The organism is Treponema sp. TIM-1 (genome assembly GCF_046533115.1).
Taxonomy (GTDB): Bacteria; Spirochaetota; Spirochaetia; order Treponematales; family Breznakiellaceae; genus JAIRMO01.
On the sequence record NZ_JAJQRC010000011.1, the window covers coordinates 1 to 57,671 of the forward strand.

At 53.6% G+C, this 57,671-nt stretch carries 46 protein-coding genes and 1 CRISPR repeat array (1 of these 47 running past the window's edge); of the genes, 27 read left to right on the forward strand and 19 right to left on the reverse strand.

Features of this window, described 5'->3' with window-relative positions; all coding sequences use genetic code 11:
• Positions 1 to 104 precede the first annotated feature (104 nt).
• From LQZ21_RS06425 to LQZ21_RS06445, 5 genes are all read right to left on the reverse strand, one after another.
• The gene (locus LQZ21_RS06425) at positions 105 to 1,181 is read right to left on the reverse strand and encodes an autoinducer 2 ABC transporter substrate-binding protein (RefSeq protein WP_411043419.1); all 1,077 of its coding nucleotides are present in this window, start codon (positions 1,179 to 1,181) and stop codon (positions 105 to 107) included.
• A gap of 63 nt (positions 1,182 to 1,244) precedes the next feature.
• Positions 1,245 to 2,231, reverse strand: coding sequence for an ABC transporter permease (locus LQZ21_RS06430; protein WP_411043420.1), 987 nt, complete (start codon positions 2,229 to 2,231; stop codon positions 1,245 to 1,247).
• A gap of 8 nt (positions 2,232 to 2,239) precedes the next feature.
• Positions 2,240 to 3,214 carry an ABC transporter permease gene (locus LQZ21_RS06435; protein WP_411043421.1) on the reverse strand — a complete coding sequence of 325 codons (975 nt, stop codon included), beginning with the start codon at positions 3,212 to 3,214 and terminating at the stop codon, positions 2,240 to 2,242.
• Positions 3,211 to 4,770 carry a sugar ABC transporter ATP-binding protein gene (locus LQZ21_RS06440; protein ID WP_411043422.1) on the reverse strand — a complete coding sequence of 520 codons (1,560 nt, stop codon included), beginning with the start codon at positions 4,768 to 4,770 and terminating at the stop codon, positions 3,211 to 3,213. Before LQZ21_RS06440 ends, LQZ21_RS06435 begins: the two co-directional genes overlap by 4 nt.
• 23 nt (positions 4,771 to 4,793) lie before the next feature.
• Entirely contained in the window at positions 4,794 to 5,111 is a 318-nt protein-coding gene (locus LQZ21_RS06445; protein WP_411043423.1) for an L-rhamnose mutarotase, read from the reverse strand.
• 117 nt (positions 5,112 to 5,228) lie between these two features.
• On the opposite strand from LQZ21_RS06445, the gene LQZ21_RS06450 reads away from it, so the two are divergent.
• From LQZ21_RS06450 to LQZ21_RS06460, 3 genes are all read left to right on the forward strand, one after another.
• Positions 5,229 to 6,125 (forward strand): helix-turn-helix domain-containing protein, encoded by an 897-nt coding sequence (locus LQZ21_RS06450; protein ID WP_411043424.1) that lies wholly within the window; start codon positions 5,229 to 5,231, stop codon positions 6,123 to 6,125.
• Positions 6,126 to 6,232: 107 nt separating this feature from the next.
• Entirely contained in the window at positions 6,233 to 7,081 is an 849-nt protein-coding gene (locus LQZ21_RS06455) for a sugar phosphate isomerase/epimerase family protein (protein WP_411043425.1), read from the forward strand.
• Between the two features lie 45 nt (positions 7,082 to 7,126).
• Positions 7,127 to 8,245, forward strand: coding sequence for a hypothetical protein (locus tag LQZ21_RS06460; protein WP_411043426.1), 1,119 nt, complete (start codon positions 7,127 to 7,129; stop codon positions 8,243 to 8,245).
• Positions 8,246 to 8,278: 33 nt separating this feature from the next.
• Here LQZ21_RS06460 and LQZ21_RS06465 read toward each other — a convergent pair whose 3' ends face one another.
• Positions 8,279 to 8,851 carry a Uma2 family endonuclease gene (locus tag LQZ21_RS06465; RefSeq protein WP_411043427.1) on the reverse strand — a complete coding sequence of 191 codons (573 nt, stop codon included), beginning with the start codon at positions 8,849 to 8,851 and terminating at the stop codon, positions 8,279 to 8,281.
• A gap of 202 nt (positions 8,852 to 9,053) precedes the next feature.
• Here LQZ21_RS06465 and purA point away from each other — a divergent pair, with 202 nt between their 5' ends.
• From purA to cas2, 10 genes are all read left to right on the forward strand, one after another.
• The gene (gene purA, locus LQZ21_RS06470; protein WP_411043429.1) at positions 9,054 to 10,286 is read left to right on the forward strand and encodes an adenylosuccinate synthase; all 1,233 of its coding nucleotides are present in this window, start codon (positions 9,054 to 9,056) and stop codon (positions 10,284 to 10,286) included.
• A gap of 255 nt (positions 10,287 to 10,541) precedes the next feature.
• Positions 10,542 to 12,581, forward strand: coding sequence for a glutamine-hydrolyzing GMP synthase (guaA, locus tag LQZ21_RS06475; RefSeq protein WP_411043430.1), 2,040 nt, complete (start codon positions 10,542 to 10,544; stop codon positions 12,579 to 12,581).
• A 475-nt stretch (positions 12,582 to 13,056) separates the two neighbouring features.
• Positions 13,057 to 13,614 (forward strand): flavodoxin family protein, encoded by a 558-nt coding sequence (locus tag LQZ21_RS06480; RefSeq protein ID WP_411043431.1) that lies wholly within the window; start codon positions 13,057 to 13,059, stop codon positions 13,612 to 13,614.
• 1,058 nt (positions 13,615 to 14,672) lie between these two features.
• The gene (cas3, locus tag LQZ21_RS06485; protein ID WP_411043432.1) at positions 14,673 to 17,120 is read left to right on the forward strand and encodes a CRISPR-associated helicase Cas3'; all 2,448 of its coding nucleotides are present in this window, start codon (positions 14,673 to 14,675) and stop codon (positions 17,118 to 17,120) included.
• A 17-nt stretch (positions 17,121 to 17,137) separates the two neighbouring features.
• Positions 17,138 to 17,836 (forward strand): type I-C CRISPR-associated protein Cas5c, encoded by a 699-nt coding sequence (cas5c, locus tag LQZ21_RS06490; protein WP_411043434.1) that lies wholly within the window; start codon positions 17,138 to 17,140, stop codon positions 17,834 to 17,836.
• Positions 17,836 to 19,689 (forward strand): type I-C CRISPR-associated protein Cas8c/Csd1, encoded by a 1,854-nt coding sequence (gene cas8c / locus LQZ21_RS06495; RefSeq protein WP_411043435.1) that lies wholly within the window; start codon positions 17,836 to 17,838, stop codon positions 19,687 to 19,689. Before cas5c ends, cas8c begins: the two co-directional genes overlap by 1 nt.
• Positions 19,690 to 19,757: 68 nt before the next feature.
• A complete protein-coding gene (gene cas7c, locus LQZ21_RS06500) occupies positions 19,758 to 20,609 on the forward strand; it encodes a type I-C CRISPR-associated protein Cas7/Csd2 (RefSeq protein ID WP_411043436.1) in 852 nt (283 codons plus the stop codon).
• 1 nt (position 20,610) lies between these two features.
• Positions 20,611 to 21,303: a CRISPR-associated protein Cas4 gene (cas4, locus tag LQZ21_RS06505; protein ID WP_411043437.1), complete on the forward strand. Its 693-nt coding sequence runs from the start codon at positions 20,611 to 20,613 to the stop codon at positions 21,301 to 21,303.
• Positions 21,304 to 21,333: 30 nt separating this feature from the next.
• A complete protein-coding gene (gene cas1c, locus LQZ21_RS06510; RefSeq protein WP_411043439.1) occupies positions 21,334 to 22,365 on the forward strand; it encodes a type I-C CRISPR-associated endonuclease Cas1c in 1,032 nt (343 codons plus the stop codon).
• Positions 22,366 to 22,371: 6 nt separating this feature from the next.
• Complete coding sequence (cas2, locus tag LQZ21_RS06515; RefSeq protein ID WP_411043440.1) at positions 22,372 to 22,662, forward strand: CRISPR-associated endonuclease Cas2; 291 nt, start codon at positions 22,372 to 22,374, stop codon at positions 22,660 to 22,662.
• 218 nt (positions 22,663 to 22,880) lie between these two features.
• Positions 22,881 to 28,702: a CRISPR direct-repeat array (repeat unit 32 nt; unit sequence GTCGCACCCCGTGCGGGTGCGTGGATTGAAAC).
• Positions 28,703 to 28,857: 155 nt separating this feature from the next.
• Here the strand turns inward: cas2 and LQZ21_RS06520 are convergent.
• The 5 genes from LQZ21_RS06520 to LQZ21_RS06540 form a co-directional block, all read right to left on the reverse strand.
• Positions 28,858 to 29,391, reverse strand: coding sequence for a 2-oxoacid:ferredoxin oxidoreductase subunit gamma family protein (locus tag LQZ21_RS06520; protein WP_411043441.1), 534 nt, complete (start codon positions 29,389 to 29,391; stop codon positions 28,858 to 28,860).
• Entirely contained in the window at positions 29,388 to 30,167 is a 780-nt protein-coding gene (locus tag LQZ21_RS06525; protein WP_411043442.1) for a thiamine pyrophosphate-dependent enzyme, read from the reverse strand. Before LQZ21_RS06525 ends, LQZ21_RS06520 begins: the two co-directional genes overlap by 4 nt.
• Complete coding sequence (vorB, locus tag LQZ21_RS06530; protein ID WP_411043443.1) at positions 30,164 to 31,243, reverse strand: 3-methyl-2-oxobutanoate dehydrogenase subunit VorB; 1,080 nt, start codon at positions 31,241 to 31,243, stop codon at positions 30,164 to 30,166. Before vorB ends, LQZ21_RS06525 begins: the two co-directional genes overlap by 4 nt.
• Positions 31,240 to 31,470 carry a 4Fe-4S dicluster domain-containing protein gene (locus tag LQZ21_RS06535; protein WP_411043444.1) on the reverse strand — a complete coding sequence of 77 codons (231 nt, stop codon included), beginning with the start codon at positions 31,468 to 31,470 and terminating at the stop codon, positions 31,240 to 31,242. Before LQZ21_RS06535 ends, vorB begins: the two co-directional genes overlap by 4 nt.
• 307 nt (positions 31,471 to 31,777) lie before the next feature.
• Positions 31,778 to 33,619 carry a capsule assembly Wzi family protein gene (locus tag LQZ21_RS06540; protein WP_411043445.1) on the reverse strand — a complete coding sequence of 614 codons (1,842 nt, stop codon included), beginning with the start codon at positions 33,617 to 33,619 and terminating at the stop codon, positions 31,778 to 31,780.
• A gap of 165 nt (positions 33,620 to 33,784) precedes the next feature.
• On the opposite strand from LQZ21_RS06540, the gene LQZ21_RS06545 reads away from it, so the two are divergent.
• The 9 genes from LQZ21_RS06545 (at position 33,785) to LQZ21_RS06585 (ending at position 41,236) form a co-directional block, all read left to right on the forward strand.
• Positions 33,785 to 34,303 carry a hypothetical protein gene (locus LQZ21_RS06545; protein ID WP_411043446.1) on the forward strand — a complete coding sequence of 173 codons (519 nt, stop codon included), beginning with the start codon at positions 33,785 to 33,787 and terminating at the stop codon, positions 34,301 to 34,303.
• Positions 34,304 to 34,342: 39 nt separating this feature from the next.
• Entirely contained in the window at positions 34,343 to 34,483 is a 141-nt protein-coding gene (locus LQZ21_RS06550; protein ID WP_411043447.1) for a hypothetical protein, read from the forward strand.
• Positions 34,484 to 34,561: 78 nt separating this feature from the next.
• Positions 34,562 to 35,416: an ATP phosphoribosyltransferase gene (gene hisG / locus LQZ21_RS06555; protein WP_411043448.1), complete on the forward strand. Its 855-nt coding sequence runs from the start codon at positions 34,562 to 34,564 to the stop codon at positions 35,414 to 35,416.
• Positions 35,417 to 35,462: 46 nt separating this feature from the next.
• Complete coding sequence (gene hisB, locus LQZ21_RS06560) at positions 35,463 to 36,113, forward strand: imidazoleglycerol-phosphate dehydratase HisB (RefSeq protein ID WP_411043449.1); 651 nt, start codon at positions 35,463 to 35,465, stop codon at positions 36,111 to 36,113.
• Positions 36,110 to 36,751 carry an imidazole glycerol phosphate synthase subunit HisH gene (gene hisH, locus LQZ21_RS06565; RefSeq protein WP_411043450.1) on the forward strand — a complete coding sequence of 214 codons (642 nt, stop codon included), beginning with the start codon at positions 36,110 to 36,112 and terminating at the stop codon, positions 36,749 to 36,751. The genes hisB and hisH overlap by 4 nt, the downstream gene beginning before the upstream one ends.
• Before the next feature lie 80 nt (positions 36,752 to 36,831).
• Positions 36,832 to 37,644, forward strand: a complete 813-nt coding sequence (hisF, locus tag LQZ21_RS06570) for an imidazole glycerol phosphate synthase subunit HisF (RefSeq protein WP_411043451.1) — start codon at positions 36,832 to 36,834, stop codon at positions 37,642 to 37,644.
• Positions 37,638 to 38,990 carry a phosphoribosyl-ATP diphosphatase gene (gene hisE / locus LQZ21_RS06575; protein WP_411043452.1) on the forward strand — a complete coding sequence of 451 codons (1,353 nt, stop codon included), beginning with the start codon at positions 37,638 to 37,640 and terminating at the stop codon, positions 38,988 to 38,990. Before hisF ends, hisE begins: the two co-directional genes overlap by 7 nt.
• A gap of 113 nt (positions 38,991 to 39,103) precedes the next feature.
• Complete coding sequence (locus LQZ21_RS06580) at positions 39,104 to 40,078, forward strand: Rpn family recombination-promoting nuclease/putative transposase (protein ID WP_411043453.1); 975 nt, start codon at positions 39,104 to 39,106, stop codon at positions 40,076 to 40,078.
• Between the two features lie 39 nt (positions 40,079 to 40,117).
• Positions 40,118 to 41,236: a pyridoxal phosphate-dependent aminotransferase gene (locus LQZ21_RS06585; RefSeq protein ID WP_411043454.1), complete on the forward strand. Its 1,119-nt coding sequence runs from the start codon at positions 40,118 to 40,120 to the stop codon at positions 41,234 to 41,236.
• Between the two features lie 10 nt (positions 41,237 to 41,246).
• Here the strand turns inward: LQZ21_RS06585 and LQZ21_RS06590 are convergent, their stop codons facing one another.
• From LQZ21_RS06590 to LQZ21_RS06625, 8 genes are all read right to left on the reverse strand, one after another.
• Positions 41,247 to 43,142, reverse strand: a complete 1,896-nt coding sequence (locus tag LQZ21_RS06590) for an adenylate/guanylate cyclase domain-containing protein (protein ID WP_411043455.1) — start codon at positions 43,140 to 43,142, stop codon at positions 41,247 to 41,249.
• Positions 43,135 to 45,549, reverse strand: coding sequence for a hybrid sensor histidine kinase/response regulator (locus tag LQZ21_RS06595; protein WP_411043456.1), 2,415 nt, complete (start codon positions 45,547 to 45,549; stop codon positions 43,135 to 43,137). Before LQZ21_RS06595 ends, LQZ21_RS06590 begins: the two co-directional genes overlap by 8 nt.
• Positions 45,550 to 45,563: 14 nt before the next feature.
• On the reverse strand, positions 45,564 to 47,156 hold the full coding sequence (locus LQZ21_RS06600) for a methyl-accepting chemotaxis protein (RefSeq protein WP_411043457.1): 1,593 nt from the start codon (positions 47,154 to 47,156) through the stop codon (positions 45,564 to 45,566).
• A gap of 28 nt (positions 47,157 to 47,184) precedes the next feature.
• A complete protein-coding gene (locus tag LQZ21_RS06605; protein ID WP_411043458.1) occupies positions 47,185 to 48,360 on the reverse strand; it encodes a methyl-accepting chemotaxis protein in 1,176 nt (391 codons plus the stop codon).
• Between the two features lie 181 nt (positions 48,361 to 48,541).
• On the reverse strand, positions 48,542 to 50,086 hold the full coding sequence (locus tag LQZ21_RS06610; protein ID WP_411043459.1) for a CheR family methyltransferase: 1,545 nt from the start codon (positions 50,084 to 50,086) through the stop codon (positions 48,542 to 48,544).
• Entirely contained in the window at positions 50,083 to 51,081 is a 999-nt protein-coding gene (gene cheB / locus LQZ21_RS06615; protein WP_411043460.1) for a chemotaxis-specific protein-glutamate methyltransferase CheB, read from the reverse strand. The genes LQZ21_RS06610 and cheB overlap by 4 nt, the downstream gene beginning before the upstream one ends.
• Positions 51,078 to 51,533: a hypothetical protein gene (locus LQZ21_RS06620; protein WP_411043461.1), complete on the reverse strand. Its 456-nt coding sequence runs from the start codon at positions 51,531 to 51,533 to the stop codon at positions 51,078 to 51,080. The genes cheB and LQZ21_RS06620 overlap by 4 nt, the downstream gene beginning before the upstream one ends.
• Positions 51,534 to 51,544: 11 nt before the next feature.
• On the reverse strand, positions 51,545 to 52,012 hold the full coding sequence (locus LQZ21_RS06625; RefSeq protein WP_411043462.1) for a chemotaxis protein CheW: 468 nt from the start codon (positions 52,010 to 52,012) through the stop codon (positions 51,545 to 51,547).
• Between the two features lie 546 nt (positions 52,013 to 52,558).
• On the opposite strand from LQZ21_RS06625, the gene LQZ21_RS06630 reads away from it, so the two are divergent.
• The 5 genes from LQZ21_RS06630 to dctP form a co-directional block, all read left to right on the forward strand.
• Positions 52,559 to 53,587: a TRAP transporter substrate-binding protein gene (locus LQZ21_RS06630; protein WP_411043464.1), complete on the forward strand. Its 1,029-nt coding sequence runs from the start codon at positions 52,559 to 52,561 to the stop codon at positions 53,585 to 53,587.
• A gap of 180 nt (positions 53,588 to 53,767) precedes the next feature.
• Entirely contained in the window at positions 53,768 to 54,298 is a 531-nt protein-coding gene (locus tag LQZ21_RS06635) for a TRAP transporter small permease (RefSeq protein WP_411043465.1), read from the forward strand.
• A gap of 14 nt (positions 54,299 to 54,312) precedes the next feature.
• Positions 54,313 to 55,611 carry a TRAP transporter large permease gene (locus LQZ21_RS06640; protein ID WP_411043467.1) on the forward strand — a complete coding sequence of 433 codons (1,299 nt, stop codon included), beginning with the start codon at positions 54,313 to 54,315 and terminating at the stop codon, positions 55,609 to 55,611.
• A 3-nt stretch (positions 55,612 to 55,614) separates the two neighbouring features.
• Entirely contained in the window at positions 55,615 to 56,631 is a 1,017-nt protein-coding gene (locus LQZ21_RS06645) for an alcohol dehydrogenase catalytic domain-containing protein (protein ID WP_411043469.1), read from the forward strand.
• A gap of 126 nt (positions 56,632 to 56,757) precedes the next feature.
• Positions 56,758 to 57,671, forward strand: the 5' portion of a protein-coding gene (dctP, locus tag LQZ21_RS06650; protein ID WP_411043470.1) for a TRAP transporter substrate-binding protein DctP. Its footprint extends 106 nt past the window's final position; the window shows 914 of its 1,020 coding nt (coding positions 1-914); its start codon is at positions 56,758 to 56,760; its stop codon lies off the right edge, out of view.

The following is a 57,671-nucleotide window of genomic DNA, read 5'->3' on the forward strand; positions in this document are numbered from 1 at the left end:
GAAGAGAATTCAGGTATAAATTCCGGAATATCGAAGCAAAAGTTCGTGATGTTCGTGTCGTTCGTGGTTAATCCTATTCTTCCTGCGTAACTGCGTAACATGAGTTAGTAATTGTACTTGTCTACGCTGGTCTTGTCGAAAACCAGGGCATCGCCAAGAATCAGTTCTTTGTTGGTGATGCTCTTTGCGCCAAGCCTGCCGGCGTTTATCGAAGCCGATGAACTGGTTATAACGCCGGTAGCCAGTTGGTACCCGGCCTGGATGGCGAGGTATCCAAGGTCCATACAATCCCAGAGAACGCCGCTGTCGAGGGGGTTGGCGGAATTCTTGATATAGGATTTAAGAGCCGCCGGTGTGGCGAGGCCGGTAATGGATGTTTTGGAAACGTCCGGCTTTACCGACGCGGATTCGTACTGGGAACCCAGCGCGGGAGTAGCCATTGAGGTAAGACCGATGGCGCCCTGAATCTGGTCGGGACCGGGACCCATTCTTCCGACAAGGATACCGCTCTGGGCCTGGGTGGTTGTCTCATCCGGTCCGGGATAATACACATCGGTATCCTCATTTTTAAGTTTGAGCCAGTTGTATTCGCCGGTGCTTATGGCCTTTTTCGCCTCGGCAAGCCATGCGTTCTGGTTGGCATCGGTCTTGGCCGATGATACAAAGGCGATATTCGCCGGATTCGAAGGACCGTAGCCCTTCGCCTTAAGGCCGTCGGCAATACCCTTTATAAGGCCCCTGCCGATGGCTTCATAGGTTCCCTGATTCACAAAGAGGTCCCGGGCGTCCGCCTGGGCATCGGCATCAAATGTAATAATCTTGATGCCCCTTTCCTGGGCCTTTTTCAGGGTCGGCGCGATGGCGGTGGGATCGTTGGGGGATAAAAGGATGACGCCTACCTTTTGGGCGATCCAGCCTTCAAGAATGTCCACCTGCCGCTGGTTGGTGGCCTGATCCTGGGGAGGGCCGTCGTAGAGGAAGTCAACCTTCTTTCCCGACTTGTTGAGTTCATCAACCGCTTCCTGGGCGCCGATCTTTACGGCGTCAAAGTAATTTTCGCCCTTGAATTTTGGCATCATGGCGATCTTCACGGTTCCTGACGAATCACTGCCACCTGCGGCAAAAGCCAGCGATGAGCAGACGACGAACAGCACCAATGCTACTGCTAGAAATTTTTTCATACTATCCTCCATTCATAAAATGTTTTTATACTCAGCGGCAATACGCCGCTAAACATACTTTGGTCAGGCGTTTCCCGCCGGAGAAACGCCTTTTACTTCTACTACGCGGCGCCGGATCATCCTGGTATTCAGAACAGAGTAGCTCACCAGGCTGATGATCAAAATGCCGCCGTGTACGATGGTCTGGGCCGCAATGGGGATATTGAGTACCGTAAGCCCGCTGTTGAGTACCGCGATGATCAGGGTTCCCAGTATGGTGCCCTTCATGTCGCCGATACCTCCCATTATGCTGGTACCCCCCAATACGATAATGGTAACTACCTTTAGGGCCAGGCTGGTACCTGCGTCGTATTTGATGCTGGTAAAACGCCCCAGCCAGATAAGGCCGGTAAGGGCGCATATAAAGCCGCTCAGGGTATAGATGACGAGCTTTACCCTGCCCGTGTTTATGCCGCTGAAATTCGTCGCCTGCTCGTTGAGGCCTATGGCGTAGAGTTTGCGGCCCAGGGTGGTTTTGGCAAGTACGAACCAGAATACGAAAGCCAGCGCCGCATAGTAAAAAATTTGCAGCGGAATATAGGCGATCTCGGAAGTGCCGAACCATTGGCTTGCCGGATAGGAGTAAACGCTGTCGCCTCCGGAGATACTCCGGGCAAGTCCCATGTAGAGGTACATGGTCGCCAGGGTCGTAACCAGGGGCGATATTTTTATCTTCGCGACGAGGAAGCCGTTAAAAAAGCCGCAGATCGTCCCGCTTAAAAGGGCAACGACAACGCCCAGGACATTTCCGCCATGGACGGCGGCGATTCCCCCAACCATGGCGGAAAACACCAGTATGGAACCCACGGAAAGATCGATCCCGCCGGTGATGATGATCAGGGTAACCGCCAGGGCCATCATGCCGAGTTCCACAATATTGCGGAGCATGACCCCCACCAGGTAATCAAAGGAAAGGAACACGCTGTTAATGGCGGCTATGGTGATAAAAAGCACCAGCAGGATGATGACCAGGGCCCCGTTAAAGGTGAATCTGATTTTTCTGTTTTTCATCACGTTCATCAAGCATCCCCTCCCCCGGCCGCGGGCGCAGCCCGTTTTCGCTTTTCCAGGTGCAGGGCGCTGACAATCACCGCGGCGATGATGATGGCCCCCATGATCGCGTCCGACCAGTCGGAACTGATCCCCAGGTAGTTTACCGCCGGGGCTATTACCGAAAGCACCGCCGCGCCGAAGACCGTTCCCAGGATCTTACCGCTGCCCCCGGCCACGCTGGTGCCGCCCAGAACCACGCAGGCGATAAAGGTCATTTCCAGGCCGGTGCCCATGGTGGTGGTAACCCGCTGGCTTGCGGTGGCGATAATGGTGCCGGAAACGCCGAAAAGCGCCCCGGCGATGACGTAGGTGATTATGATAATCTGTTTTATCTTTATCCCCGACAGGCGCGCCGCTTCCCTATTATTACCGATGGCGTAGATCTTTTTGGAGAAGCGGGAATACTTCATAAAGACCAGGGCGATAATCGTGATGATAAGCATGATAAGTACACTGCCCGGGACGATCCCGAAGATCTTCGCATCAAAGGCAAGCCAGGTAAAACTCGCCGGGAGATCGTAGAGGGAACCTTCCACCACCAGGGGCAGAATACCCGAAAAAAGCTGGGCGGTTGCCAGGGTTGCGACAATGGCGGGGATACGGAACTGGGTGATAAACAGGGCGTTGATAAGGCTGAGGAACATCCCCATGAGCATCGAGGCCGGGAGCAGAACCGGAAGACCCAGATCAAGCTTGCCCAGGGCCGCGAGGGTCAGGCACACCACCGAGATGATGTTTCCGGCCGATACGTCAATATTGGAAGTAATAATGATCAGATTCATGCCGATAGCCGCGATAAGCAGGTAGCTAAAGCGGTTGAGCATACTCATGGTATTGTTCAGGGAGAAAAAGTCCCGGGCAAAGACCCCCAGAATAAGCAGCATCCCCAGAAGAAAGAGTCCCAGGTACAGTTCCGTGCTAAGCGGTACTTTGCGTTTCATACCGTCACCTTTTGCGCCGCATTTGTCGCACCAGGCGCATTCCCTATGCCGGACGCCTGACCGGACGCCAGGGCAATGTGCAGAATATCTTCCTGGGAAAAATTGTCCCGGTCAAAGCAGCCGGCAATGGCGCCGTCCTTCATCACATAGATGCGGTCGCACATGCCGATAAGTTCCGGCAGCTCGCTGGAGATCATCAGGATGGTCAGCCCGGAGGCGGCCATATTGCTGATAATCCGGTGGATTTCGGCCTTGGCGTTCACGTCCACGCCCCGGGTCGGCTCGTCCAGGATCAGTATCTTGGGGTTCAGGGCAAGGGCCTTGCTCACCGAAACCTTCTGCTGGTTTCCCCCGGAAAGGTTCATCACCAGGAAGTCCGTGTTCGGCGCCTTTATGCCCATCTTTTCCCGCATTGCCTCCGCCACCGAATATTCCCTCTGGGTGTTGATAACCCCCAGGTGGGAATTCTTGTCCAACTGGGGCATGACGATGTTGTCCTTGATATTCATGTTGACAATGACCCCGTATTTGCCCCGGTCTTCCGTGACATATACCAGTCCCTGTTCCATAGCCTCCCGGTAGCTCCTGAAGCGGGCCGGTTTGCCGTCAAGCAGAATTTCCCCGTGTTCCGGCGGGGTAAAGCCGCTCAGGGTCATGGCCAGCTCGGTACGGCCCGAACCGGCAAGGCCGGCAAAGCCCAGGATCTCGCCCCGGCGGACAAAGAAATCAACATCGTGGAGCAGTTCCCGGTCACCCAATCCCCGCACGGAGAGGAGTTCCCCGCCGATTTCCACCTCGGTTTTGGGGTAGTAGTTGTCCATGCTGCGGCCCACCATGTCGGCCACCAGATGATCCTTGTTGGTGCCGGAAACTTCACGGGTGGATATATACCGGCCGTCCCGGATAACCGTAACCCGGTCGCAGAGGGTAAAAATTTCCTCCAGCCGGTGGCTGATATAGACGATGCTGACCCCGTGTTTCTTGAGATCCCGGATTATGGCGAACAGGGCGTCAACTTCCTGCTGGGTAAGGGAGGCGGTCGGCTCGTCCAGGATGAGGATGCGGGACTCAAAGGTCAGGGCCTTGGCGATTTCCACCATCTGCTTCTGGGCCATGCCGAGGTTTTTTATTTTTTCATCCACCGGAATGGAAATGTGCAGACGCTTGAAGATACTTTCCATTTTCAGGGCCATGGCCCGGTAGTCCAGCACCGTAAAGGGTCCCGCCTTTTTTATGATTTCCCGGTTCAGGAAAAGATTGTCCAGGACCGTCATTTCCTCAAAGAGGCTGGTTTCCTGGTAGATGATGGCAATACCCTTGGAGAAAGCGTCCAGGGGATTGGAAATCTTCACCTCCTTCCCAAAAAGGACGATCCGGCCCGAATCCGGGGCATGGACGCCGGTAACCACCTTCATCAGCGTGGACTTGCCGGCGCCGTTTTCGCCGCAGATCGCGTGGATTTCCCCGGATTTAAGCTCGAAATTCATATCGTCCAGGGCAATAACGCCGGGGAAAGACTTGGTAATTGAAGAAAGCAGCAGCGCCGGTTTATCCATAAGGAATCCTCTATCCTCTATAATCAGGGATGAAAAAACACCTGTTCCAACTGGTAATGGGTACCGGTTTTCGGATCCTTTTCCATTATCATCACGTCCTTCATGTACTCGTTCCAGCGATCCACCACCGGACTTTCCGCCTGCACCCTGGAGGCGAATTCAACCCCCCTTTCGGCCTCGTAATAACCGAAAAGCTCCTCTCCCACACACCATATCGTGTAGTTATGAATCCCCGCCTGGTTTAACAATTCGGTCATTTCCGGCCAGATCTCGTCGTGACGGCGTATGTACTCCGCCTTGGCCCCGGGGAGCAGCCGGGCCTTCCAGGTAAATCGTTCCACAATTTCTCCTTTTCAAGCAAACCCTATTCAGTTTCCCCCGCTTTTCCCGATCCGTAAATGGATTTTTCTCTTGAAGGGATAGCAAAAAAGGGGATCATAGGCTATGATAAAACTGTTATGGGAAAAAAATCCGGTCATACCCGGCCAGAGGCTATTCTGCATTACCTGCCCTTTAGCGATGCAGATGAGAAATTGGGGATGGTATGTACTACCGTGGGTAATGTGGAGGTGCCGCCTTATGTCGAATACCCTCCCCAGAAAAACAAACACCCGGCGATATTCCGGAATGTCGCCGAGGGCCGCACCCTGCCGAATTTTCACATCATCTACATTACCAGGGGGAAGGGCATATTCGAGACCGAGGGGAAAAGCTATACGGTTTCGCCGGGGTCGGTCTTCTTCCTGCTGCCGGGGGTAAGGCACCGGTATCAGCCGGTCTTTGAGTCCGGCTGGCACGAATACTGGGTTGGTTTTCAGGGGAAGAATTTTTCCAAATTGATGGAAGAGGGACTGCTTTCGCGGGAACATGTTTTTTTCGAAGCCAGGCTGCACGACAGCATCATAGCGATTTTCAATATGATTATAGACGAGGTTAGCATCCAGGCGCCGCTTTTTCAACTTAAAGTTTGCGCGGGGATCCTTTCGCTGATCGCGGAAATTCTGACCCGGAACCGGCGGCAGGATCAGACAAACAACTATCAGAAGATTGTCGAAAAAGCGAAATCCCTTATGGAGGCGCATGTTTCGGATGTCATTAATTTGCTGGGCATTTCCGAACAGATTGGGATTAGCACTTCCCGTTTTAACGAAATATTCAAGACCTATACCTCCATGACTCCGTATCAGTATTATATGCAGCTTAAAATAAAGAAGGCGGCGGATCTGCTGGAACAGAAAAGCGTGTCTATCAAAGAAGTGGCCTACCAGCTGGGCTTTGAGGATCAGTACTACTTTTCACGGTTTTTCAAGAAAAAGACCGGGGTTGCCCCTTCCGCCTGGCGGAAGTTGATCTAATAACGAAATTTTTATCAATAACGAAATTTCTTGACTTCCGGAATATGCGGTGATACCATGCTTATAAGGTTTTTAACCCTACTATATTCTGTTTTGGAGGATGAGGTATGAATGTTGGCGTATTTTTGGCTTTACAGCCCTATTGTACGGTTGAGGACAACCTCAAATTAGCAAAGGCGGCCGGTTTTGATGCGGCCGACATAACCGATACCCACGCCGGCGGCAGTATGTTTGGGAGCGCCGATCTGGCGGCTACGGTAAGTCTTGACGGAAATCCCTTTGATACCAAGCGGCTTTTTGAAAAATATGGCATAAAAATTTCCACTATTTGCGCCCACGCAGCTTTGCTTGATCCTTCAAGCCCTGCCCGTTTTGCCACCGACGAAATAATGAAGGCGATAAAATTTGCCGCCGCCATAGGGATTCGTGATGTTATTACCACGGAATTTGATGCCCATACCGACTGGGCAAAAAAGCTTAGCTTCGAGCAGTCCATTTTTATCATTGCGGAAAAGCTGTATGAACCCTGCCGCATGGCATCCGACTATGGAGTAAAAATATGCCTGGAACCGCATGGTCCCTATACGGATACGGTTGAAGGATTAAAGGGAATTATGGACGCATTGGGAAATATTGATTCCATAGGGGTTAATCTGGATACCGGAAATAGTTGGCTCGGTGGTTCAGATCCCGTTGAACTGGCAAAGGTATTTAAGGATAAAATTTATCACATACATTGGAAGGATCTTGGTGAAGAATTTGTTGCAAAACGCGGTAAAGAATTTGGCTGTGGTTTTTCGACCATCGAATTGGGGACGGGGCTTATAGATATAAAAGGGGTAATAGAAGTGCTTCGTGATAGTCCGCTGATCCATAATTCAACCCTTGAAATAGCAGGTACCCCTGAACTGCTTCGTGCCAGTGCGGCCTATGTAAAAAAATATTGGGATGCATGAACAACAAAATACGTCCAATTACAACTGATTTAGAAAGGAAAAGGTATGAAAAAACCCGCGAAAATAGCAATATCTGTGGCGGCCGCTGCGGCGCTTGTCCTGGGAGTCCTCTTGGTGGTGTTCCCCCTGGTTACGTCAAAAGCAGCGGAGGCGCGGCTGGGCGAGTTTTTTACCGAAGCGGGGATCCCCGAAGCTATGTGGAGCGTTGACCGGGCATACTACGTCCCGCTTCTTGGGCATTTGGTCCTTGAAAAATTAGCCTTCGGGGAAAGCGACAACCCCTTCCTCGAAGCGAAAAAAGTCACCCTGGCGCTTGATACCAGCAGGGAAAACTTTTTCGCGGGTTCCGTGGATGCCCGGGAGGTATCGTTTTTGGAGGACGATACCGGCCTTACCATCAAAAGCCTCTCGGTGAATGATTTTTCCGTGGATACGGCCCAGTTCGGGTACGCACCGGTTGAAGCCGTTAAAAAACTGGGAAAAATTCGCTTGAACGATGCGGTGTTCAGACAAAAAGGCCAGACATACTTTTCCCTGGGGAGACTCAGCGCCGATACCGGTTACGCCGAAGGGAACATCCCGCTTTCCTCATCGGTATCGTTAAAGGATTTTGTACTGAATGCCCGGCAGTTTACCCCGCGCCCCGCTGTACGCCCGGAGTACCGGCTTTCAAACCTCGAACTTAAAAATTCACTTTCCGGCGGCGTGTATACGGTTAATCTGGTTATCGACGGGGCCCAGCTTTTTACGATAAAAGTCGAGCTTGGCCTCTCTTTGCCCCAGGAACTCCTTGCGTCCGGCGACATAACCAGTCTCGCCCTTATTGATTATGAGGAAGACCTAAAGATAAATTCGTTTGCGATTACCTATACTGATAGATCATTTCTGGATCATGTTTTTGAACTCGCAGGAATGCCCGGCGGCAGAGAGCTTGCTGCGGAACAGTTAAACGAATCGATCCTGATGCTCGCGATGCTGGGCGGAGTCAACGCGGAACAATTCGCGGGGGAAGTAATGAAATTTATCGCGAAACCCGAAAAGTTTGAACTAAAAACAAATATCGTTTCCCCGGTGAGCTTTGAGGAAATAAGCGAAAATCCGTTCGCGCTGAACGTAAGCCTCTCCGTAAACGGAGGAAAGCCGTTCACCACCGGTGAACAGTAGCGGGAGGGGGGTCAGTCACCTGGACGCTATCGCTCAACCCTCCTCTCCCGCTCCAAAAATGGTTTTCAGGTCGATTTCGAGCCCGGGCAGCACCGTGACCGGAACCACGGCGGTATCTTCATAGGCGGAAGCCATATACTCGTTATTTTTAAGGACATAGGCCATGAGGGATTTTTCTTCGGGGTCCACCATCCAGTATTCCCGCACCCCCGCTTCCTGGTATTTTTGGAATTTGATAATCCGGTCATGCCGGGTGTTGGACGGGGAGAGGATTTCGATGACCAGGTCCGGGGCGCCGTTACAGCCCCGGTCATCCAGTTTTGCGGGATCGCAGACCACCACCAGATCCGGCTCCACCACGGTGTCGTCGCTTTTGTCCGGCAGGGGGTTGAGCCGGACGGAAAAGGGCGCGGCATAGACCTCGCAGGGCTTATCCTTCAAAAACTGCCATAATGTGCCCATTAATTCTCCACGGATCTCCTGGTGCAGCCGGGAGGGGGTGGACATCATATAGGCTTCGCCGTCTATGATTTCGTACCGTTCGCCCTCATCCCAGGAAAGATAATCGGCGTAGGTGTAAGTCTCTTGCTCTTTTACCCGGGGCATACCAAACCTCCGATGCCGGTTCCCAAGCTAGAGTTTTGAAACCAGCCCTCTTTTTGGAGTATACACCCTGGGTGCTGATCCGGCAATACATTGTAAATTTTCTCTTGTTTGTATACACTGGAACCAGTCTCGAGATTCGGTTGGTTTTGAAACAGCCTCACCAAGCAGGGAATTTATCCCGGAAAATGAAGAGGGAGCGGTTATGAATGTAGTGGTCATCGGCGCCCAATGGGGTGATGAGGGGAAGGGTAAGATTGTGGATTATCTGGCCAACGAGGCCCAGATAATCGTCCGTTTTTCCGGCGGGGCCAATGCGGGGCATACCATCGTTATTGGGGATGAGCAGTACGCCCTGCACCTCATCCCCTCAGGGGTCCTCTATCCCGATAAGATGGTGATCCTGGGGGCGGGGATGGTCATCGACCCGACCGCCCTCTTTAACGAGCTGGACATGCTCCGGGAACGGGGAATCGATACCACCGGCCGGGTTTTTATCTCCGACCGGGCCCACCTCGTCCTGCCCCGGTATATCGAGATTGACCAGGCCCGGGATCAGGCCCGGAAAAAACCTATCGGCACCACCGGCAGGGGTATCGGGATCACCTATTCCATGAAAAGCGACCGGGACGGAATCCGCGTCGCCGACCTTGCCTGGAAAGAAAAGATCGATGAACTTGAAAGCGGGGACCGGAATTTCCTCACCCCCTACATTGACCGGCTTGAAGCCATGGCCATCGATCTGTCGGCCTACTTGATGCACCGCAAAAATTCCCAGGTGCTTTTTGAAGGCGCCCAGGGCGCCCTGCTGGACCTGGACCTGGGGACCTATCCCTATGTGTCCAGCGGCATGTCCTGTGCCGCCGGCGCCGCCATCGGCGGCTGTGTGGGTCCCCGGCGCCTGGACAAGGTATTGGGGGTCTTTAAGGCCTATACCACCCGGGTGGGAAACGGCCCCTTCCCCAGCGAATTCGACGACCGCTCCGAAAGCACCGAAGCCCTCTGCCGCTTTATCCGGGAAACCGGCCGGGAATACGGGGTCACCACCGGCCGGCCCCGGCGCTGCGGCTACCTGGATCTGGTAGCCCTCCGCTACGCCTGCCTCACCAATTCCATTGATTCCCTGGTCATGACCCACCTGGATGTCTACGACACCTTGGAAGAAATCAAAGCCTGTATCGCCTACCGCATCGGGGACCGCATCGTGGAGACCTTCCCCGCCTCCATCGAAGCCCTCAACCATGCGCAGCCCATACTCCGCACCTTTTCGGGCTGGAAAAAATCCCTGTCCAACGCCCTAACCTACGAGGAGTTCCCCGTGGAGGCCATGGAGTACATCGAATTCATCGAACGGTTCTGCGAAACCCCCATCGATATGGTCTCCGTGGGTTACGACCGCAAAGAAACCATCATCAGGAAAAGCCCGTGGACCCGGTAAATCCAAAAGAGGGGGGGCTGTTTCCGCTCCTGATCCGGGAACTGAAGCATCGGCCCCGCAGCCCCTCTCCCGTCCGGCGGCCTTTTTCGGGGCCTTGTGCCGTGCCGCATGGTCTCCGTCCACCCGCTTTCGCGGGCCCCCCGGGGCCTCTCCGCCCCCCCTGCGCTCCGAAGCGGCCGGGGCTCCGCCCCAACCGCTTCTCCGCTGCCCCCCAGGATAGCCGTAAAAAATCCCCTGTTTTAAAGGAGCCGCGGCATGGATAAGATTCTGATCCTGGACTTCGGGAGCCAAACCACCCAGTTGATAGGCCGGCGGATCCGGGATTTGGGGGTGTATACAGAGATCATCCCCGGGGACAGCCCCCTGGCCGCGGAAACCCTTGCCGCCAAAAACACCCCGGTCCGGGGGATCATCCTTGCCGGTTCCCCGGAATCGGTGTATACCCCCCAAGGGGCGGTCCCAGACCCAGGGGTCTACACCTGCGGCCTCCCCCTGCTGGGCATCTGTTACGGCCTGCAGCGCCTCAACTACGATCAGGGCGGCGCAGTGGAAGCCCTGCCCAAATGGGAATACGGCAGAATCGGGGTTACCGTACATGGCATAGGAGAGAGGAGGGAGGAGAGAGGAGTTAGGAGAGAGGAGTTAGAAGAGAAGAGAGAAGAGGGAGGAGGGAGGAGAGAAGAGTTAGAAGTTAAGAGAGAAGAGGGAGGAGGAGAGAGGGGGGAGGAGAGAGGAGGTAAGAGAGAAGAGGGAGGAGGTAAGGGTTCCCAGGGGGAGCTTATTCGGAAGTTTCTTGCGGCTTTTGATCCGGCGATCCCCCTGGAAACGCTGACCAATCGCGCTCCTCCCTTGGCTTCTCCACGCCCCGATGCCGCTGTTCCGGATGGTGGCCTTATTGGGACGCCTTCAATCCCGCATGCCCCCCAGGGCGCTCCTCACTTATCCCAGGACGCCTCATTCGGCACTTCTATACGCCCCGAAGCCTCTGTTCCGGACGGTGGCCCTATTGGGGCTCCCGCCATGACGCCTTCAATCCCCTCCACGCTCCCGCGTGCCTCCCGGGGCGCTCCTCACTTGTCCCCCCCTCACTTCACCGCGTGGATGAGCCACGGGGATACGCTGACCCGCCTGGCGCCGGGGCTCCGGGAGTATGGGACCAGCGATACGGGGTATCCGGCGGTGGTGATCCATGACACCAAGCCCTGGTTCGGGGTCCAATTCCACCCGGAGGTGACCCACACGGAATGGGGGCTTGAAATCCTCGCGGCCTTTGTGTTTGGGGTCTGCGGCTGTGAACCCGGCTGGACCATGGAGCAATATATAGAAGAAACCCGCGCCGCCCTGAGGGAACGGGTGGGCCGGGACCCGGTGCTGCTCCTCATTTCCGGGGGGGTGGATTCCACCGTGGCCGGGGCGCTGCTGCTCAAAACCCTGGACGCCGGACAGGTCCACCTTATGTATATGGACACGGGGCTGATGCGGAAGGACGAAACCAATACCGTCAAGGCCGCCCTGGAGCGGCTGGGGGCCCGGCACCTCCACATTATCCACTGCGAAGAGGAATTCCTTTCGGCCCTCCAGGGCCTGGCCGATCCGGAGGCGAAGCGTAAGGTCATCGGGGACCTGTTTATCACCATCCAGGAGCGGGAAGTGTCCCGGCTGGGGCTGCCGGAACCCTATTTCCTCGCCCAGGGGACCCTCTATACAGACCTCATAGAAAGTGGCAAAGGTGTAGGAAAAAAGGCCCATCTTATCAAAAGCCACCATAATGTAGGAAGTCCCCTGGTGGAGGCCAAACGGAAAGCGGGCCATATCATCGAGCCCCTGGACCGGCTATACAAAGACGAGGTGCGCCGTTTGGGCCGCCTCCTGGGGGTGGAAGAAGAAGTGGTCCGCCGCCACCCCTTTCCCGGCCCGGGCCTGGCGGTCCGCATCCTGGGGGAGGTAACCCGGGAAAAGTGCGATATCCTTCGGGAGGCGGACGCTATTTATATCGAAGAACTGAAAAAGCGCCGGTCCGCGGCCGGGGAACGGCTCTACGATGAAATATGGCAGGCCTTCGCCGTACTCCTCCCCATCCGTTCCGTGGGGGTCGCCGGGGATGTCCGCAAATACGGCTGGGTCCTGGCCCTCAGGGCCATCACCAGCGCCGACGGCATGACCGCCGATGTGTACCCCTTCCCCATCACGGACCTGCTGGAGATCTCCACCCGGATCACCAACACGGTCAAAGACATAGGCCGGGTCACCTACGATGTTTCCAGCAAACCACCTGCCACCATAGAGTGGGAATGAGGAGATAATGGGGTTTGCCCAAACCCCCCGCCACGATAGAGTGGGAATGAGGGGATAATGCAGGGGGGGCCTCACTGGAATTTAACCACAAAGGCGCAGAAGGCGAGGAAGGAAAGAAGGAAAGAAGGAAAGAAGAAGGGGAGCCTCTTTCCTCTCTCTTAATTCTTCCTTCTTCGCCTTTGTGGTTGATTCTTCTTCCTTCTTCTCATTTAATTGGCCGCGCAGCAGTCTACTTTGGTGAATTTCTTAAATTCCGTAAAGGTGTTTATAAGGCGGCAGGGCTTTTCCGCGCAAGGGATAGGAGCGGAATAGGGGATGACCGGCTTTGCCGGTCATCCCCTATTGGAGCGGATAGCCCGGTCCCCGCCGTGTAACGGCGGGGATGCGCCCAAATTTTTTACTGTTGACCGCCCAGGGGGGGTATGAGGGGCTTGCCCAAATCCCTTGCAAGGATAGAATGGGGATAGGAGAGTGTATGAACTATTTGATTGTTTCGGGTAACCCCAAGCACGACGGCCTCTGTTTTGCTGCGACCGAGGAGGCTATTCGGGGGGCAAAGGAGGGCGGCGCGGATGTCGGGGTGCTGACTGTGGAGAGGCTGGAGCGCTGCCATGTCTGCGGGGACGGCTGGGGAAGCTGCCGGGAAAAGCATCGCTGTGCCTTTGGCGGTGACGGTTTTGACGTTGCCCAGGAGCGGGTGCGGGCTGCGGATCAGCTCTGTTTTATTACCCCGGTGTATTGGGGGGAAATGGCGGAGGCGCTGAAGAGTTTTTTTGACCGGCTGCGGCGGTGCGAATTCGGGCAGAGCGGCGTCCTTTCGGGCAAGCAGATTCTTCTGGTGGCCTCCCCCGGCGGAACCGGTAACGGCATGTTGACCTGTCTGGAGCAGATGGACCGTTTCTGCCGCCACACCGGCGCTATTATTTTCGACTACATCGGCATCAACCGCTGGAATAACGATTACAAAAAAAGCGCCGTCTACGCCGCGGCCCGGGCCATGGCAGAAGGGCGCACGGCGGGGGAGACTTTGTGAGGGGGGGGTGGTAATTTTGCGGCGATGGAATTAGAGTAGAGGAAGCCGTATTTTTACGTGGATTGAAACATTATTTCTGACATAGGGAGCTTAGAATATGTTACAGATTTGGGTAGATAGTATACTTTTTTATACATTCTACCCAGAATCCATTACATAATGGACAGCCTATTTTCTTAACCTGTTGACATTGGAAGATAGTACAAGAAATTCATTTTTTTCTTGCTATTTTCTTAATTATATTATTATATTATATTCATTATATCTGATATAGGAGATAATATATGGATTATACAATGATTTCCGGGGCAATATCAAAAAGGGGTGTTGCTAAAACAAAAATTTCCTACTCCGTTAAAGGCTCAATAAAAAGCGTCAGTAAGCTAAAACAAGGGAATTTTTGTGTTTTCTGTCATAAAACTATCGAATTCGTTATTAAGGGCTTATACCTAAATAACCAACGATAAAAGTGCGGACAAACATGAGCAATCCTAACTATGAAGTCTTTATCCGCAGCAGGGTCTAATACCCCTCGGGCATGAAAGAAACTCCGTTCACACCAGAACCGGAAATAACGGTATACGGTACTTGAAGTGTCCAATGCTTTCGGTAGGGCTTCCACTGGAACCGGTACGCAATTATATATAAGCAACAACCCCGCCGCAAGCGGTCAGGGCATGTTATTCTCATAAGGTATTTGACTCAGGGTACATACCTTGGTTCAGCCCAAAGGCTCCCCCGCGTGAACGGGTTCTTGGGTATATATCCTTCTCAATGCATCACCTCAAGTAGCTCCATGGGCGGGTGACCTCCTCCTGGCTTCCGCCGATATTCCTGGTTCGGGTCCCATTTTTTCCCTGAGTACCTTTTGCTTCATCTTCCCCCTTTACTTTTATTGAAGACATTTCTATCCTTATTTAAGCAAAAATCCTAAATGGGGTAGCTTCAAGGCTGATCGATTTTCGAAACTGCCTTAAATAGTGACTTCGTTAATAATGATGTATAAATTTAAACATTAAAACACTGTATCATACATATGGTGGAAGGAGTAATAACATATGATCCAATACAAAGCGCGATATAAGACCGATTCGGACAAGGAATATCAGTTATTGGCCGATCACCTAAACGGAACGGGAATGTATGTTGAGCTCTTTGCGAAAGAGATTGGTCTGCCGAAGCAGGCCCTTTTGACCGGTTTGCTCCATGATTTAGGCAAAAATTGTAAGCCATGGCAGGATTACCTTGATGAGAAAAAGGATTTTAGAAAAATTAGTGAAAAGATAGATCACGCCAGTGCGGGAGGGCAATATTTATATAGAAGAATAACACAGGATGATGATGCCCACACGGAATTGGTGGGCCAGCTTCTTGCGGCCTGTATTATGTACCACCATGGTCCGGGATTACCGGATGTGATAAAACCCGACGGGACCGCGACGCTGCACGACCGGCTTACAAAACCCGAAACCAATCTTGATGAGGCGGCGGCAAACCTTGACGGATCGATACGGCAAAAGATAGATGCCATTCTTGACGACGAAAACTTTATACGCGAGACCATGGACGCATTGGAAAGACTCACCGATCTTGGGAGAGACAAGGCAAACCGTTTTTTTAACGTAGGACTTACGGCCCGTTTCTTATCGAGCTGCCTTATAGACGCGGACAGAAGCTCCAGCGCCTTCTATGACCAGGGGATTCCCGCGTCCATAGAAGCCGTAAAAATGAAAGCTGACTGGAAGCATCTGCGGGAAGTGCTGGAAACCCGGCTTGCCCAATTCCCCCAAAAAGGAAAACTAAATGAAATCCGCCGGGATGTTTCCGCCCGCTGCGCCGATTACGCAGACCGGGAGAGTGGTATATATACTCTGGCGGCGGCAACCGGATCCGGTAAAACCCTGGCGGCGCTCCGTTATGCCCTGGTCCATGCGGAAAAATATAAAAAAGAGCGGATTTTTATCATTGCCCCTTATACATCGATTCTTGATCAGAATGCCGATGTCATTCGGAATATTCTGGACCCCCATGGGGAAAACGGCCGCATAGTCCTGGAACATCACTCAAATTTAGATCAAAGTGATATGTCCGAATACTATACGGGCTCATCACAAACCTGGAATGTACCGATTATTATTACAACCATGGTACAATTTCTTGAAGCCCTATTCGGTTCAGGTACCAAAAAAATCCGCCGCATGCACCGGCTTACCAATGCCGTAATCATTTTTGATGAAGTTCAAACTCTTCCGGTTTCGTGTACCTATCTTTTTACCTGGGCGCTTCAATACCTTTGTCAAAGCGGCAATACGTCGGCTTTATTATGTACCGCGACCCAGCCGGGACTTGATAAACTTAAACCGGAATATAGCCTTCAATTATCAGCCGCTAACGAGATTATCCCCGAACTTACGAGCCATTTTGAGGCGCTAAAACGGGTGGAGCTTGTTGACAAGACAAAATCGGGAGGATGGACGCTGGATGAGGCCGCGGAATTTATAGAACAACTGCCGGAACAGAGTATTTTGACGGTGGTCAACACCAAACCCCAGGCACAGAAACTATATGCTGCCCTACGGCAAAAAAAACCTGACTGGGAGATCGTGCATCTAAGCACCAATATGTGTCCCGCCCACCGCAGAAAGGTAATTGAAACGTTAAAGGCGACTTTAGGCGCCGGAACAAAAAAATGTGTCTGTATCAGCACCAGGCTTATAGAAGCGGGGATTGATATTGATTTTGATGCGGCAATCCGTTTCCTTGCGGGCTTCGATTCTGTCATCCAGACGGCGGGAAGGTGTAATAGAAACGGTCTCCTCAAGGACGCCCGGGGGAACCCTATAAGCGGCAAGACCTATATCATCAATATTGTTAAGGATGAAGAAAATATTAGTTCCTTACAGGAGTTACGGCTGGGTCAAGCGATCATGGAACGGATATTGCGGGACTACCACGAGGATGAAGCGCGGTTTAACCATGATCTTTTACACCCCGATTTAATAGCCTGGTATTTCTTGTATTTTTACGAGCAGATTTCCGACACGAATTTACAATACAAGGTATTTCTGGGCCGTACCGATACGATAGTGAATTTACTTTCAACCAACACGGAAAGTAAAAGCGAATATGATGGATTGATGGAAAGTAAAAAGACCGGTGAAAGAACCCCCCTCACCAGATTCCGCCAGTCCTTTGAAAGCGCCTGGAAAGACTTTGAGGTGATAGCCTCCAATACGGTCGCCGTCATTGTGCCCTTTGAGAAGGGCTGGGAAATTATCACTGAACTCTATGCCGGTCCTGACCAGAAACGGATGGAAATTTTGCTTCGGGAAGCTCAGCAGTATTCGGTTGATATTTATCATGATGGCCTGGGAGATTTGCTGGAAGCCGGGGCGGTCAGGCGGATAGGTACGGAGGACGAAATTTACGTGGTGGAACGGGAACATTACGATGAGTATATTGGGTTAAGCCGTGACGCCGGCAGATTAACCATGCTGGATGTTTAACTAGGGAGGTATGAGGGATGGACAATATCGTAGAATTTAAGCTTGAAGGAAAGTATGCGCTTTTTACCGATCCGGTTACCAAGATCGGCGGGGAAAAAAGCACCTATCATTTCCCAACCTATCAGGCCATCAAGGGAATTACCGAATCTGTTTATTGGAAGCCAACGATTTCCTGGGTAATCGATAAGATTCGTGTTATGAAGAAAATTCAGACCGAATCAAAAAATGTAAAGCCCCTGCAAATGGACGGTCAATACGGTACAAACCGCCACGATCTTTCGATATACACCTACCTGCGTGATGTGGAGTACCGGGTACAGGCCCACTTTGAATGGAACATGAACCGGCCGGATCTTGCCGGGGATCGAAACGAAGATAAACATTATCAGATTGCTCTCCGCATGATTGAAAAGGGAGGCCGCCGGGATATTTTCCTCGGTTCCCGGGAATGTCAGGGGTATGTTGGACCCTGCCGTTTTAGCAGCGAAACTGGTTTTTATGACGGGGAAGCTGAATTGTCATACGGATTGATGTTTCATAGCTTTGAATATCCCTCTGAAAGCGGCGTGGAAAAACTCTATGCCCGGTTCTGGCAGGCTAAAATAACGGGAGGGATTTTGAGCTTTCCCCGGCCTGAGGCTTGTCCCCATAAACGGGAAATACGGCCCATGAGCATGGAAACGGTGGCGGTAAATACGGAAGAGGAGATAGACTAATGGGATGGTTAACTGAACTAAGTACGGTATATGATGCGGTAAATAAGGGCCCTTCAAAAGATAATAAGCCCCTGCCCCTGTACCACATTGAAAACAACGCCCCCTTGACCGTTATCCTTGACGGACAGGGTAAATTCCGGAACGCCACACTGCTTGGAACAAACAAAGAGGAACGAGCGGATTGGCAGACCTGTATGCCCTGTACGGAAACAAGCGCTTCCCGGACAAGCGGAGTTGACGCCTATCCCCTCTGTGATAAGCTGGAGTATGTCGCAGGGGATTATGAAAAATACGCCTCCGGGAAAAAACTGAAGGAAAAAAATTCGGCGTACCTGTCGCTTTTGAAGGATTGGGCGGAATCCGAATATTCAGATGAAAAAATCAAGGCGGTGTATTCCTATGTAAAAAAAGGCGTTCTCGTAAAGGACCTTTTGCATGCAAAGATACCGGAAATAAAAGACGCCTCCGACATTGAGGCATACAACGGGTTTATCCGTTGGGCCGTGGAGATTCCTGGTGAAAAAGAAAATCGGACCTGGAAGGATACGAAAATTCAGCGTCTGTGGATTCAGTATTACAAGCATCGTTATTTAAATAAATCGGGTTTTTGCTATGTTTCGGGGAAAAACACGCCGATTGCTGTTTTACATCCCGCGAAGATACGAAACGCAGGGGACAGCGCAAAAATAATTTCATCCAATGATAAGGCGAATTATACTTTCCGGGGACGGTTTGAGGAAGCGGATCAAGCCTGCCAGATAGGAATGGAAATATCAACAAAGGCCCATAACGCCCTCCGCTGGCTTATCGCAAAACAGGGGACTCCTATTGGGAATGGTTTAACCGTGGTTTGCTGGTGTTCCGCTCCTCAAATAAAACCGGAGATCATGAAAAGCACACAGGAAATTCCCGGAGATGACGACGAAGATGAAGACGTATATTCCACGCGGGAGACTCTTGCCCGTAAGATAAACAAGCGGCTGCGAGGTTATTACAACGATCTAAAAACAACGGATAAAATTATCATCATGGGCCTGAATGCCGCGACCCCCGGACGTATGTCCATATTGCTTTACCGGGAATTTTCAAAAACCGATTTTTTCGAAGCCCAGGAATACTGGCATGAGCATCTCGCCTGGTTTTATAGTTACTGGGACAAAAACACTGAAAAAACCGCTCATGCAATTTCGGCTCCTTCTCCGATTGAGATTGCGAAGGCCGCTTATGGGGAGCATTTAAATGACCATGTTAAAACCATGGCGATTCAGCGTATTCTGCCCTGTATTCTTTATAAAACGCCTATTCCGCAGGATATAGAACAGTTATGTATCGGCCGGGCGTCAAGATTAGGGGCACTGAAGGAAAGTGAGAAGGCAAAGACTTTGGAGACCGCTTGTGCGGTATTCAAATATAACGCATATACTCGAAACAAGGAGGACTATAACGTGGGATTAGAAGAAGACAGAACAGACCGGGATTATCTTTACGGAAGGCTTTTGGCAGTTGCGGATAGGGTTGAATCACGAGTTCTTTATAAGAGAAAGGAAGAACGGGAAACGAATGCAGTAAGATATATGCAGAGGTTTTCTAAATATCCTTGTTCAACGTGGAAAATTCTTTATGTTGACAAACTTCGGCCTTATTTTTCATATTTGCCTAAAAAAAGCCGTGATTGGTACAAGGCGCTGATTCAGGAAATAGAGTTTTTATTTAACCATGATGATTATGTTTCTGATAAAGCGCTTTCCGGAGAATTTTTGCTTGGCTATCATTGTCAGCAAAAAGCATTTTGGGAAGGCGTGGCAAAATCAAAAGCCCAGAAGCAACCGGAACCTACTGAAGAAGATGATTGATAACATTATTTAATTTATCAATCGAACTAATTCTCTCGATGGAATCGAGAAATTCAAAGGAGTATAAGATGGCGGTATTAAACAAGAAAATTGATTTTGCGCTGGTGTTCAGCGTAAAAAACGCGAATCCGAATGGCGACCCTTTGAGCGGTAATATGCCCCGGATAACCTTAGACGGCATTGGTGAACTTTCCGATGTATGCCTTAAACGAAAAATCAGGGATCGTCTGTTGGAAGCGGGGGAAAATATCTTTGTCCAATCCGATGACAACCGGAAGGATGATTTTAAAACCCTGAAAGACCGGGCTGAGAATACCTTGAAGGAAGCCATGAAGGATGGAAAAAAACTGAGGGAAAAATCCTGTAAAACCTGGATTGATGTACGTGCCTTTGGACAGGTCTTTGCCTATAAAGGCGGCGGAAAGGGAGAGGGGGTATCCGTGGGAATCCGGGGTCCGGTAACCATCCAGTCGGCGTTCAGCGTGGACCCGATAGATATTACCAGTATTCAGATTACCAAAAGTGTCAGTGGTGAAGGAAGCGGAGAAAAAAAGGCTTCCGATACCATGGGTATGAAACACCGGGTTGATTTTGGCCTCTATGTAACTTACGGAAGCATGAATCCGCAACTCGCGGAACGGACAGGGTTTTCTTATGAGGACGCACAGAAAATCAAGAACGCATTGTTACACATTTTTGATAACGATGCGTCTTCTGCCCGGCCCGAGGGAAGTATGGAGGTAGTGCAGTTGTATTGGTGGGAACATTCGAACAAATCGGGCCAATATTCTTCCGCCAAGGTTCATCGCAGTTTGGAAATCAAGCCGAAAGGTAAAACGGAGAAACCACAGTCACAAAAAGAGTATGTTATTGCGGCTGCTCCCCTTGACGGCCTCACGCCGGAAGTTTTGACCTATTAAGGTGTACTCTGAAGACGATCTAATTCCAGTTTCCTCGTTGCAGCACATTTTGTTTTGTGAGCGCCAGTATGCCCTAATCTATCTGGAACAAGTGTGGCAGGAGAATCGTTTTACCGCGGAGGGCAAGGTGCTGCATGAACGGGTCCATGTGGAACATCATGAGTCCCGGCGTTCCTTCAAACAGGAATATGATATGGCAGTGCGGTCCTTGGAATGGGGTCTCATCGGCAAGTGCGATCTGGTGGAAATATGGTATTTAGAAAACAAAAAGGCAAAGAAAATCTCGCCGGTTGAATTTAAGCGGGGAAGAGAAAAAGAGAGCGATGTAGATCTGGTGCAGCTGTGTGCACAGGTGCTTTGCTTAGAGGAAATGTTTGGGCTGGCGATTGATCAGGGGCAGTTGTATTATCTGCAGGAGCATCGAAGAAATGATGTTTGCATTGATGAGATACTCCGAAAAAAAACTACTGCCCTGATCGATCGGATCAGAACGCTTCGGGAAACCGGGGTAACGCCAGGGGCGGAATATGAAAAACGAAAATGTGATAATTGTTCTCTGGTTGATATGTGTATGCCCAAAAGTACCGGAACAAAAAACAAACAGGTAAACAGGTTTATGCAAACCCAGCTTCAGATTATGCGAAAAGCCTGTGAAACAGAAAGAATGAATATTGAGGCAGACAGGGATATCTAAAATATCGACTGATAAGCAGGAGAAATTTGAATGAGGAAGCTGCTTAATACCCTTTATGTGAGTTCCCAAGGCGCTTATCTTCATCGGGAGGGAGAGACGGTGGTAGTAGAAAAAGAGAAGCAGCGGGTTTTACAGCTTCCTATTCATACTATCGGTAGTATCGTTTGTTTTGGTAATGTGCTGTGTTCTCCTTTTTTATTGGGGTTCTGCGCCGAACGGGATGTAGCGGTTTCATTTTTGAGTGAACATGGCCATTTTCTCGCATCGGTGTGGGGGCCTGTCAGCGGAAATGTTCTTCTGCGGCGGCAGCAATACCGGATGGCCGATGATGAGGAAGCAACTCGGCTGATCGCAGCAAACGTGGTGAGCGGAAAACTGGCAAATTGTCGCATTGTGATGAACCGGACTATCCGTGATCATGCCGCCAAGGTTGATGTGGAAGCCCTGAAAAACGCGTCTGAAAAACTCGACCGGATTGTGGATCGTATTGCAAAAGCGTCCGGTGCCGATGAAGTCCGGGGATTTGAAGGGCAGGCAGCGGCGGAATACTTTCGGGTATTTAACCATCTTATTCTTGATCAGAAAAATGATTTTGTTTTCACCGAACGAAACCGGCGTCCTCCTCTGGACGAAGTGAATGCGCTTCTTTCTTTTGTGTATACCCTGTTGGCTCATGATGTGCGTTCGGCTTTGGAAACTGTTGGGCTTGATCCGGCGGTTGGCTTTCTTCACCGGGACAGGCCGGGGCGTCCGGGTCTGGCATTGGATATGATGGAAGAGTTCCGCCCGGTCATCGCGGATCGCCTGGTACTTTCACTGATTAACCGGCGGCAGCTAAGCAAAAAGGGATTTTCCAAAGCGGCGAATGGAGCGGTAACCATGGACAGCGACACCAGAAAAACAGTACTTACCGAATATCAGAACCGCAAACAGGATGAGGTATATCATCCCTATATTGAAGAGACGGTTCCTATCGGCCTTCTGTTTTTTGTTCAGTCAAATTTGATGGCCCGGCATATACGGGGTGATATTGACGGATATCCGCCTTTCTTTTGGAGGTAACAGGCTATGATGGTTTTGGTAAGTTACGATGTGATGGTAACCAGCCCCGGCGGTTCGGGACGGCTGAGGAAGGTTGCCAAGGCATGCACAAATTACGGGCAACGGGTCCAATATTCGGTATTTGAATGTGTTGTTGAGCCAGCCCAGTGGGTTCATTTGAAGAATACGCTTGAAAAAATAATAGATGATAAAAAGGATAGTCTGCGCTACTATTATCTAGGCGCAAATTACAAGAGACGTGTGGAACACGTGGGTGCAAAGCCGTCTTACGATGTGGACGCTCCTTTGATTGTCTAAATTCTCCCCAAAACACCCGATCCTAGAGTATATACCGGTACATGCGAACTCCAAAGACACAGAAAACCCCGGGATGTTCGCACGAAGCGTAATTCCTTATAGGATAGATATTTGACAAACTAGGGAAGGAGAATTTTATTATTATCACACGAATTATTTGGCCGTTCGCGGAAACGGGGCTCTAAGTTGTTGTAATACAAAGAAATAATGTAGTGTGCGTCGCACCCCGTGCGGGTGCGTGGATTGAAACATTCCCCTATACCACGAGGGTGCCGAAATTATGGGAGGTCGCACCCCGTGCGGGTGCGTGGATTGAAACACTTTCCCCGTCGACGACGGTGACGCTGGACTCCGCGTCGCACCCCGTGCGGGTGCGTGGATTGAAACCAAAGGCATCGGTGATGGTGGTATCGTTCACCGTGGGTCGCACCCCGTGCGGGTGCGTGGATTGAAACCGTCCATACCGGCTCTAATTCTAAATTTGCCATGTTGTCGCACCCCGTGCGGGTGCGTGGATTGAAACTAAGCATGGCCGCGGCATACAGAGAAAGATTGCCGTGTCGCACCCCGTGCGGGTGCGTGGATTGAAACGTGATAAATCAAAAAGATTCTCGAAAGAATTTGAGTCGCACCCCGTGCGGGTGCGTGGATTGAAACATACCTCGTAATACTTTTTATACCGAGTCCAGATAGTCGCACCCCGTGCGGGTGCGTGGATTGAAACATCCTTTACCTTATCAGAGTATTGCCATATTGGAAGTCGCACCCCGTGCGGGTGCGTGGATTGAAACCATGCCAGATAGTAAGCCGTCCAGCCATCAAAAGAGTCGCACCCCGTGCGGGTGCGTGGATTGAAACCTACCGGTTCTCCAAGATAATATTCAATTATCATATTGTCGCACCCCGTGCGGGTGCGTGGATTGAAACTTGAGATAAATGGCAACCTCCTCCTTATCGGGCGGGTCGCACCCCGTGCGGGTGCGTGGATTGAAACCGGTAAAGCGCAAAGTAACGGTATGGAACGTCGGGTCGCACCCCGTGCGGGTGCGTGGATTGAAACTTTATTTTTACCCACGAGGGGAGTTGTGAATAGTCGTCGCACCCCGTGCGGGTGCGTGGATTGAAACATTACACAGACCCCGCTGACTTTATACGCAAAACGTCGCACCCCGTGCGGGTGCGTGGATTGAAACTGCAACACTTCGTCTAATATTTTTACGTCGGACATGTCGCACCCCGTGCGGGTGCGTGGATTGAAACCTACCTTGGTGGAAAAAATCGAAGTGCTGTATCCCAGGTCGCACCCCGTGCGGGTGCGTGGATTGAAACACGATCTATCGAAAACAAATATGATGAAATCTGGAGGTCGCACCCCGTGCGGGTGCGTGGATTGAAACGAGTAATCGGCCCAGCTTTTCAAACGAAAGTCAGGAGTCGCACCCCGTGCGGGTGCGTGGATTGAAACGTCTTATCCCGCAAATGTCGAATTACGCCTTGGGCCTGTCGCACCCCGTGCGGGTGCGTGGATTGAAACACATTCCCCAGGGGATTTACAAAATTGAGAACATCGTCGCACCCCGTGCGGGTGCGTGGATTGAAACATAACAACATTATCGTGATCATCAACAAGCCGTACGTCGCACCCCGTGCGGGTGCGTGGATTGAAACGATAGTCATGTCGTTATATTCTGCTGGGTATTGCGCGTCGCACCCCGTGCGGGTGCGTGGATTGAAACACCATTGGCAAGTGTATCTCCGCTGCCTGATACAAGTCGCACCCCGTGCGGGTGCGTGGATTGAAACCGGTGAACATTGCAAGACTAAAAGTCCTTATGGCTGGTCGCACCCCGTGCGGGTGCGTGGATTGAAACGGATCCGTTCGGGAGGCGGCTTACTACTACTTGGTGTCGCACCCCGTGCGGGTGCGTGGATTGAAACTTTGCCTCTATGTAACTCATAGGCCGCCATAAACGTCGCACCCCGTGCGGGTGCGTGGATTGAAACTTTTGTTATGTTGCCAGTGACATCAGTACCAACGTGTCGCACCCCGTGCGGGTGCGTGGATTGAAACACTTATACCGACAGGGCATCCGGGGAATCGGACTCGTCGCACCCCGTGCGGGTTCGTGGATTGAAACTTTTGATTGCCGTGGCCACCCTGTGGATGATCGGGTCGCACCCCGTGCGGGTGCGTGGATTGAAACTCCACCGTTGAATTATACCATTCGGCCTCACCGGGATGTCGCACCCCGTGCGGGTGCGTGGATTGAAACTCTCCGAAGTCGAGAAGGGGCTCGGCGGTTATCAGTCGCACCCCGTGCGGGTGCGTGGATTGAAACATGAGTTGGCTGGGAGGGAAAACCTCTGGCCTTGTGTCGCACCCCGTGCGGGTGCGTGGATTGAAACAAGTACGGCCATGATATTAACGATTACCGGCGTGCGTCGCACCCCGTGCGGGTGCGTGGATTGAAACTCACATGGAGGTGGAAGAATCAGCGAACGTTGAGGGTCGCACCCCGTGCGGGTGCGTGGATTGAAACAGTAATGTCGAGGTGTCGAACAACTCAAGTCATACGTCGCACCCCGTGCGGGTGCGTGGATTGAAACTTCCTCGATTTCGGCCATTTTTAACATGGTAAAGGGTCGCACCCCGTGCGGGTGCGTGGATTGAAACCATTTCGGCAAGTTACGATAGTTGACATAATCCCCAGTCGCACCCCGTGCGGGTGCGTGGATTGAAACCCGTTTTTTGTCAATATATTAGTTATAAATGCCCGAGTCGCACCCCGTGCGGGTGCGTGGATTGAAACTCTTCTCGGTGAGGTGCCATCCAATGGCGAAAAGTGTCGCACCCCGTGCGGGTGCGTGGATTGAAACGTAGAATTTGACTTGCATGAACGGGGAAAAATACGGTCGCACCCCGTGCGGGTGCGTGGATTGAAACTTCCCGCCGGTGACTCCAAGGGCAGAGAAATTAATGTCGCACCCCGTGCGGGTGCGTGGATTGAAACAATATATTGACAAATTAAATTAAAGAATATATTCGTCGCACCCCGTGCGGGTGCGTGGATTGAAACTTAGCTGATGCTATTATTTCCAATTCGTATGAGATGGTCGCACCCCGTGCGGGTGCGTGGATTGAAACCTTTTATGGTATTCCATACGTTGCCGGCATTGTCTTGTCGCACCCCGTGCGGGTGCGTGGATTGAAACTGGTACACCTTGCCTATCGTATTGAGGTACTCCCGGGTCGCACCCCGTGCGGGTGCGTGGATTGAAACATAGGGAGATAGAATATGAAAATTAAGGATTTAACCGTCGCACCCCGTGCGGGTGCGTGGATTGAAACTTTATTTATTAATAGCTAGCTTAACATGACAGTGAAGTCGCACCCCGTGCGGGTGCGTGGATTGAAACATTTCAAGGTATGGTTCATTGTCATACTTACTATATTGTCGCACCCCGTGCGGGTGCGTGGATTGAAACCCGCTGCGGGACGCCAGGTATTCCAGGTTAAGCCCCGTCGCACCCCGTGCGGGTGCGTGGATTGAAACCGGGTATGCCTATACGGTAAACGATGCCGATTCCCGTCGCACCCCGTGCGGGTGCGTGGATTGAAACTTGACCTACTGGAGGCAATAAAAGAGCAACTTTGTCGCACCCCGTGCGGGTGCGTGGATTGAAACAAGCTATAGTGATGATGATAAGATACTTGTGGTAGTCGCACCCCGTGCGGGTGCGTGGATTGAAACATCTCAAACCTGCCGAGGCATGTTTACATCGGAATGTCGCACCCCGTGCGGGTGCGTGGATTGAAACACCTTGAAATTGCTCCGCGCCACATTATTGGCTGCGTCGCACCCCGTGCGGGTGCGTGGATTGAAACTTGTTAAACATGCTGGTTATCTCAGCATAACTACGGTCGCACCCCGTGCGGGTGCGTGGATTGAAACGTGTCCAAGTTGATGACAAGATTCAGCAAGCTTCGGGTCGCACCCCGTGCGGGTGCGTGGATTGAAACTTGATATTAAGCGGGTGTCTCAATATGACATTGGTAGTCGCACCCCGTGCGGGTGCGTGGATTGAAACTTGTCGAAACTCAACCGCACTTAATTCCTGGATACGTCGCACCCCGTGCGGGTGCGTGGATTGAAACCTTTCCGGCCTCAGGCGTTCAGAGATTTTTGCCCTCGTCGCACCCCGTGCGGGTGCGTGGATTGAAACCTTTCCGGCCTCAGGCGTTCAGAGATTTTTGCCCTCGTCGCACCCCGTGCGGGTGCGTGGATTGAAACAGGAATCCCGGTACTGCGGTGGTTTTGCCGCCCAGTCGCACCCCGTGCGGGTGCGTGGATTGAAACAGGTTCAGAACGCCGAACACCGCCACTAAAGCGGGTGGCACCCCGTGCGGGTGCGTGGATTGAAACCCATTTACGTCTATCCTGTCGATAGTCAGATCGTCGTCGCACCCCGTGCGGGTGCGTGGATTGAAACATCCCCTCAAGGCGCATGGCATCAACCAGGCCGTTGTCGCACCCCGTGCGGGTGCGTGGATTGAAACCAGTATTTTTGTATATTTATTTGAAGAAGGGATAGTCGCACCCCGTGCGGGTGCGTGGATTGAAACCTCGTGTTCCTCCCATAATTCAATATCCTTTGGGGTCGCACCCCGTGCGGGTGCGTGGATTGAAACTAGCCCAAAACTCATAAGCGCCGTCAGGCCCGGCAAGTCGCACCCCGTGCGGGTGCGTGGATTGAAACCTTTAACAGGAAATCTAATTTCCCCTGCTTGTGCAGTCGCACCCCGTGCGGGTGCGTGGATTGAAACACGTTCTCAGCCAGAAGTTCCGGCTGCTCAGTCCTGTCGCACCCCGTGCGGGTGCGTGGATTGAAACATTTCGTCAAGCAAGCTGTTAATAACATCCAAGCATGTCGCACCCCGTGCGGGTGCGTGGATTGAAACAGCAACATGCTCCATTGCCATTTCCATATATTCACGTCGCACCCCGTGCGGGTGCGTGGATTGAAACCCGTTATTTCCCAGCATAACCAGCATCCGGCCTGTGTCGCACCCCGTGCGGGTGCGTGGATTGAAACTTTACCGAGTCAAGAACAGCTTTCCAGTTGGTAGCGTCGCACCCCGTGCGGGTGCGTGGATTGAAACTAGCGACCCGTCGGTCCTGGACAGCGGCATTCGGGGTCGCACCCCGTGCGGGTGCGTGGATTGAAACTTGGCCGACTGAAAAGAAGCATACATAGCTATCCGCGTCGCACCCCGTGCGGGTGCGTGGATTGAAACTCAATAAGCGTCTCAATAAGCCGCCGCCCCTCTTTGTCGCACCCCGTGCGGGTGCGTGGATTGAAACCCGATGGCCAGTTTTCGTCCAATAGTCCGCAGCTTGAAGTCGCACCCCGTGCGGGTGCGTGGATTGAAACAGTCGTGGGAGGGGAAGCTCCCGGAGAGTAATAACGTCGCACCCCGTGCGGGTGCGTGGATTGAAACTGAAACCTTGCCATAAAAACTCCTTAAAATAATTTGTCGCACCCCGTGCGGGTGCGTGGATTGAAACCAGTCGTGGTCGTAGGTGTACGGATCGGGGACCCGGGTCGCACCCCGTGCGGGTGCGTGGATTGAAACCTGGTAATCCTCAAAAAACTCCTGGAAAGGCGGGAAGTCGCACCCCGTGCGGGTGCGTGGATTGAAACTATGTTTCGGGATGTACCATTACCGATTTTGTTTCCGTCGCACCCCGTGCGGGTGCGTGGATTGAAACCCTCGTGGTTTTGGAAAGCTGGGTATTATCCCGAATGTCGCACCCCGCACGGGTGCGTGGATTGAAACATATGTTTCTGTGACTGAGTGAATTAATATATGAGTCGCACCCCGCACGGGTGCGTGGATTGAAACATAAACCGTATTGATAAAAAATACTTCCGTCATCAAGTCGCACCCTGCACGGGTGCGTGGATTGAAACCGTGCAATTCGGGCTGCCCGTTTTTCCGATTGATCGTCGCACCCCGTGCGGGTGCGTGGATTGAAACTTGTACTTCTCGTTGTAGATGTCTTGGTTCGACACGTCGCACCCTGCACGGGTACACATATCGTAACAACTGATCCTGCTTGCAAGACGCTGCATCCACCCCCGGGACGGGTAGGCAGGAGACTACGCCCCGGTCGCCTTTTCGGGGATGGTGGGTTATACGGCCTGGTAACCTGCCTGGATAGCCTCCACGTTGAGGGGGATAAATTTGTGTTTGTCCGGGGAAAAGAATTTTTTGAGGATTTCCTCGATTTCCGTAATAGCCAGCGCGCCGGTGAGTTTGGCCATGGCTCCGAGGGCCACCATATTGGCGAACCGGGGGTTCCCGATTTTTTCCGCCATGTCCTGGGCCTCAATCTTTACCACCTTGATATCCTTCCGTTGGGGATCGTCCTTGACCAGGGTTGCATTGATCAACATGAGTCCCCCGGGTTTAAGGATACCCTCACAGAGGGGGAGGGAATCGGGGTTCATCACCAGCACCGAATCAGGAACCGTCACCAGGGGGCTGGCGATCTCCTCGTCCGAAACAATAACCCCGGCCCGGGCAATGCCCCCCCGTTTTTCCGCCCCGTAAAAGGGGAAAAAGGTTACGTTTTTGCCCTCCTTCATGGCGCAATACACCCAGATTTGCCCCAAGGAGATGATCCCCTGTCCGCCGAAACCGGCGAAAAAAGATTTTTCCGTCATTGAACCGCCTCCTTGACCGTTTCAGCCGCCCCCGCTAAGGTGTTTTTGATCTCCCCTAGGGGGAAAAAGGGGATCATGTTTTGTTCCAGCCATTCCACCGAGGGGACCGGTTCCATGCCCCAGTTGGTGGGGCATGGGGAAAGAACCTCCACCATGGTAAAACCGATACCCCGCATTTGGGCCTCCAGGGCCTTCCGGATGTAAGATTTGGTCTTTCGGATATTGGCGGCGTTGTTTACCGCTCCCCGGGCAAGGTAACGGCTTCCCTCCAGGCTGGCGAGCAATTCGGAAACCCGGATAGGATACCCCATCCCCGCCGCTTCGGGGTCCCGGCCCCGGGGAGCGGTGACCGCCTTTTGGCCCACCAGGGTGGTGGGGGCCATCTGGCCGCCGGTCATGCCGTAAATGGCGTTGTTCACAAAGATGGTGGTAAATTTTTCCCCCCGGTTTGCCGCATGGATCATCTCCGCGGTACCAATAGCCGCCATGTCCCCGTCCCCCTGGTAGCAGATAACAACGTGATCCGGCAGGACCCGCTTGATCCCCGTAGCCGCCGCAGGGGTCCGGCCATGGGCCGGCTGAACCGAATCAAAGTCAAAGTAGAGGTCCGCCCAAATAGCGCAGCCCACCGGGTTGGTGATGACGGCCTTTTCCCGCAGGTTCATCTCGTCAATAAGTTCGGTGATGATCCGGTGTATGACCCCGTGGCCGCAGCCCCCGCAGTATTTGGTCGGGACATCGTATAAACTTTTGGGGTGTCCGTATAGTTGTTTCATCCTTTCCTCCCAAGTATCTGTTTCACCTCGTTAAAGACCTCTTCCTCTGTGGGGATGATTCCGCCGCAGTGACCCAAAAGATGTACCGGGGCCTTACCCAGGACCGCAAGGTTTACATCAACCACCAGTTGGCCTAAACTCATCTCCACCGTAAGGAAGGGCTTCCCCGAAGCGGCAATTTGGGCGAGGGGTTCTGCGGGGAAGGGCCACAGGGTGATGGGCCGAAACACCCCCAGGTTAATCCCCGCCTTTTCGGCAAGTTTTCTTGCCCCCTGGGCAACCCGGGCGGCGGTACCGTAGGCAACCAGGGTCAGGTCCGCTTCCCCCGTGGGCCCAATTTGCTCATACCGGATTTCTTTTGCCGTTATCTCATCGTACCGGACAAACCGGGCTTTGGTTTTAGCCTCCAATTCCTCAGGAACCAGATGTATGGAACTGATATGCCGGGACGCCCGCGGGGCAGCGGCCATATTTCCCACCGCCCAATCCCGCTTGGGCAGATCCGTCAGGGGACGCTCCGGGGGCAGGACTACCCCTTCCATCATCTGGCCTATCATACCGTCCGCCAGGACAATGACCGGTACCCGGTACTGATCCGCCAGGTCAAAGGCCAGATAGGTCAGGTCCGCACATTCCTGAACGCTTTTGGGGGCCAGGACAATACAGCGGTAATCCCCGTGACCGCCCCCCCGGGTCGCTTGTATATAGTCGGCCTGGCTGGGGGCGATGGAACCCAGGCCCGGACCGCCCCGGACCACATTAACCACCACTACGGGGATATCCGCTCCGGCGGCATAGGATATGCCCTCTTGTTTTAGGCTGATCCCGGGGCTGGATGAGCTCGTCATAGCCCGGGCTCCCGCGGCGGAGGCGCCGTAAACCATGTTGATCGCCGCCACCTCACTTTCCGCCTGGATGAAGATCCGGCCCTTTTCCAGCATGTGTTTAGCCATATAGGCGATAATTTCATTTTGGGGGGTGATGGGATACCCAAAATAGGCGTTGCAGCCCGCCCGGATTGCCGCTTCGGCAATGGCGTCATTCCCCTTCAACAGCAGTTTCTCCGTATCCCTCATACCTCAGCTCCTTCCAATTCATACACCTCAATACACACATCGGGGCACACCGCAAAACAGTTCCCGCAGGCTATACATTTTTCCATATAAATAGCCTTAGACGGATAGGAACCGGAGGAATTCGGCAGGGTATCCTCCGCTAAAACCTTGGATGGACACGCACGGATGCAGAGAAAACACCCCTTGCATAGTTCCCGATCGATGATGACTTTACCTCGCCTGGCCATGGGCCTCCTCCATTCACTGTAAATTAGGATTACTGCTATTTTTTTAAAGATTGAGCTTTTCCCAAAACTCGGTTAGTTTTGGGAAAAGCTTCAGAAAAAGCGGTCTAAAGCCCGCTTTTTCATATAAATCTAAGGTAGCTTTCCCAAAAACTGAAGTTTTGGGAAAGCCTCGATTAAGACAGTTTTGAAACTTCGATTTTAAAGCCAGTTCGATTTTTATACAAGGGGTATGTTCAACCCCTCGCTTGAAATACCCTCATTGCGGAACCGCATATACATACCATGCCTTTTTTATGCGTACCGGTCCTTACGGAAAAATCTTGAAGCCCAGGGAAAAAATCACCCCCACATTGGGCTTGTATTCGGGATCATCATCGGAAACAAAGTGAAAACTCCGGTCTTCTTCCGATCCTTCGGGAGCGCCGGTAGCGGTAAATTGGGTTACCACAATCCCAAAGTCCCCATAAACGGATATGGGTATTTTTTTGGTTTTAAAGCTATAGGCCCCGCCGATCTTAACCACATGGTTCCACTGATAAACCCCGTCCCTAAGGAAATATTTCTTGGTATTGTTATTCTTCTTGAGCATTTTATCCTGTGGGGAGGAGCCGTCTACCCGGCCGGATCCGTATTCCACGCCGTGGCGGATTAATTGGTACTGAACATGGGCCTTGGCCTCGGGGAGGAACATGGATTCCATGTGCAGGAGAATTTCATCGCTATTGGGGGGCAGATAGTAACCCAGGGATTCGCCGTTATTCATGTAAGCGGTATCGATCAAAACCGAATGCCAGGGGGTGGAGGTGTATTCATGGGTATAACAGTAGGGTTCAATCTTGGTGTACTGCAGCTTGACCGAGGCAAAGGGAAGCCAGGGGAGCATAATGCGTACCCCGCCCTGAAGGGCGTACATTTCCCGGTCCAGAATAAAAAAATCCCGCTTTAAATTTATCTCGTCCACGAAAAGGGAACCCCATAGTTTACCGATCCCCGGTATGCGGTACTCCAGATTGGCAAAAAGCGCCAGGTTATCAAAATCGCCGATATTGTTCTGGTAAAAATAGTTACTGTTTACCGGAAAAATATACCCCAGATCAAAGCGCTTGGGCCAGACCGTGGCGCTGCCGAAATCAAAATGGAAACGCTCTTTGGAATTGAGCTCCACCATAGCCAGGGAAAACAAATTCTGAAAAGAGGACGCATCGTCCCACTGATCGCGGATCTTTTGGTATTCCAGGGCGCCGGTGAGGAAGGAGAAGTACAGCCAGGGGGCGGCGATGGCGGTTCCTTCCAGGGCCATAAAGGGCCGGGCATGACTGTTCATGAAAAGGCTCATGCCATTCTCCCCGGGGCCCCAGTCCCGCCGCATCCGTCCAAACCGGAACTGTAACCGGTTATCCGCGAAGGCCGTTCCGATTTCCGAGATAATTTCATAACCAAAGGCAAGGGTATCGGGCCATTCACCGTAACTGGAAAGATCATTGGGCTTAAAAACCGCCGCCTCCCAGACCTTAGTAAAACTATAGGGGAAGTATGCCGGGATGGAAAATACCGATGAGTAGGTTGGCGGATCGGTGGGGGGATCGGCATCCTTGGGATCAAAGTACGGGGCATTGGGCATCATCCCAAGAAGGTCCCGGTCAACCTTGAGGATCCCCCCCCGGACATTAAAATTGTAGGAAAGGTAGTTACCGATATCCCCCCCCAGATAGACGGTCCCCATATTGGTCGTTCCGATTTTACCGGTCCCGGTTACATTAATATCGCTTTGCCAAGAGATGCCCGCATCCAGGGAATAATGCGAATCCTTGGGGAGGGGGCGGTCCAGATAATGGCTCCCCCGCTGCAGGTCCAGCCCCGGTTTTCGCTCAAAATCCGCCAGGGCGGCCGAAACAATGTCCCGTTCCACCGGTGAGTTGAGCCCCGGTTCCGCGCTGAGGATCTCCCGGAGGAGCCGCCGGATCGTCAATTCCTGCCAGGGCTTTGCCGATGGGGGATGACTGATGATACCCCTAAAAACAGCATGCTCAATAACCCCGTATACTGCATGATCCAGGGGTACCGAATTATACTGTTGGGCGCTTACGGTCAATACCGCGGCAATAAAAAAGAGGATGCTCCCCAGAGCCGTTACTTTCAATGACCTCAAAATTTTTCCCATAAATTAATATTAGTGGATAGCCCGGGACTTATCAAGGGGAACTCAGGACCGCTCCGGCAAAAAAGGACCGTTCCGGCGTATAGACAGCCGCATAAAACAATGGTAAAATAGTTTGGAATAATCTTATGTATGCATAGGGAGGAGCTCATTATTATGTCTAAAATTGTGTATTCGTTGAAAAACGGCATTAAAGCTACCGTAATATGTGAAGATGATAGACCATTTGAGAAGTTTCCCAAGATCACCTTTACCCAGCCACTATTTCCCGATATAGTCCAAGAATACGATAATAAAGGCAATCTGGTAAAATCCTATAAACGCCGGGAGTCTTCTGCGGGGAAAGAGATCGAAACGGAGAAACCTGCCAAGAAGCCGACGGTAGCATCCGGTACCGATAATGCTTTTCAACGATATTATCAAAAATGGGAAGAAGAAACAGCGCTTATGCCTTCCTCCGATATGTTTGAGAATGCCAATTACAAAGCGATAATAGCTATGGGCTGGAAGGCGGTTCCCTATATAATTGAACAATTACGAAAAAAACCATGTCAATTATTTAATGCGTTACGGCAAATTACCGGTGTTTATCCCATAAAATCCGGTCATGTGGGACTCATGGATGAAATGGCTAAAGACTGGATTGAATGGTATGATTCATCCACAAAAACTTAGGTATGCCGGCAGCCTGCGGCGCCTGATTAGCAGGGCCGTTTGCCGGGCAAACTGCCGGGGGGTTTAACCGGAACCATGCGGCAGCTTGACGCTTTTTACGGTTTCCGGTATACTAAGACCATGAACCGGATTTTGGGATACCATCATCACCATCAGGAATACTCTTTGGGGGCAGCTTAGGATCCGGCGTTTTGCACGGTAATCTAGCCGTGGGCTCGGAACTGGCTTCCGGGTTCACGGCTTTTTTTTGGAGTATATATGGAGAAGCTGCGAATTTTGATTCCCAAAGGCCGAATTTTCGACAATATTTCCCGGCTTTTTGAAGAGGCGGGGTTCCCCATATCCCTGGCGGACCGGACCTACCGGCCGCTTATTGGGGCGGATTGGCTGGACGGGAAGATCATGAAGCCCCAAAACGTGGGGGAACTGCTGGAATTGGGGAGCCACGACGCGGGGTTTACCGGCCTGGACTGGATCCGGGAAAGCGGGGCCGCGGTGGAGGAGATCCTGGACCTCGGCTTTGACCAAGTCCGTATTGTGGCGGCAATTCCCGCGGGGCGGGAAGAAGGGGAGATGAAAAAACAACGGATCGTGGCGGCCACCGAATATGTCAACCTGGCGGAAAATTGGCTCAAAAAATCAGGCTACCAGTTCCGGATCCTCCGTACCTATGGGGCCACCGAGGTGTTTCCCCCGGATGACGCGGATATGATCATCGATAACACCGCTTCGGGGCAGACCCTCAAGGACAACGGCCTGCGGATCATCGCCACCCTCCTGGAATCTTCCACCCGGTTTGTGGCTTCCCGGGCGGCTCTGGCGGATAAGGAAAAAAAAGGCCGGATAGAGGAATTGGCCATGCTTTTCAAGGCGGTACTGGACGGACGGGACCGGGTGCTGCTGGAGATGAACGTGGCAAAAAACCGCTTTGCCGAACTCGTCTCCGGGCTCCCCGCCATGCGGAGCCCCACGGTGGCGCCCCTCTACGGCGACGAGGGCTATGCGGTGAAGATCGCCGTAAAAAAAAGCGATATCCCCGATCTGATCCCCCGGTTGAAGAAACTGGGCGCCGGGGATATCGTGGAGTACGATCTGCGGAAAGTGGTACTGTAAAAAAGGCGCTGCGTGCAGCAGACTGCCGGGCGCCAAAGGAGCGGTTATGGGAAGAACAGGAGAAATCTCACGGAAAACAAAGGAAACGGAGATTTGGATCCGGTTGAATCTGGACGGCCGGGGGGAGGCGAAGCTGGACTACCCCATCGGGTTTCTGACCCACATGTTAACCACCTTTGCCCGGCACAGCCTCTTTGACCTGGAAATCCGGGCCACCGGGGATCTGGAGGTGGATCAGCACCACCTGGTGGAGGACACGGGGATAGTCCTGGGCGGCTGCCTTACCCAGGCCCTGGGGGAAAAGCGGGGGATCCGCCGGGTGGGGAGCTGCCTCTTTCCCATGGACGAGACCCTGGCCCGGGCCGCCGTGGACCTCTCCGGCCGGGCCTTCCTGGTCTTCCGGGGGGAGCTTTCGGCCATACCCCTGGTGTCCGGGGCGGCCTCCGGGATTGCATCCTTTCAGACCGACACGGTGGAGGACTTTTGGGAGGGTTTTACCCAGAACGCCGGTATCACCCTGCACCTGGACATACTCCGGGGCCGGAGCGATCACCACAAGATCGAAGCCCTCTTTAAGGCCGCGGCCCGGGCCCTCCGGGAGGCCTGCGAGATAGATCCCCGGGCGGCGGATCTCATCCCCTCCACCAAGGGCTTATTGGAAAACCCCGGCTCCTTGAATCCGAGGACCCTGGCGTGATCGGAGTGGTGGATTACGGGGCGGGAAATCTCGGTTCGGTGATGAACGCCCTCAAACGGCTGGGTATTCCCGCCTGTTTTGTCCGGGGCCCCGAAGAACTGGCCGTTCCCGGGGCTTCACCCTATACCGGGATCATCGTTCCCGGGGACGGCCACTTTGCCACCGCCATGGCCAGCCTGGAAAAATCCGGGTACGACGGGGCAATCCGGGGGTGGATTCAGGCGGACAAGCCCTTTTTGGGGATCTGCATCGGCCTGCAGCTCCTCTTTGACCATTCCGAGGAGGCCCCCCCGGTGGAGGGGAGACCTGTGCGGGGACTGGGGGTGGTGCCGGGCACGGTAAAACGGTTCCCCGGCCGCAAGGTCCCCCAGATAGGCTGGAACCGCACCGAGGTCACGGGGAATCCCCGGCTGTTCCGGGGGCTTCCGGCTCATTCGTTTTTTTATTATATCCATTCCTATTATGTTGCCCCCGACGAGGGGAACGCCGTGGCCGCCGAGGCGGAATACTACCTGCGGTACTGTTCTGCGGTGGAACGGGGCGCCCTGGCGGCGGTTCAGTTTCACCCGGAAAAATCCGGGGCCGTAGGGCTGGAGCTGTTGAAAAACTGGGCGGAAGCCGGCCGCAGCGTTTTTTAGTAAACCCGGCGGCTTTCGGGAAGGCTTTGAAAAAAGCGGCCAAAACTCCGCTTTTTCTTTCTTTGATGAGGATTATCTTTATGTTGGCTAAACGGATCATCCCCTGCCTGGACGTGGACGACGGCCGGGTGGTAAAGGGGGTCAAATTCAAGGGCATCCAGGATGCCGGGGACCCGGTGGAACTGGCCCGGCGCTACAACGATGACGGAGCGGACGAACTCACCTTCCTTGATATCGGGGCCTCTTACAAGAGCCGGGCGACTCTGCTGGAGGTGGTCCGGCAGGTGGCGGCGGAGGTGTTCATCCCCCTCTGCGTGGGTGGGGGGATCCGGTCGGTGGAGGATATGCGGGACGCCATGAATGCCGGGGCGGACAAGGTTTCGGTCTGTACCTCGGCCCTGCAAAACCCGCCCCTCCTCGCCGCAATGGCCCGGGCCTATGGGAGCCAATGCGTGGTCCTTTCGATAGACGCCAAACGGGCGGTCCCCCAAAGTAAGGTCGGCGGAGCGGCGGGGCCCGTGGTCTGGCACGCCTTTTCCCACGGCGGCCGGCAGGATACCGGCCTGGATGCGGTGGAGTGGGCCAAACAGGCCGTGGAATTGGGGGCGGGGGAGATCCTCCTCAACTCCATCGACGCCGACGGTACCGGCGCGGGGTATGACCTGGAACTGACCCGGACCATCCTGGACGCCGTGGGGGTGCCGGTGATCGCCTCGGGGGGCGCGGGGACCCTGGACCAGATCGCCAATGTCCTCCTGCCCCCGGACCCGGCAAATGACCAATGGGGCAATGCCGATGCCGCCCTGGTGGCTTCTTTGCTCCACTTTGGGAAAACCACGATCCGGGAGATAAAACAATACGCCGAATCCAAGGGGGTGGTGGTCCGATGGTAATCGCTTCGATAGATCTACAGGATGGAAAGGTGGTTCAGCTCAGGCAGGGGGCGGAACTGGTATTACAGCGGGATAATGCCCCGGAACTGGCAGCGGAATTCGACCGTTACGGCGAAGTGGCGGTGATAGACTTGGACGCGGCCATGGGGAAGGGGTCCCATGGGGATCTGATCAAAACCCTGCTCCGCAGGGCCGAATGCCGGGTGGGCGGGGGGATCAAAACCCCGGAACAGGCCCGGGAACTGGTGAGCCTGGGGGCGAAGAAGATCATCCTCGGTTCTGCGGCCTTTCGGAACCCGGAAAAAAGAGGAGCCGGCCGGACAGGAGGGGAATTCGGCCTGCAGATCCCCTTCCTGGAGGAAATGGCCCGTACTATTGGCCGGGAACGGCTGATCCTCGCGGTGGACGCCAAGGCTTCCGTTCAAGGCGGAAGCCAGGCCTCCACCCAAAGTGGAAGCCCGGCTTCCGCCCAAGGGGGCTGGGAAATCGTGGTGGACGGCTGGAAAACCCCCACCGGCCTGGACCTGTTGGAAACCGCCCAAGCCGCGGAAGCCCTGGTGGGGGAATTTCTCTTTACCAACGTGGACCGGGAGGGGACCATGACCGGCATCGACCTGACGCCGGTTAGGGCCCTGCGGGAGGCGGTCACCGCAGGGGTCACCGTGGCCGGAGGGGTCTCTTCCCTGGAAGAAATTGAGGCCCTTGCCGCACTGGGCTGCGATGTGCAGCTTGGTATGGCCCTGTACACCGGCAAGGTGAACCTGACCGAAGCCTTTGTCCGTTCCCTCAACTGGAAAAAGGTGCCTGACACCATTCCGGTGATAGCCCAGGCTCCGGACGGCCAGGTCCTGATGACGGGTGTCGCCGATCCCGAGGCGGTGACCGAGACCTTCCGCCGGGGGAAACTCTGTTTCCACAGCCGGAGCCGGGGAAAGCTCTGGATGAAGGGGGAAAGTTCCGGGAACACCCTGGAGCTTCTCCGGCTCCGGGCGGACTGTGACCGGGACGCCCTGCTGGCTACGGTGGAGCCTGCGGGGCCGGTCTGCCACACCGGGGCCTGGTCCTGTTTCGGCACCGACCGTCGGTACACCTGGGAATTCCTCCAGGCTATCATCGCCGAACGTTTCAGGAATCCCCGGCCCGGCTCCTATACCGCCACCCTGGACGATGAACTGGTCCGGGAAAAGGTGCTGGAGGAGGCGGAGGAGCTCTGTACCGCCAAAAACCAGGCGGAACTCATCTGGGAAGCGGCGGACCTCCTCTATTTTGCCACGGCCCTCCTGACCCGGGCGGGGGTAACGGTGCAGGCGGTGTTGGACGAGCTGGATCGGCGGCATAAGCAGTGAGGGAGAAAAAAGCGGTGTATAGATAAATTGCCCAAAAGTTAATTTTTTCAAAAAATTCTTCTCCAATTAAAGTGAATTTGCATATTGGCGCCTTATATCATTAAGGAGCATTTATGGCGATTCATAATAGTAAAGACAATAGTTTTAAGATCATCCTCGGCAACCATGCCCTCTTTGTCCAGTTCCTCAAGGACTATGTCCCTCTGGAGCTCTGGAATGACCTCAGCCCCGACGATATTGAAGATGTCTCCGAGCGCTTCCTCCCCCTCCTCCAGAACAGCCGGGATTCGGACACGGTAAAGCGGGTCAATCTCAAAGGACAGGCCCCCTTCTTCGTCATCGCCCTGGTCGAACATCAATCCAAAGTCGATTTTAATACCCCCTTCCGTCTGCTCCGTTATATCACCCTGGTCTTGACTGAATACGAGCGGGAAGCCAACCAGGACCATCCGGGCCTTTCCTCCACCAAAAATTTCCGGTTTCCCCCGGTTCTCCCGGTGGTTTTCTACGACGGCCGGTCCCCCTGGACCGCTGTCATGAACTTTACCGGCCGGACCATGATGCACGAAGCCTTTACCCGGTATGTACCGAGCTTTGAGTACTGCCTCGTGGAACTAAACCGGTACAAGATTGAACACATTCTCCAATTTAAGGATGAATTGGCGGCCCTGATGCTGATAGACAAGGTGGATTTCAAAGACAAGGGGGAGTTGTTGAAGCAGCTCCCTAACTACTTGGAAAAAATGACATTGAAAATTCCGGAGAATTTGACTACATTGATGGAGGATGTGATAACAGTCCTACTGAGCCGTCTGGAAGTACCGGCGGATCAGATCCGGACGGCCACCAACCTGATCAGCGAAAAGGGGGTAGACAGGATGTTTGACCAGTTCGTGGAAGGGTATTTTGAGAGTAAACGGCTTGCCCGGGAAGAAGGTATCCAGAAAGGGCGGGAAGAAGGCAGGGAGGAGGGCAGGGAAGCTAAAGCCATTGAAATTGCAAGAAACGCTTTGTCTGAAGGGGCTTCGGTAGAATTCGTCCGCAAGATTACCGGCCTTAACCCTGAAACAATCAACACCCTTAGGTGAAAATAGGGAGGAGGGAGGGATGATTAGGGCGGGAGCGGTATGAGCAGGTTTTGGAATAACAGGGTGAGGGCTTTGGAGCCCTATGTGCCGGGGGAACAGCCCCGGGAACGGCGGCTTATCAAGCTCAACACCAACGAAAACCCCTATCCGCCGTCGCCCAGGGTGATTGCGGCCATCCGGGAAGCGGCGGGGGAGGGGCTCAGGCTGTACCCGGACCCCCGCTGTACGGCCCTGCGGGAAGCGGTGGCTGAAGCCTACCGGGTTAGGCCGGAACAGGTGTTTGCGGGAAACGGCTCCGATGAGGTCCTGGCCTTTGCCTTTGCCGCCTTTTTTCCCTCCGCCGGGGATATTCTTCCGGTGGAGCCGGGCCCCTTTGGGGGCGGTCCGGGGGGGACGCGGCCCGTGCTTTTTCCGGACATCACCTACAGTTTTTACCCGGTCTATGCGGGGCTCTGGGACATTCCCTTCAGGACCATACCCCTCACCAATGATTTTTCCATCAACGCCGAGGATTACCTCTTCCCCGCCGGGGGGGTGATCTTTCCCAACCCCAATGCCCCCACCGGCCGGGCCCTGCCCCTCAAGGACATCCTCTCCGTGACCGGGTACCAGGGGAACGCGGGCCGGGTGGTGATCGTGGACGAAGCCTATGGGGCCTTTGGGGGGGAGTCAACGGTTCCCCATATCCAGGAGTACCCCAACCTCCTCACGATCCACACCCTCTCCAAGGCCGCTTCCCTGGCAGGACTCAGGGTGGGATTCGCCATCGGCCAGGAGGAGCTTATCCAGGGCCTCTCCCGGATCCGGGATTCCTTTAATTCCTATACCCTGGACCGGCTTGCCCTGGCCGGGGCTGTGGCGGCGGTCTCCGATACCGCTTATTACCACAAAATCAACCAACAGATAATACATACCCGGGAACGGGTCTCCGCCCGGCTGCGGGAGTGGGGCTTTGAAGTGATCCCCTCGGCGGCAAATTTCATCTTTATCCGGCATCCCCGGCTTTCCGGGGCAGCGGTTTTTGCCGCCCTCCGGGAGCGGGGCATCCTGGTCCGGCGTTTCGATAAGCCCCGGATCCGGGATTATCTGCGGGTAAGTATCGGAACCGATGAAGACATGGATGAGCTGCTGCGGCAGCTTCAAAACCAAGCGGATTGAAACCGCTCCCCTACTTTTCCGTCAAGTTGGTGGTAATATCCGCCTCCGGCGGGGGCGGCTCCCGGATATAGGCTTCGGTCCGTTCCAGATAGAAGGTGGAGAGGTAGTCCTTGGGGTCTATGATGAGGGCGTCCAGGAAATAACGGCGGGCGGTCTCCCATTCCCGCAAATAAAAAAGCTTGAGCCCCTTGTTGTACTGGTCCAAGAGTTCCTGGTGAATGACCAGGGACGGGGGAAAGGCCGGATCATCCTTCCGGGCCTCTTCCCCGGCAAAGGCCGCATATACCGCGTAGAGTCCCACGGACTGGTTTTTCCCGATCACCCGGACGCTGTCTACCTTTCTGAAAATAAAAAAATCCTTGGCGGCATGATACATATACTCCGAAACTATGATGGGGTGGCGGTATTGTTTGGTGGTCCCTTCCAGCCGGGAGGCGATGTTAACCGTATCACCGATAACGGTATAGTCCATTCTGTCCTTGAAGCCGATGTTTCCCACCACACATTCCCCGTAGTTAATGCCGATGCCGATGAAAAATTCCCCCGGACGCAGGTTGATCCGCTGGGTATCCACCTGGGGCAGGGTCCGGATCATATTGATCGCCGAAGAGATCGCGCTGACCGCCACATTGGGCAGGGGCTTGGGGACCCCGAAGACGGCCATGATGGCATCGCCGATGAATTTATCCACATGCCCGCCCCCGTCGATAATCTGGTTTCCCATGAGGGAGAAATAGGCGTTGAGGAAGGCCACCACCTCCTGGGCGCTTGCGGTTTCGGATATTTTGGTAAAATTCCTGATGTCCGCAAAAAGCACCGCCAGGTTCCGGGTCTCGCTCTGGGTTCCCGAGTCCTGGGATTTGCGGATAATCTCGTCCATGACATCCTCGGGCACATAACGGGCAAAGGCCTGGCGGGTCTTTTTCTGCAGAACATCCATCTCCAGCAGCGAAAGGGCATTGGCCAATACCGGCGCCGCGGCGTAAAGAAAAACATTGAGGTTCTCCATGATCACCGGAGAAAAATACTCTTTAATAGCATTGGCGATATGTACGGTGGCGAACTTTTCCCCGGCGCTTACCAGGGGAACCACTATATAGGATTCGATGGGTTTCTTTTTATCCCCCGGGGGATAAAAGTCAACGGTGTCTTTGGAAATAACCTTATAATCGGGGAATTGGGCGTTAAAATCCGCGATGGTAATGGCGGTAAAATCATCCACAATACGGGGGGCAAAACCCGCACGGTTGGCGGTATACACAAACAGGGAGTTGTCGGTACTTTTTATCATTACCGAAGTTATCTCCGCTTCACACACGTAGGTTAAAAGATCGAAAAAACCCCGGAGGATCTCCTCCAGGGAACCGATCCGTCCGGACAATTCGGTGAGCATCCCAATCAGGGTGGTCTGGAAGAGTTTGTGATCCAGGAGGTTGTTTACCGTTTCAATCAGGGTGTTATCGTCAACCCGTTTACCTTCCTGGCTTATGGCCTTAAAATCCGGATCCGGCCTTTCGGTCAGGAACTCCTTGATCCGGGCCCCCAATTCCTCAAAGTTATCCGGTGACTTTTCAAGATACCAATCCGCCCCTGCCTGGCCTCCCCAGAACCGGTCTTTGATTTCACTCAAGGTAGTAAACATGATGATGGGAATGTCCCGGGTATTTTTCCGGGATTTTAAGAGGCGGGTTGCCTGGTAGCCTTTAAAAAGGGGCATCTCTATATCGGTAACGATCAGGTGGGGCAGAAAGGTATACACCTGCTTGATACCCTCAAAGCCGTTGACCGCCCGGCTGGTAACATACCCCGCATTATTGAGGAATTCCACCAACATATCGGCAAAAATATCCGAATCTTCAAAAACGAGGATCCGTTTTACCTCATCCTTTGGTAATCCCTCATCCATTCGCTTCCCCGATAAGCTCCCGCACTGCCAAAAGCAAGTTGTGATTGTTAAAAGAATTTTTTACAATATACCGGTTAGCCCCCAGCATGGCCGCCCGCCGTTGATCTTCCTCACTGGACTTGGAGGAGATGACGATGATGGGAATGTCCGCCAATTCGACATTTTTGCGGATATTTTCAGTAAGCATAAAACCGTCCATCAGAGGCATGTTGAGGTCGGTACAGATCAAATCATAACGGGAATTCTTCGCCTTGTCCAGGGCCTCCACGCCGTCCGCCGCGGTGTCTACCCGGTAACCTTCCGTTTGGAGTATATCCCCCTCAATTTCCCGGGTCGGCAGGGAATCATCCACCACCAGGATGGACTTCCGTAAGTTTTCGTATTCGATGTGGCGTTTTTTCATGTCGATGGATTTTGTACGCCGGGCCATCCTGATCACCGTGGGCATATGGAGGGCAGGCACCATCTCGTAGTCCTCACTTACCACGGCCCCGGAAAAAACAGAAAGTCCCTCCATCACCGAGGGCAGGGATTTGAGGATCACCTGCCGCATGCTGCTGATCCGGTCAATGGCCAGGGCGATCATCTCGTCAAAGGCGTGGATGATCACCACAAAGAAGGTCCCCTCCCCCTGCAGTCCTTCGGTTTGGATCCGCAGAAGCTGGCTCAGATAATACAACTTAATGATCCGGTTTTCAAATTTGATCCCCGGCCGATCAACCACGGTGATGATCTCCCCCCGGTCGATCAGGAGTATGCTATCCACAAAGTTGGCGGGGATGATAAATTTCATGTTTCCGCAGGAGATGGGGAAGCCCATGAGGGAGGCGATGGAAAGGGGTACCAGGATGGTAAAGGTAGTGCCCTGACCGGGGACGCTTTCCACCAGGATACTCCCCTTAAGCTGATCAATGCCGGTCCGTACCGCATCCATGCCGACCCCCCGGCCGGAAATATTGTTGATGGTTTTAGAGGTGGAAAAGCCGTTCCGAAAAATGTAGTTGGTCAGTTCCTCCCGGGAGAGGGAGGCCGCCACCGCCGCGGTGACTACCCCCCCTTCCACCAGCTTTTTCCGGATCCCCTCGGGATCGATCCCCCGGCCGTCATCGGAGATGACGATCTTCATGTTCCCGCTTTCCCGGGAACAGTGGATACGGAGTTGGCCGGTTTCATTTTTATTTTTGAGCCGCCGTTCCTCCGGCTTTTCAATGCCATGGTCCAGGGCATTGCGGACCATGTGGAGAAAAACGTCCGAGAGGGTTTCGATGATGTTTTTGTCGATTTCGTTTTCGGTTCCCTCAATGTGGATCTGCACCTTTTTTCCCAGTTCCGCGGCCAGTTCAAAAACATACCGGGGATAGGCGTCCAGGATGGTGGAGATGGGCAGCATCCGCAGGGAGATGACGCTATCATAGGCGTTTTTAGTAAGGTTCCCCGCGTCGATAGCGTAGTTTTTAACGGTGGCGGCGCTTTTGTTGACCAGTTGTTCCAACTGACGGAATTGGGCCGCTAGGGCGGGATTCAGGTGGCTTTCCGCCTTAATCGTCCCGGCAATCCGTTTAACCATATCGTTCATCCCTTCGGTTTCCATGGCAATGGTCTTGGCGGAAATTTCCAGGGATTGCAGGGAAGCGATACTTCTTATGATACCGTCGATTTTCGCCAGCGGCAAACGGATACTCTCCGATTTTACTTCCTCCCGTTTCGTCCCCTGCCGCCCCTTGGTTTCCGGCAGGGGGGGGTCTTTTTCTTCTGTCTCCCCGGGGGCAGTATCCTGAGCGGATGGTTTATCGGATGGTCCATCGGATGGACTGTCTGATACAGTAACAGAAGTACTATCCGGCGCCTGGGTTTCTACGGCAGCCTGGTCTTTTGGGGCTTGTTTTTTTTTGTGGCTTCTCTTTTGAGGGACCTTGCCGGTTCCGGCCTCCCCGCCCTCCGCGGTTTTTGATTCCGGTTCGGGATGTTCCGCGGGCCCGGTTTCTTCCGGCTCCTGGGAATTCCGGGGTATGAGGAAATCTTCATTCGCCGCCAGGGCGGTCAATTCCTTCTCAAAGTCCCGGATGTCCATATCGTCGTTTTTGGTGTTTTGTATGATCCCCAACCCCATTTTGAGGGTGTCCAGGGCGGCCAGGATGAGCCGCAGGGCATGGTCGGAAAGATCGATCCGCTGTTCCTTGACCGCCGCAAAAACGCTTTCCAGGGCGTGGGCGAGGATTTCGATCCGGTGGAACTCCAGCATCCGGGCAGAACCTTTCAGGGTGTGCAGCGCCCGCAGCAGGGTGGACAGATCATCATCGATAGCAGAACCTTCCCGTACCTCAAACAGCAGGGATTCCACGGCGGCGATATTTTCAATGCCCTCATCGATAAATTTACCGATGTATTTTTCTTTATCAATAGCCATATCGCTCCCCTCCGTTACCCGTCGGTAAGGGCGGCCGCCGAACTTTTCACCTCAAAGTTGTCAAGGTTCAGGAGCGGATCCCCGGCTTCCGCCGGCAGGTCCTGGGCAACCTTGGCGCTTAATACCCGCTCCAATTCCTTTGCCAGCTGGGTAAGCCCTTCGGCGGAGGCGGTGACAACTTCCGTAGAATGGATAAAACTATTCAGGCCGTTGGAAATATCGGTGATGGCTATATTGATCTGCTCGGTGGATTTTTGCTGTTTTTGGGTACTGATGGTGATGATCCGGGCCTGATTGGAGGTGATCTCCGCCCCGGAGCGGATCTCCTTAAAGATATCCTCCAGGTCCTTGATAAGCTTGTACCCTTCGGTAATTTTATCCGCCCCCTCCTCGCTGGAAATGATCAGGGCCGAGGACGAATTCTGGATCTCCTCCACCTGTTCCCGAATCTGTTTGGTCAGGCTGGCAATGTCATCGGCCAGGCGGTTTACCTCGCTGGCCACCACCGCGAAACGCTTTCCCTTATCCCCGGCGCTGGCCGCTTCCAGGGCGGCGTTAAAGGCGATGACCTTGGTCTGATCGGTGATGGTGTTGATGGTCTTGACAATATCCCGAATCCGGGATATTTTATTCCCCAGGGCAACAATTCCGGAGATAACCCCGTTGTTTTTTTCCTTTATATCCCCCATCTTGATTACATTGTTTTCCAGCACGGAAAAACCCTGATTTACGTCTTCTTCCATTCTGGTAGCGATAGTAGCCACGCTGCCGGTCTTGTCGGCGATATCCGCCGCAATCCGGGTGTTTTCGTTCATGGTGCTGACAATCTCTTCCACGCTGGCCGCTTGATTATTGGCGGTGGTAAAAATATCCTTGGATGAATGAAAGATCTCGTCGGTGGATTCTTGAATGGTTTTGGCGATTCCCCGGGTCTGGGTCACGGTTTTGGAAGCGGCGGTGGCGGCGTCCTCCTCGATCTTGAGCATGGTGTTGAGCAGGGCGTGGTGCCGCTTGCTGGCTATGCCGGTGATAACCCCCGCCAAAACAAAGGACAGTACCCGGAAGGCCTCGTTGTAGAGGGGAAAGCTCACCGGCAGCATCTGGCCCCTGACGATGGCGGTGTAGGGCACGTCAAGAAACTCTCCCTGAAGGATTATCACCACGGCGTAAAGAACCCCGGCCAAAATACCGGAAAAAAACGCGCAGGGAACATTGTACCGGAAGGCCCCCAGAACGATCAACAGGATATAAAAAAGCGCCTGGATGCTCAAAAAGGTAATGGGCATTAAGCTTTCATAATAGGTTCCGGATATGAAGATAGTCATCGATATAATCATCATATCCAAAACCACATAACAGTATTTGAGGTACGGATGCAGCAACTCCCGTTTCCGCAGATAGAACAGAAGAATTATGGATTCAAGCACAAAGGCAAGGGGGCCGCCGTAACTTCGCCAGGGCAGGGCTTCAAAACCTTTTAGGCGTTGGGTAATAGAAATTATCACCATCCCCAGCACATAGATGACTGCCAAGGCAAGGCGGAAATAGTTGATGATCACTTCCCCGTTCCGTTCTTCCCGGCGTATTCTATCGTTCAAACTTACCATGGTAAAGCTCCTTACAAATTAAAACCGGTCATTCGCCGGTCCGGTATTTTCCCATTGTCTGCTGCAATCCCTGGGACATGCCGTTGAGGTTATCCGCTATCTTTGAGGTAGAGGCCGTGGAGGTTACAAACTGTTTTACCCCGGCGGATATTTCTTTGAGGGTTGACAGAATTTGGGATGAAGCGTATTCCTGCTGTTTACTCAGATTGGAAATTTGCTGAGACCGGGTGGCGACGTTTTGGGAATTTTCCACGATATTTTCAAACACCGCCTTCTGTTCCACCATCCGCTCATAGCCCTGATCTATCTGTTTGGATCCGTTGTTGGCCTCGGCAATAAGGACCTGGGAAGCGGCCTGGACTTCCTCAATTTTTTGGGTTATCTCCCTGGTGGAATCCACGACATTGTCCGCGAAACGCCGGATCTCGGCGGCTACCACCGCAAACCGCGCCCCCGCTTCCCCGGAGGAGGAGGCTTCCAGGGAGGCGTTGAAGGCGATGAGCTTGGTCTGGTCCGCGATGCCGTCAATGATGCCGATGGCTTCGTTTATCCGCTGGATCATATCCGAAAGATTTTTTATTTCGTTGATGATCTTTCCATTCTGGGTCCGGATCTCTTCCATCATTTCCTGATTTGCGCCCCACAGGTCCACCCCCTTCCTGCTGAAATCCTGGGTCTGTTTAGCCAGGTCCGCCACCTCCGCGGTTTTTGCCGCCATCTGCTCCGACAGATTTTTGTTGCTTTCCATGGTACTGACGATCTCCGAGACACTGGCGGACTGCTGATTGGCGGTGGTGGTTATCTCTTTGGCCGAGGCGGAAAGTTCGTACACCGCGATGACCATCATATTGGCGTCATGGCCAACGGCATTAAAAACCTCCCGGAGCCGGGCGAGGAAATGGTTAAAAGCGCTTATGAGTTCGCCGAATTCGTCCCCGGACCGGACCGTCAGGGTCAAGGCAAGGTCATTTTCCTCAAGGCTTCTAAAAAGCTGTTTGAGACTGTCGGCAGACCGGGTAATATCGATAACGAAAAAGGCGAGGACGCAGAAGGCCAAAAAAACCGTAAAGCCCACGAAAAAAAGGAGGAGGGATGATACTTCCACCTCCGTGATGATAATGGAAAGCATCACCGTAATGGGCAAAAGAAAAACCAAGCCGCAGCCTATTAATTTAGCGGAGACTTTTAAGTTTTTAAAAATCATAGGTACCTCTTATTCTTGAATACCGGACCAATCCCAAAACACGGGCCGTTTTGGGGGATTGGTTCGGGGAAAAGCGGTCAAAAGCCCGTTTTTCCGCTCAATTCAAGGCGGTATCCTCAAAAAATGAAATTTTGGGAATACCTCATATAATTATTATCGGATTGTTGTAGTGATTTGCTGACTAACCTAAGCGTTTTTCTAAGGCCCGTTGGTAATAATCCGGGGAAAAACCCCCAATAAAGATTTCGTAGTGCTTTTCTTTGCCCTGCTTGATGCTTTCCAGGGCCTTGCGGATCTTGTATTCGTACTGGACCGGATTTCCCTCCGCGGCCAGCGTACAAAGCCGGTAAAAGGCTGGCCAAAAGGCCGCGTTTTTACCGGTCGCTTCCTTGTAGCTCGACTCGGCCTCCTGCTTCCGTTGGTTAAAATAGTGGTATTCCCCCCTGAGAAACAGGGTAAAGGCGGAGTTGTGGTATTTTTCGATAAAGGAGAGCAGCGTATCCGCCCCGGAGAAGTCCCCCTGACCTAAAAGATAGATCACCGCGGCCAAAAGTTCATCGCCGGAAGGGGGGTCCGTCCCTTCCGCGGTCCGCCGAACCAATTCCGGCAGTTTCCCGGCAATGGGATGCCCCCCCTCGCGGTCGTCGATAAGGACGGCGATTCCCTCGGGTTCCGCCGCCGTTATCACGGTCTTTTTCCGGGGTTCCCGGGGCGGGGGGGGGTCGGGGGGCGGCTCCCCGGGCTCGATCCGGGGCGGTTTTTTCCGGTCCGCCGCTGCCCGGGGCATGACCACCGGCTCCGGGGCCGGTGGTTCAGACGGCGCCGTGCCTTCGGGGATCTTCCGAAAATAGAAAGTGTCCTGGGTGTATTGGCTCTCCAGCTGCGGCTGGGTGACTATCGGGGTCTCGGAAACTCCCAAAACCAGGAACCCCCCGTCAAAGAGGGCATCCGCCAAATGATCGAGGATAATTTTACGTTTATCCTCGGAAAAATAGATAAGGGCATTGCGGAAGAAGATAAGATCGTAGCGGTTACCCCACAGGCCGTCCAGGAGGTTATGGGTATAAAAACGGACCCGTTTCCGTAACGCAGGATCGATAACAAAATCCTGCCCCTCGGTCTGGGTATAACGGTCCAGGAGGAATTTCCAGCGGATCCCGTCTTCCCGCAGGGCATTTCCCGTATACCGGCCCGTTTTGGCAGCGGCAATGGCCTCGGGGTCCACGTCAAAGGCGTCAATCCCAAAACCAAAGGCCTGCACGGTCCGGCAATAATCGTCCATCACCATAGCCAGGCTATAGGCTTCGCAGCCAATGGAGGTCGCCGCGGAACATACCCGGACCGGACGGGACAGCCGGGCAAAACGGGGCAGCAGTTCCTGCCGGAGCAGATCGAAATAGGCGCTTTCCCGGAAAAAATAGGTTTCATTGATCGTTAGAAACCGGGCGGCGGTAAAAATATCCTCGGGGAAGGAGAGGATCTGTTCATAAAAATGGGGAGCATCAAAACAGTTTGCGCCGTACTGCTGTTCCAGGTACTCCCGCAGTTTTTCCAGGGCATCGTCGGCAGCCCGGATCCCCAGGGTCTGTTCTACCCGGCGGTATAAATTTTCGATAACCGGGTTCCGGAACAGCTCCGGGGCAGCATCTGCCGATGGGGGTACTGTTGGCAAGGCTTTTTTGGGGGAGGCATCCGATTGTTTTTGAGTCTGGGCCTTGGTATTCATGGGTTAGTAAGCTCAATAAGTTTAAAGGAAATCTGGTCCAGGGGTAAAACCAGGTCCACACAGCCGGTGTCTAAGGCAGCCTTGGGCATACCGTAGATCATGGAGGAAGCCTCATCCTGGGCAATGGTGATCCCCCCGGCTTGTCGTATATACCGGGTGCCCTCGGCGCCGTCGGAGCCCATCCCGGTAAGGACCACCGAAATGGCCCCGGCCCCCCAATATTTGGCCGCACTCTTAAAGAGGATATCCGCCGCGGGTTTTTGGTTGTGTACCGGTTCCCCGGTGTCAAAGATAAACCGCCCCCCGGAAAGCGCCAGATGTTTGTCCGTAGGGGCCACATAGAGTTTTCCCTTTTCCGGGACTTCCCGATCCTCCGCCAGTTTTACCACCAGGGGGGTATAATCGTTGAGCCATTGGGCAAAGCCCGCGTCAAACCCCGAGGAGTTGTGCTGAACCAGGACCATCGGCACGGGAAACGTCGCGGGAATGGCGGCGCAGAGGGACATCAGCGCCTTGGGGCCTCCGGTGGATGCGGCGATCACCACCCCCCGGATCTCCCGGGCTACAACCTCCCGGTTGAGCTGGGATTGGGAGGTCTGATGCGAGCCCTTGGTCCGGGAGATCCGCTTGAGGGAGCAAAGGATCTCCTGCCGTTTTTCGGAACTTATGGCAGTAGTAAAATTAACCTTGGAATAGAATTCTATCGCCCCTTTAACCGTGGCCTCGTAGGCGTTTTTAGCCGTATCTTTGGTACTGATCACCACAATGGGGCTGGTCATCGTTTTCATGATCCCCTCAATCGCCTCAAGGCCGTCCATGACGGGCATCTCAATATCCATGGTGATCAGGTCCGGATTGAGAGTCCGGGCTTTTTGCAGAGCCTCCAGGCCATTTTCCGCCTCGCCGACCACCGTAAAAGATCCGTCGCTTTCCAAAAAATCCCGGATAATGGTCCGCACCAAGGCGCTGTCGTCCACGATGAGGGTTCGTATCATACCGGCTCTCCTTGCATACGGAAGATCTGGGCAATAAGTGCTGCCGGATCAATTAAGGCGATCATGAGGGATCGCTCAAAAGCAATGCCGGTAAAAAAGGAGAGGTGTCCCGAAGCCAAAAGTAGTTCCGGCAGGGAGTATATCTCCTCCGGGGGGACATCCGCTTCCCGTTCCACGGAACTTACCAAAAGTATATTCCGGGCACCTTCCTCCGGTTCCGAAGCGGCCCCGTTGTTTTGCGAAGCCCCCGGCTTCGATGACTTTAAGATAATACCATGCCGAACCGTCCTATCGGCCAGGCCGAAAAAATGGGGCAGGGAAAAAAAGGTATCCCCCCCTTCATACCGGGAGACGGTCTTGGTCACCCCTTCGGAATAGATCATGATGGCGGCTACCGCATCTTCGGGGACGCCCAAAAAAAATTGTTCGACCGGACATAAAAAATACCGCATGGGGAAACGCCCTAAAGCTCAAAATCGGCTTTTACCCGGTTGATAATCTGCCGGACGCCGAGGACGAATACATGGGTATCATGCCATTCAAAGGAAGCTTCGATAATGTCGCTGCCATCACCCTGTTCCGCACCCTGCGAAACCTGCAGAAGACTGGAAACCGGAATATCAATAATATCCACCACATCGTCAATAAGGAAGGCGAGCTTATCCACTGTTTCCTTCAGCACCACCACCTTGGATTCGGGGGTGGCGGTTTCCCGGATGAGGAGCCCGATGTCGATAAGGGCGAAGGGCACGGCGTACCGGTTGATGATGCCCCGGACATAATTCGGCAGCAAGGGCAGCGGATAAACGTGGTCAAAGGCGGTAACTTCACTGATAAACCGGGACGGAAAGGTATAAAACTTCCCCAAAATGGTAAAAATAAGGTATTTTTCCGTATTGGCGGCCGCCACATCCGACGATACTTCCGGCATTGCTCCCTCCGCAGGTAATTTATTGAAATATACGGGTGTAATACCCTCAACACGCTTTTGAGGGTGAACTTCAGGACGAATCTTTTGCCATCCAAGCCAGTTTCAAAACCCGGTTACTGTTAAAACAAGCTCCACCGGCCGATTTCCGTGAAAACCTGCTGCTCCGCCCTTCAAGATGAAAAATCGCATCTTATTATATCATAAAGATCAAGGGATGTGTCAAGCCGGGCAAAATTAGGATAAAGCCCTAGAAATTTTTAACCACGAACCACTCGAACACCACGAACAGGAGGAATAATTAACCACGAGCTTTTGCTTCGATATTCCGGAATTTATACCTGAATTCTCTCTTTTGTTCGTGAGGTTTGTGTGGTTCGTGGTGAATTCTCTTCAAACCCGCTATTTCTATATATTTAATCCGGGGTAAATGCATTTATATTTTATACGGGATACAAAGACTTTTGTCCTGAATTAACGTAAAAAAAACTTGACGGCTGAATACTACCATGCTACCATACTTATAATTCAATTTTTCAGGAGGAAAGCATGCACATTACCAGACGGTTTTTATTGGCGGTTCTGGCGGTTTTGATTGCCGCCGGAAGTGTATTTGCCGGGGGCGGAGCCCAATCGAGTGGTTCCGCCGCGCAGCAAAAGCTGACCATCAAGGTCGGGGACAACTGGGGCGCCAGCCATCCCATGGCGGCGGCCCTGGACACGGTATTCAAACCCCAGATTGAAAGCGCCTCCGGCGGCGCCCTGACGGTGGACATATACCACTCCGGTACCCTCGGAAACGAAGCCGATCTCTGGAACGGTGTCCGGAACGGGACCATTGAGGTCGCCATCGTCGGTACCCCCATGAACCAGGAATACCCCACCATGATGATCTCCGACTGGCCCTTCCTGTACCGGGACCTGAGCCACGCAAAGAAGGTTTGGACCGGTTCCATTGCCGAGGAGATCAACACGGAATTCCACCAGAAATTCCCCACGGTACATATGCTGGCCTGGGGACCGAACAGCGCCCGGACCTTTACCAGCAACAAAAAACTCACCTCGGTGGACGATTTCAAGGGCCAGAAGTTCCGGATGCCCGGTAACCCCATCCACGTAGGGATCGCGGAAAACCTCGGGGCCAGCGCCCAGGTTATCCCCCTGGGAGAACTCTTCAGCGCCCTGGAGACCGGCGTGGTGGACGGACAGGATAACGGCATGGTAACGGTCATCAGTGAAGCCTTCTATGAAGTGCAGAAATACCTTTACGAGACCAACCACATCATCGCCACCCTGGAGATCGTGGTCAGCGCCCCCTTCTACGATAAACTCACCCCTGCCCAGCAGAAGATCGTGAGCGACGCGGCCAAGGCCACGGCAGCAAAAGCCTGGGATGACTATATCAAGAGTGTGGACAGTGACCGGCAGTTCCTCAAGGACAAGGGCGTAACGGTAACCCCCACCACCGCGGCGGATCAGGCGCGGATCATCCAGATGCTCCAGCCCCTTACCAACCAGCTTTTCGCACAACACGCCTGGGCAAAGCCCCTGACCGACCGGATTAAAGCAGTCCAGTAGGGGTTAAAGGCAGGAGTTAGGAGAGAGAAGTTAGGAATTAACGTGAGGAGAGAGGGGGAAGTGAGGAGAGAGGAGTTAGGAGTTAAGTAGGAGTTAGGGGGAACGTAGAATCCTCACTTCTCACTTTTAAACTCCTCACTCCTACCTTCTCCCTCTTCACTAATAATTAAGGGGGGTTTGTTGAAAAAGTTTTTGAATACCCTTTTCAGGGGCATTGAAATTCTCATTGCCTTTTTTCTGGCGGTCATGATAGTCCTTGTCTTTATGAATGTGGTTTTCCGGTATCTGTTCAGCAAGGGTTTTGCGTGGTCCGAGGAAATCGCCCGGCTTTGTTTCATATACCTCGTGTATCTGGGTTCCATTGGGGCCATGCGGGACAACCGCCATCTTCTTATTGACAGCGTTTTGAACCGGGTACCGGTTATCTGCCAAAAAATTATTTATGCCCTGGTGCAGATCTGTATCATTTGGCTCATGGTCATTTTAACCCAGGGAAGTTGGGGGCTGGTTCTCCAGAATTTGAATGACAACTGGGTAGCCACCAAATTCCCGACTTTTCTTGTTTATACATCGGGGCTTATAACCGGCATTGCCATTAGCATCATCGCCCTGGCAAATCTGTTCCGGCTGCTTATCCTGAAAATACCGGTTTCCGATCTCATCAAAATTCGGGATGACGCCGAAGAACCCCAGACCGCGGATGTGCAATAAGGAGGAGGAACACTATGGTTGCTTTATATACGTCTGTTTTTTTGGCTTCCCTGGTTATTTCGATAATGCTGGGGCTTCCCATTGCCTTCTCCCTCATCCTCTCGGGGGTGTCCACCGCCTTGGCCATGGGGGGGAACGCGACTAACCCCCAGACCGTGGCCGCCCAGCTCATGCGGGGAACCGACAGCGTCACCATGATGGCCCTGCCGTTTTTTGTGCTGGCCGGGGAATTGATGAACAAGGGGGGCCTTACCAAGCGGATCATCGCCTTCTGCAACATCTTTGTGGGACGGGTTCGGGGCGGACTGGGCTATGTGACGATCCTCGCCTGCCTCATGTTTGCGAGCCTTGTGGGTTCCGCCGTGGCAAGCACCGCGGCTTTGGGGGCGATCCTTATCCCCATGATGGCCAATTCGGGGTATAACCGGGCGAAGGCTGCGGGCCTTGTGGCAAGCGCGAACATCGTGGCCCCCATTATGCCGCCGTCTATCCCCATGATCGTCTATGGCGTGGCCGCGGGGGTGTCAATCAAATCCCTGTTCATGGGGGGGATAGCCCCGGCAATCTATCTCACCATCGGGATGAGCGTTGTCTGGTATGTCGTTTCCCGCAAGGATGCGATAAAATCCGACGCGCCCAAGCCAACCCTTAAGGAAACGATAAAGATATTTTTTGACGGCCTGTGGGCGTTGCTGCTCCCCCTCATCATCCTTTTCGGACTGCGGGGCGGCATATTTACCGCCACCGAAGCCGGCGTTGTGGCCGTGGTCTATGCCCTCATCATCGGGGTCTTCGTATACCGGGAACTTACGCCGAAAAATCTCTTTCAGGCGTTTATCGCCGCGGCGAAGATGTCCGCGGTGGTCATGTTCCTTGCCGCCGCCGCCCAGGTTGCGGCGTATTTCCTCACCATCTCCCGGATTCCCCAACTGATAACCGCTTCCCTCAGCCCCTTGGTAAGCAGACCCATGCTCCTCAACGTGGTGCTGCAGACGATCATTATCCTGATGGGAACCTGCGTGGACGTGGTGCCTACCATTCTGATCATGACCCCGATCATGCTGCCCCTGCTCAAGGCCGCCCACATCGACCTGGTGTACTTTGGGGTGGTGTTTACCCTGGCAAACGTGCTGGGCCTGACCTCCCCACCGGTGGGACCGGTACTCAACGTCGCCTGCGCCACGGGAAAAGTCAAAATGGAGGAACTTTTGGGGCCGGTTATTCCCTATTATATTTTCCAGGTCATCATGGTATATCTGCTGATATTGCTGCCCCAGCTTGTCACTATTCCGCTTAAATGGATTGGAGGCTGAAGTATGAAACAACTGCTAACGGAAAAACCCCGGGTTCTCAAAATGATCGATGTGGAGGAGCCAAAAATCGAGGGCCCCAGGGATGTGCTGGTTAAGATGAAGGCCGCCGGTATCTGCGGCTCCGACGTGCATATCTACCATGGGACCTCCCCGGTGGCGACCTACCCCCGGGTGATGGGCCACGAGATCGTGGGGGTGGTGGTTGAAACCGGGAAGGAGGTTACCAAGGTGAAAGCCGGGGACCCGGTGATCATCGACCAGATCGTTGCCTGCGGGGAATGTTACCCCTGCAAAATAGGCCGGCCCAATATCTGCTGTAATATGAAAGTGCGGGGGGTGCATATCGACGGCGGCTACCGGGAGTATGTTACCGCCGGGGAGGAGGCCATGCACCTCCTCCCCTCAGGGCTTGCCTTTACCGATGCGGTGATGATCGAACCCATGAGCATCGCCTTCCAGTCCTGCTCCCGGGCGCAGATCACCAAAGAGGACATCGTCTTCATCCTCGGCGCCGGGGCGCTGGGGAAAAGCCTGATTAAGGCGGTACTGTTGACCGGCGCCCGGATCATCGTGTCCGACGTGGTGGATCAACGTCTGGAGGAAGCGGCAGCCCTGGGGGTGTCCCGGATCATCAATTCCAAGAAGGAGGACCTGGCCGCAAAATTAAAGGAATACACCCGGTGGGGCCCCACGGTTTCCATTGATGCCGCGGGCTTCCCCGGTTCCCTGCCTCTGCTCACGGACCTTACCTGCAACGCCGGCAGGGTGATCACCATGGCCTTTTTGGAGGAGCCCTCCCCGGTACAGCAGTTTAAGATCACCGCCAAGGAGTTGGATATCCGGGGGTCCCGGCTGCAGAATCACAAATTTGAGGAGGTGATCAACGCCTACAAAGCGGGTAAAATTACGATTGAGGGGCAAGTCTCCCATATATTTCCCTTTGCCGAGGCCATCGAAGCCTTCCAACGGATCGACTCCGGGGACCCGGAGATCCGCAAGGTGGCGCTTTCCTTCGAGTGAGCCATGGCCCGGAGGATCGAGGGAACGGCAGTATTTAAAAAATTTTATTTGACCCTGGCATACAAGCATGATAGAATACTTGCATAATGCTCCCTGGGAGTGTTAAAAATTGATTGGAGGAAATGTATGAACATGACACGGAAGATGCTTTTAACGGCCCTGATGATGGTTATCACCGCGGGTCTCGTATGTGCCGGCGGCGGCCAGCAGGGCGGATCATCGAGCGGGGGCGCGGCGAAGATATCTGTTATCTTTGCGGGAACCGAGGCGGCCACCACCGGCCAAAGCCGGATGATGCAGGAAGTAGCGGACAAGCTGAACGCCACGGGCCGCTTCCAGGCCGATGTGCAGGTCAACGGCGCCCTGTCGGCCAACACCGACGACCTGGTGACCCAGGCGAAAACCGGCGTGCCCCTGGTGGTTCCTTCCGACCCCGGACGGCTGGCGAGCCAGTTCAATATCCCGGACCTCAACATCCTGATGGCCCCCTATGTGCTGACGGATATGGCGGTTTTGGAGAAGCTGCCCGATACGGCGATCTTCAAAGAGTGGCAGGCCAAACTCGAAGCCCAGGGAATTACCTTTGTGGCGGACATGTACAACGGTTTCCGCAGTTTCTACACCACCACCCCGGTCAACGGCGTTGCCGGCCTTAAGGGGCTGCGGATCCGGGGCTTCGGCAACAATATCGGTAACGCCCTGGCCAAGTACCTGGGCTTTGCCAATATCGGCATATCCTGGGGCGAAGTACTCCCGGGCATCCAGCAAAAAACCCTGGACGGCTGCGAGGTTCAGGTCGCCACCGCCTATGGCTCGGCTATTTACGAAGTTACCAAGTACCTGGCCCTGACCAAACACTATATGCTCCAGTCATCCTTTGTCTGTTCCACCAAGCTGCTCACTTCGATGCCCGAAGCGGACCGGAAAATTTTCCTTGATACCATCCGGGAAACCGCCCAGAAGTACAGCCAGATTATCGCGTCCGAAGAAGCCACCTACTATCAGCAGATGAAAGACAAGGGCGTCACCATCACCGAAGT

Bases quoted from the DNA above. Each gene is read 5' to 3' on its own strand.
- LQZ21_RS06610 (WP_411043459.1), bottom strand. From the start codon at position 50,086: ATGAATACCAAGGCCCAGACTCAAAAACAATCGGATGCCTCCCCCAAA.
- cheB (WP_411043460.1), bottom strand. From the start codon at position 51,081: ATGATACGAACCCTCATCGTGGACGACAGCGCCTTGGTGCGGACCATT.
- LQZ21_RS06440 (WP_411043422.1), bottom strand. From the start codon at position 4,770: ATGGATAAACCGGCGCTGCTGCTTTCTTCAATTACCAAGTCTTTCCCC.
- cas2 (WP_411043440.1), top strand. From the start codon at position 22,372: ATGATGGTTTTGGTAAGTTACGATGTGATGGTAACCAGCCCCGGCGGT.
- LQZ21_RS06435 (WP_411043421.1), bottom strand. From the start codon at position 3,214: ATGAAACGCAAAGTACCGCTTAGCACGGAACTGTACCTGGGACTCTTT.
- cas7c (WP_411043436.1), top strand. From the start codon at position 19,758: ATGGCGGTATTAAACAAGAAAATTGATTTTGCGCTGGTGTTCAGCGTA.
- LQZ21_RS06580 (WP_411043453.1), top strand. From the start codon at position 39,104: ATGGCGATTCATAATAGTAAAGACAATAGTTTTAAGATCATCCTCGGC.
- hisB (WP_411043449.1), top strand. From the start codon at position 35,463: ATGGGAAGAACAGGAGAAATCTCACGGAAAACAAAGGAAACGGAGATT.
- LQZ21_RS06520 (WP_411043441.1), bottom strand. From the start codon at position 29,391: ATGACGGAAAAATCTTTTTTCGCCGGTTTCGGCGGACAGGGGATCATC.
- LQZ21_RS06545 (WP_411043446.1), top strand. From the start codon at position 33,785: ATGTCTAAAATTGTGTATTCGTTGAAAAACGGCATTAAAGCTACCGTA.
- LQZ21_RS06425 (WP_411043419.1), bottom strand. From the start codon at position 1,181: ATGAAAAAATTTCTAGCAGTAGCATTGGTGCTGTTCGTCGTCTGCTCA.
- LQZ21_RS06595 (WP_411043456.1), bottom strand. From the start codon at position 45,549: ATGGCTATTGATAAAGAAAAATACATCGGTAAATTTATCGATGAGGGC.
- LQZ21_RS06535 (WP_411043444.1), bottom strand. From the start codon at position 31,470: ATGGCCAGGCGAGGTAAAGTCATCATCGATCGGGAACTATGCAAGGGG.
- LQZ21_RS06480 (WP_411043431.1), top strand. From the start codon at position 13,057: ATGAACTATTTGATTGTTTCGGGTAACCCCAAGCACGACGGCCTCTGT.
- LQZ21_RS06630 (WP_411043464.1), top strand. From the start codon at position 52,559: ATGCACATTACCAGACGGTTTTTATTGGCGGTTCTGGCGGTTTTGATT.
- hisG (WP_411043448.1), top strand. From the start codon at position 34,562: ATGGAGAAGCTGCGAATTTTGATTCCCAAAGGCCGAATTTTCGACAAT.
- LQZ21_RS06525 (WP_411043442.1), bottom strand. From the start codon at position 30,167: ATGAAACAACTATACGGACACCCCAAAAGTTTATACGATGTCCCGACC.
- hisF (WP_411043451.1), top strand. From the start codon at position 36,832: ATGTTGGCTAAACGGATCATCCCCTGCCTGGACGTGGACGACGGCCGG.
- cas1c (WP_411043439.1), top strand. From the start codon at position 21,334: ATGAGGAAGCTGCTTAATACCCTTTATGTGAGTTCCCAAGGCGCTTAT.
- LQZ21_RS06465 (WP_411043427.1), bottom strand. From the start codon at position 8,851: ATGCCCCGGGTAAAAGAGCAAGAGACTTACACCTACGCCGATTATCTT.
- LQZ21_RS06625 (WP_411043462.1), bottom strand. From the start codon at position 52,012: ATGCCGGAAGTATCGTCGGATGTGGCGGCCGCCAATACGGAAAAATAC.
- cas3 (WP_411043432.1), top strand. From the start codon at position 14,673: ATGATCCAATACAAAGCGCGATATAAGACCGATTCGGACAAGGAATAT.
- guaA (WP_411043430.1), top strand. From the start codon at position 10,542: ATGGATAAGATTCTGATCCTGGACTTCGGGAGCCAAACCACCCAGTTG.
- LQZ21_RS06430 (WP_411043420.1), bottom strand. From the start codon at position 2,231: ATGAAAAACAGAAAAATCAGATTCACCTTTAACGGGGCCCTGGTCATC.
- hisE (WP_411043452.1), top strand. From the start codon at position 37,638: ATGGTAATCGCTTCGATAGATCTACAGGATGGAAAGGTGGTTCAGCTC.
- LQZ21_RS06460 (WP_411043426.1), top strand. From the start codon at position 7,127: ATGAAAAAACCCGCGAAAATAGCAATATCTGTGGCGGCCGCTGCGGCG.
- LQZ21_RS06645 (WP_411043469.1), top strand. From the start codon at position 55,615: ATGAAACAACTGCTAACGGAAAAACCCCGGGTTCTCAAAATGATCGAT.
- LQZ21_RS06600 (WP_411043457.1), bottom strand. From the start codon at position 47,156: ATGGTAAGTTTGAACGATAGAATACGCCGGGAAGAACGGAACGGGGAA.
- LQZ21_RS06450 (WP_411043424.1), top strand. From the start codon at position 5,229: ATGGGAAAAAAATCCGGTCATACCCGGCCAGAGGCTATTCTGCATTAC.
- purA (WP_411043429.1), top strand. From the start codon at position 9,054: ATGAATGTAGTGGTCATCGGCGCCCAATGGGGTGATGAGGGGAAGGGT.
- LQZ21_RS06590 (WP_411043455.1), bottom strand. From the start codon at position 43,142: ATGGATGAGGGATTACCAAAGGATGAGGTAAAACGGATCCTCGTTTTT.
- LQZ21_RS06620 (WP_411043461.1), bottom strand. From the start codon at position 51,533: ATGCGGTATTTTTTATGTCCGGTCGAACAATTTTTTTTGGGCGTCCCC.
- vorB (WP_411043443.1), bottom strand. From the start codon at position 31,243: ATGAGGGATACGGAGAAACTGCTGTTGAAGGGGAATGACGCCATTGCC.
- LQZ21_RS06585 (WP_411043454.1), top strand. From the start codon at position 40,118: ATGAGCAGGTTTTGGAATAACAGGGTGAGGGCTTTGGAGCCCTATGTG.
- LQZ21_RS06605 (WP_411043458.1), bottom strand. From the start codon at position 48,360: ATGATTTTTAAAAACTTAAAAGTCTCCGCTAAATTAATAGGCTGCGGC.
- LQZ21_RS06640 (WP_411043467.1), top strand. From the start codon at position 54,313: ATGGTTGCTTTATATACGTCTGTTTTTTTGGCTTCCCTGGTTATTTCG.
- cas5c (WP_411043434.1), top strand. From the start codon at position 17,138: ATGGACAATATCGTAGAATTTAAGCTTGAAGGAAAGTATGCGCTTTTT.
- LQZ21_RS06455 (WP_411043425.1), top strand. From the start codon at position 6,233: ATGAATGTTGGCGTATTTTTGGCTTTACAGCCCTATTGTACGGTTGAG.
- cas8c (WP_411043435.1), top strand. From the start codon at position 17,836: ATGGGATGGTTAACTGAACTAAGTACGGTATATGATGCGGTAAATAAG.